53 protein-coding genes and 1 riboswitch (1 of these 54 only partly in view) are annotated in these 57671 nt (G+C 57.3%); of the genes, 27 read left to right on the forward strand and 26 right to left on the reverse strand.

The genetic code is table 11. The features are described 5' to 3' along the window. Positions 1-280, reverse strand: the 5' portion of a protein-coding gene (locus EMQ_RS15825) for a peptidylprolyl isomerase (RefSeq protein WP_010667591.1). 695 nt of this gene lie to the left of the window's left edge; the window shows 280 of its 975 coding nt (coding positions 1-280); it begins with the start codon at positions 278-280; its stop codon lies off the left edge, out of view. Between the two features lie 257 nt (positions 281-537). Here EMQ_RS15825 and secA point away from each other — a divergent pair, with 257 nt between their 5' ends. The 5 genes from secA to EMQ_RS15850 all read left to right on the forward strand — a co-directional run bounded on the left by secA (position 538) and on the right by EMQ_RS15850 (position 7145). Next, positions 538-3258: a preprotein translocase subunit SecA gene (gene secA, locus EMQ_RS15830; RefSeq protein ID WP_010667592.1), complete on the forward strand. Its 2721-nt coding sequence runs from the start codon at positions 538-540 to the stop codon at positions 3256-3258. Between the two features lie 169 nt (positions 3259-3427). Beyond that, complete coding sequence (locus EMQ_RS15835) at positions 3428-4177, forward strand: YebC/PmpR family DNA-binding transcriptional regulator (protein ID WP_010667593.1); 750 nt, start codon at positions 3428-3430, stop codon at positions 4175-4177. 65 nt (positions 4178-4242) lie between these two features. Continuing rightward, complete coding sequence (locus tag EMQ_RS15840; RefSeq protein WP_010667594.1) at positions 4243-5178, forward strand: glycosyltransferase family 9 protein; 936 nt, start codon at positions 4243-4245, stop codon at positions 5176-5178. A gap of 149 nt (positions 5179-5327) precedes the next feature. After that, positions 5328-6650 carry a dihydroorotase gene (locus EMQ_RS15845; protein ID WP_010667595.1) on the forward strand — a complete coding sequence of 441 codons (1323 nt, stop codon included), beginning with the start codon at positions 5328-5330 and terminating at the stop codon, positions 6648-6650. Positions 6651-6770: 120 nt separating this feature from the next. Beyond that, the gene (locus EMQ_RS15850; protein ID WP_010667596.1) at positions 6771-7145 is read left to right on the forward strand and encodes a hypothetical protein; all 375 of its coding nucleotides are present in this window, start codon (positions 6771-6773) and stop codon (positions 7143-7145) included. Between the two features lie 140 nt (positions 7146-7285). On the opposite strand, the gene kdsA is transcribed toward EMQ_RS15850, so the two are convergent. The 5 genes from kdsA to tpiA all read right to left on the reverse strand — a co-directional run bounded on the left by kdsA (position 7286) and on the right by tpiA (position 12355). Beyond that, positions 7286-8125, reverse strand: coding sequence for a 3-deoxy-8-phosphooctulonate synthase (gene kdsA / locus EMQ_RS15855; RefSeq protein WP_010667200.1), 840 nt, complete (start codon positions 8123-8125; stop codon positions 7286-7288). Further along, complete coding sequence (locus EMQ_RS15860; protein ID WP_018307710.1) at positions 8122-9753, reverse strand: CTP synthase; 1632 nt, start codon at positions 9751-9753, stop codon at positions 8122-8124. Before EMQ_RS15860 ends, kdsA begins: the two co-directional genes overlap by 4 nt. Positions 9754-9881: 128 nt before the next feature. Further along, entirely contained in the window at positions 9882-10985 is a 1104-nt protein-coding gene (locus EMQ_RS15865) for a glycosyltransferase family 2 protein (RefSeq protein WP_018307709.1), read from the reverse strand. 254 nt (positions 10986-11239) lie between these two features. Then, entirely contained in the window at positions 11240-11554 is a 315-nt protein-coding gene (gene secG, locus EMQ_RS15870) for a preprotein translocase subunit SecG (protein WP_010666672.1), read from the reverse strand. A 51-nt stretch (positions 11555-11605) separates the two neighbouring features. After that, positions 11606-12355, reverse strand: a complete 750-nt coding sequence (gene tpiA, locus EMQ_RS15875) for a triose-phosphate isomerase (RefSeq protein ID WP_010666673.1) — start codon at positions 12353-12355, stop codon at positions 11606-11608. Between the two features lie 41 nt (positions 12356-12396). Between tpiA and EMQ_RS15880 the strand changes: the two genes are divergently transcribed. The 3 genes from EMQ_RS15880 to trpE are packed head-to-tail and all read left to right on the forward strand — an operon-like array spanning position 12397 to position 16080. Next, positions 12397-12609: a hypothetical protein gene (locus EMQ_RS15880; RefSeq protein ID WP_010666674.1), complete on the forward strand. Its 213-nt coding sequence runs from the start codon at positions 12397-12399 to the stop codon at positions 12607-12609. Between the two features lie 4 nt (positions 12610-12613). After that, positions 12614-14557: a peptidylprolyl isomerase gene (locus tag EMQ_RS15885; RefSeq protein WP_010666675.1), complete on the forward strand. Its 1944-nt coding sequence runs from the start codon at positions 12614-12616 to the stop codon at positions 14555-14557. Next, positions 14557-16080 carry an anthranilate synthase component I gene (gene trpE, locus EMQ_RS15890; protein WP_018307708.1) on the forward strand — a complete coding sequence of 508 codons (1524 nt, stop codon included), beginning with the start codon at positions 14557-14559 and terminating at the stop codon, positions 16078-16080. The genes EMQ_RS15885 and trpE overlap by 1 nt, the downstream gene beginning before the upstream one ends. 128 nt (positions 16081-16208) lie before the next feature. Here the strand turns inward: trpE and EMQ_RS15895 are convergent, their stop codons facing one another. After that, positions 16209-17045, reverse strand: coding sequence for an MOSC domain-containing protein (locus tag EMQ_RS15895; protein WP_010667711.1), 837 nt, complete (start codon positions 17043-17045; stop codon positions 16209-16211). A gap of 120 nt (positions 17046-17165) precedes the next feature. Here EMQ_RS15895 and EMQ_RS15900 point away from each other — a divergent pair, with 120 nt between their 5' ends. The 3 genes from EMQ_RS15900 to ppk2 all read left to right on the forward strand — a co-directional run bounded on the left by EMQ_RS15900 (position 17166) and on the right by ppk2 (position 21289). Next, positions 17166-18779 (forward strand): inorganic phosphate transporter, encoded by a 1614-nt coding sequence (locus EMQ_RS15900; RefSeq protein WP_010667712.1) that lies wholly within the window; start codon positions 17166-17168, stop codon positions 18777-18779. A 5-nt stretch (positions 18780-18784) separates the two neighbouring features. Beyond that, positions 18785-20242 carry a carbohydrate porin gene (locus tag EMQ_RS15905; protein ID WP_010667713.1) on the forward strand — a complete coding sequence of 486 codons (1458 nt, stop codon included), beginning with the start codon at positions 18785-18787 and terminating at the stop codon, positions 20240-20242. A 123-nt stretch (positions 20243-20365) separates the two neighbouring features. Next, positions 20366-21289, forward strand: a complete 924-nt coding sequence (ppk2, locus tag EMQ_RS15910) for a polyphosphate kinase 2 (protein WP_187326310.1) — start codon at positions 20366-20368, stop codon at positions 21287-21289. Positions 21290-21356: 67 nt separating this feature from the next. On the opposite strand, the gene EMQ_RS15915 is transcribed toward ppk2, so the two are convergent. From EMQ_RS15915 to nrdR, 10 genes are all read right to left on the reverse strand, one after another. Further along, positions 21357-21557 carry a hypothetical protein gene (locus EMQ_RS15915; RefSeq protein ID WP_132012047.1) on the reverse strand — a complete coding sequence of 67 codons (201 nt, stop codon included), beginning with the start codon at positions 21555-21557 and terminating at the stop codon, positions 21357-21359. A gap of 40 nt (positions 21558-21597) precedes the next feature. Next, positions 21598-22278 carry a dienelactone hydrolase family protein gene (locus EMQ_RS15920; RefSeq protein WP_010668202.1) on the reverse strand — a complete coding sequence of 227 codons (681 nt, stop codon included), beginning with the start codon at positions 22276-22278 and terminating at the stop codon, positions 21598-21600. Between the two features lie 161 nt (positions 22279-22439). Further along, entirely contained in the window at positions 22440-23417 is a 978-nt protein-coding gene (locus EMQ_RS15925) for an ABC transporter substrate-binding protein (protein ID WP_010668201.1), read from the reverse strand. A gap of 56 nt (positions 23418-23473) precedes the next feature. Continuing rightward, positions 23474-24466, reverse strand: coding sequence for a LysR family transcriptional regulator (locus EMQ_RS15930; protein ID WP_081617480.1), 993 nt, complete (start codon positions 24464-24466; stop codon positions 23474-23476). A gap of 58 nt (positions 24467-24524) precedes the next feature. Next, the gene (locus EMQ_RS15935; RefSeq protein ID WP_018307705.1) at positions 24525-25550 is read right to left on the reverse strand and encodes an isopenicillin N synthase family dioxygenase; all 1026 of its coding nucleotides are present in this window, start codon (positions 25548-25550) and stop codon (positions 24525-24527) included. Further along, positions 25550-26125 (reverse strand): hypothetical protein, encoded by a 576-nt coding sequence (locus tag EMQ_RS15940; protein ID WP_010668781.1) that lies wholly within the window; start codon positions 26123-26125, stop codon positions 25550-25552. The genes EMQ_RS15935 and EMQ_RS15940 overlap by 1 nt, the downstream gene beginning before the upstream one ends. Positions 26126-27372: 1247 nt before the next feature. Further along, positions 27373-27627: a PAS domain S-box protein gene (locus EMQ_RS17440; protein WP_158306042.1), complete on the reverse strand. Its 255-nt coding sequence runs from the start codon at positions 27625-27627 to the stop codon at positions 27373-27375. A gap of 225 nt (positions 27628-27852) precedes the next feature. Continuing rightward, positions 27853-28863, reverse strand: coding sequence for a thiamine-phosphate kinase (gene thiL, locus EMQ_RS15950; RefSeq protein WP_010665889.1), 1011 nt, complete (start codon positions 28861-28863; stop codon positions 27853-27855). After that, positions 28847-29455 (reverse strand): transcription antitermination factor NusB, encoded by a 609-nt coding sequence (nusB, locus tag EMQ_RS15955; protein WP_010665890.1) that lies wholly within the window; start codon positions 29453-29455, stop codon positions 28847-28849. Before nusB ends, thiL begins: the two co-directional genes overlap by 17 nt. A gap of 88 nt (positions 29456-29543) precedes the next feature. Beyond that, entirely contained in the window at positions 29544-30014 is a 471-nt protein-coding gene (nrdR, locus tag EMQ_RS15960; protein WP_010665891.1) for a transcriptional regulator NrdR, read from the reverse strand. Positions 30015-30217: 203 nt separating this feature from the next. Between nrdR and EMQ_RS15965 the strand changes: the two genes are divergently transcribed. Further along, positions 30218-30868: a copper chaperone PCu(A)C gene (locus tag EMQ_RS15965; protein WP_158320012.1), complete on the forward strand. Its 651-nt coding sequence runs from the start codon at positions 30218-30220 to the stop codon at positions 30866-30868. A 59-nt stretch (positions 30869-30927) separates the two neighbouring features. Here the strand turns inward: EMQ_RS15965 and EMQ_RS15970 are convergent, their stop codons facing one another. The 3 genes from EMQ_RS15970 to EMQ_RS15980 form a co-directional block, all read right to left on the reverse strand. Then, complete coding sequence (locus EMQ_RS15970; protein ID WP_010665893.1) at positions 30928-31473, reverse strand: hypothetical protein; 546 nt, start codon at positions 31471-31473, stop codon at positions 30928-30930. Between the two features lie 98 nt (positions 31474-31571). Beyond that, positions 31572-32780 carry a lipid-A-disaccharide synthase gene (gene lpxB / locus EMQ_RS15975; RefSeq protein WP_010665894.1) on the reverse strand — a complete coding sequence of 403 codons (1209 nt, stop codon included), beginning with the start codon at positions 32778-32780 and terminating at the stop codon, positions 31572-31574. 22 nt (positions 32781-32802) lie between these two features. Next, on the reverse strand, positions 32803-33324 hold the full coding sequence (locus EMQ_RS15980) for a hypothetical protein (protein ID WP_010665895.1): 522 nt from the start codon (positions 33322-33324) through the stop codon (positions 32803-32805). Positions 33325-33717: 393 nt separating this feature from the next. On the opposite strand from EMQ_RS15980, the gene EMQ_RS15985 reads away from it, so the two are divergent. From EMQ_RS15985 to EMQ_RS16040, 12 genes are all read left to right on the forward strand, one after another. After that, a complete protein-coding gene (locus EMQ_RS15985) occupies positions 33718-34200 on the forward strand; it encodes a glutathione peroxidase (RefSeq protein WP_026199955.1) in 483 nt (160 codons plus the stop codon). 137 nt (positions 34201-34337) lie between these two features. Next, entirely contained in the window at positions 34338-37250 is a 2913-nt protein-coding gene (locus tag EMQ_RS15990; protein WP_010665897.1) for a penicillin-binding protein 1A, read from the forward strand. Positions 37251-37742: 492 nt separating this feature from the next. Next, positions 37743-38874 (forward strand): peptide chain release factor 2 gene (gene prfB, locus EMQ_RS15995; RefSeq protein WP_132012048.1). Its coding sequence is split into 2 segments (ribosomal slippage): positions 37743-37811 and positions 37813-38874, totalling 1131 coding nucleotides; the frame shifts between segments, so codons are not numbered across the junction. A 523-nt stretch (positions 38875-39397) separates the two neighbouring features. Further along, positions 39398-40060 (forward strand): energy transducer TonB, encoded by a 663-nt coding sequence (locus EMQ_RS16000; RefSeq protein WP_018307701.1) that lies wholly within the window; start codon positions 39398-39400, stop codon positions 40058-40060. 63 nt (positions 40061-40123) lie between these two features. Further along, positions 40124-41101, forward strand: coding sequence for a MotA/TolQ/ExbB proton channel family protein (locus EMQ_RS16005; protein WP_010666329.1), 978 nt, complete (start codon positions 40124-40126; stop codon positions 41099-41101). A 2-nt stretch (positions 41102-41103) separates the two neighbouring features. Further along, positions 41104-41526, forward strand: coding sequence for an ExbD/TolR family protein (locus EMQ_RS16010; RefSeq protein WP_010666330.1), 423 nt, complete (start codon positions 41104-41106; stop codon positions 41524-41526). 117 nt (positions 41527-41643) lie between these two features. After that, positions 41644-42078, forward strand: a complete 435-nt coding sequence (locus EMQ_RS16015; RefSeq protein WP_010666331.1) for an ExbD/TolR family protein — start codon at positions 41644-41646, stop codon at positions 42076-42078. A 4-nt stretch (positions 42079-42082) separates the two neighbouring features. Then, positions 42083-43324, forward strand: coding sequence for a tetratricopeptide repeat protein (locus EMQ_RS16020; RefSeq protein WP_010666332.1), 1242 nt, complete (start codon positions 42083-42085; stop codon positions 43322-43324). Positions 43325-43601: 277 nt separating this feature from the next. Further along, positions 43602-44990, forward strand: a complete 1389-nt coding sequence (locus tag EMQ_RS16025; RefSeq protein WP_010666333.1) for a dipeptidase — start codon at positions 43602-43604, stop codon at positions 44988-44990. Then, on the forward strand, positions 44957-45985 hold the full coding sequence (gene pdxA, locus EMQ_RS16030; protein ID WP_010666334.1) for a 4-hydroxythreonine-4-phosphate dehydrogenase PdxA: 1029 nt from the start codon (positions 44957-44959) through the stop codon (positions 45983-45985). The genes EMQ_RS16025 and pdxA overlap by 34 nt, the downstream gene beginning before the upstream one ends. Beyond that, positions 45982-46713, forward strand: a complete 732-nt coding sequence (locus EMQ_RS16035) for a pyridoxine 5'-phosphate synthase (protein ID WP_010666335.1) — start codon at positions 45982-45984, stop codon at positions 46711-46713. The genes pdxA and EMQ_RS16035 overlap by 4 nt, the downstream gene beginning before the upstream one ends. Before the next feature lie 81 nt (positions 46714-46794). Continuing rightward, a riboswitch (cobalamin riboswitch) is annotated at positions 46795-47030 on the forward strand. Between the two features lie 105 nt (positions 47031-47135). After that, positions 47136-49259 (forward strand): TonB-dependent receptor plug domain-containing protein, encoded by a 2124-nt coding sequence (locus EMQ_RS16040; protein WP_010666336.1) that lies wholly within the window; start codon positions 47136-47138, stop codon positions 49257-49259. Positions 49260-49313: 54 nt separating this feature from the next. Here EMQ_RS16040 and EMQ_RS16045 read toward each other — a convergent pair whose 3' ends face one another. Continuing rightward, the gene (locus EMQ_RS16045; RefSeq protein ID WP_010666337.1) at positions 49314-51878 is read right to left on the reverse strand and encodes a TonB-dependent receptor plug domain-containing protein; all 2565 of its coding nucleotides are present in this window, start codon (positions 51876-51878) and stop codon (positions 49314-49316) included. 440 nt (positions 51879-52318) lie between these two features. Here EMQ_RS16045 and EMQ_RS16050 point away from each other — a divergent pair, with 440 nt between their 5' ends. From EMQ_RS16050 to EMQ_RS16060, 3 genes are all read left to right on the forward strand, one after another. Continuing rightward, on the forward strand, positions 52319-53170 hold the full coding sequence (locus tag EMQ_RS16050) for a 23S rRNA (adenine(2030)-N(6))-methyltransferase RlmJ (protein WP_026199952.1): 852 nt from the start codon (positions 52319-52321) through the stop codon (positions 53168-53170). Further along, positions 53167-54135: an NAD(P)H-dependent glycerol-3-phosphate dehydrogenase gene (locus tag EMQ_RS16055; RefSeq protein ID WP_010668789.1), complete on the forward strand. Its 969-nt coding sequence runs from the start codon at positions 53167-53169 to the stop codon at positions 54133-54135. The genes EMQ_RS16050 and EMQ_RS16055 overlap by 4 nt, the downstream gene beginning before the upstream one ends. A gap of 94 nt (positions 54136-54229) precedes the next feature. Beyond that, a complete protein-coding gene (locus tag EMQ_RS16060; protein ID WP_018307699.1) occupies positions 54230-54664 on the forward strand; it encodes a hypothetical protein in 435 nt (144 codons plus the stop codon). 12 nt (positions 54665-54676) lie between these two features. Here EMQ_RS16060 and EMQ_RS16065 read toward each other — a convergent pair whose 3' ends face one another. The 5 genes from EMQ_RS16065 to EMQ_RS16085 all read right to left on the reverse strand — a co-directional run bounded on the left by EMQ_RS16065 (position 54677) and on the right by EMQ_RS16085 (position 57565). Further along, a complete protein-coding gene (locus tag EMQ_RS16065) occupies positions 54677-55267 on the reverse strand; it encodes an IMPACT family protein (protein WP_010667390.1) in 591 nt (196 codons plus the stop codon). 6 nt (positions 55268-55273) lie between these two features. Beyond that, complete coding sequence (gene rsmD, locus EMQ_RS16070) at positions 55274-55828, reverse strand: 16S rRNA (guanine(966)-N(2))-methyltransferase RsmD (RefSeq protein ID WP_010667389.1); 555 nt, start codon at positions 55826-55828, stop codon at positions 55274-55276. Then, entirely contained in the window at positions 55828-56604 is a 777-nt protein-coding gene (locus EMQ_RS16075) for a pseudouridine synthase (RefSeq protein ID WP_010667388.1), read from the reverse strand. The genes rsmD and EMQ_RS16075 overlap by 1 nt, the downstream gene beginning before the upstream one ends. Further along, positions 56598-57353, reverse strand: coding sequence for a gamma-glutamyl-gamma-aminobutyrate hydrolase family protein (locus EMQ_RS16080; protein WP_010667387.1), 756 nt, complete (start codon positions 57351-57353; stop codon positions 56598-56600). Before EMQ_RS16080 ends, EMQ_RS16075 begins: the two co-directional genes overlap by 7 nt. 71 nt (positions 57354-57424) lie before the next feature. Beyond that, positions 57425-57565 carry a hypothetical protein gene (locus EMQ_RS16085; protein ID WP_010667386.1) on the reverse strand — a complete coding sequence of 47 codons (141 nt, stop codon included), beginning with the start codon at positions 57563-57565 and terminating at the stop codon, positions 57425-57427. Positions 57566-57671 lie beyond the last annotated feature (106 nt).

Raw genomic sequence — 57671 nt, forward strand, 5'->3', positions numbered from 1 at the left:
AGATCATGTTCTGCGGCAGCTGACGAAGCTGCGGCGGCATGTTGGCCGCTGACTTGCGGATGTCGTCGAGCGTAATCTTCTCACCGTTGACGGTGGCGATCACGCTGTTCGGGTCCATCGGGGCCTGGGCAGGAGCGGACTGCGCGGCTCCACCAGCTGCCGGCGCTGCTGACGCTGGCGCATCAGCCGCATGTGCGCCGTGCACACTGACAGAGGAAAGGAGGGTGGAAGCAAACAGGGCTGTCGCTGCAAAAAACGTGCCCGAGCTGGAAAAACGCATTAGTAAGAAACCCAGTGTGAACAGAATGGGCGCATCATGGCCGACCCGGAAGACACCCGCAAGGGCATGACGTAAGTCTGTTTTGTTAAGAAATAGCCACTTTCCGGAGGGCGTGTCGGGGCCATCGGTTGACCCTGAGCAATGGCGGCTTTATCTGAGGGGGCGCACACCGTCGGCTTTTCGGTCCCTGTCTGTGCTCCAGATGCAGGGCAGGAACGCGGGGTCGGCTCCGGGTGTGCTGTTCCGGAAAGGTCTTCATGTTCGCCTCGCTTGCTCGCGCCCTCTTCGGCACTGCCAATGACCGTTCGCTCAAAGCGTTCCAGCGCCGTGTACCTGAAATCAATGCGCTCGAGCCAGGTGTCGCCGCGCTGGATGACGCCGCTCTTGCCCATAAAACGGTAGAGTTCCGGGAGCGTCTGGCTCAGGGCGAAACACTGGACGGCCTGCTGCCGGAAGCCTTCGCCGTCTGCCGGGAAGCCTCGAAACGTGTGCTGGGGATGCGTCACTTCGACGTGCAGCTTATTGGCGGCATGGTCCTGCATTCCGGAAAAATCGCTGAAATGCGGACCGGTGAAGGCAAGACCCTTGTTGCGACGCTGGCGGTTTATCTCAATGCGCTGAGCGGCAAGGGCGTGCATGTCGTCACGGTCAATGACTATCTGGCCCGTCGTGACGCCGAGGAAATGAGCAGGCTTTACAGCTTCCTTGGGCTGACGACCGGCACGATCGTGCCGAACCTGCCCGATGAAGCGCGTCGTGCGGCTTATGCCTGCGACATCACCTACGGCACGAACAACGAATTCGGTTTCGACTATCTCCGTGACAACATGAAATACCGGCTGGACGAGATGGTTCAGCGGCCTTTCAATCACGCCATCGTCGATGAAGTCGATTCCATCCTGATCGACGAGGCCCGGACTCCGCTCATCATCTCTGGTCCGGCGGAAGACAGCTCAGAGCTTTATCGTGCCGTGGATGCGGTCATGGCCGAACTGGTCCGCGACCCGACGACTTACGATAAGGACGAGAAACTCCGCACGGCGATCCTGACGGAAGCAGGCTCTGACAAGGTGGAAGAGCTGCTGCGCGCGTCTGGCGTGCTGAGTGATGGTGGTCTGTATGACGTGCAGAACGTGGCGGTTGTCCACCATGTGATGCAGTCGCTTCGCGCTCATACGCTGTTCTCGCGGGATGTCGATTACATCGTTCGCGACGGCAAGGTGACCATCATTGATGAGTTCACCGGTCGTATGATGGATGGTCGTCGTTATTCGGACGGTCTGCATCAGGCTCTTGAAGCGAAGGAGCATGTCGAGGTTCAGCAGGAAAACCAGACGCTGGCCTCCATCACCTTCCAGAACTACTTCCGTCTCTATCCCAAGCTGTCCGGCATGACCGGCACGGCGATGACGGAAGCAGATGAATTCGCGGAAATCTACAAGCTCGACGTCGTGGAGATTCCGACCAATCTCCCGGTTGCACGTAAAGATACCGACGACGAGATCTATCTTGATGAACCCCAGAAGTTCGCTGCTGTCGTCAAGCTGGTTGAGGAAGTCCACAAGGGCGGGCAGCCCATCCTTGTCGGCACCACATCGGTCGAGAAAAGTGAAGCGCTTTCGGCGCTGCTGAAGCGGAACAATATTCCGCATAATGTGCTCAACGCGCGTTTCCATGAGATGGAAGCGGCGATCGTGGCGCAGGCGGGTGCGCCGGGCGCGATCACCATCGCCACGAACATGGCTGGCCGCGGCACGGACATCAAACTCGGCGGTAATGTCGAGATGCGGATTCAGCAGGAACTGGGCCACATCACTGATCCCGCCGAACGCGAAGCTGCCGAGCAGGCCATCCGTGACGAGGTGGCGAAGAATCAGGCTATCGTGAAGTCTGCGGGCGGTCTGTACGTGATCGGTACCGAGCGTCATGAGAGTCGGCGTATCGATAACCAGCTTCGTGGTCGTGCGGGACGTCAGGGCGATCCCGGAAACTCACGGTTCTTCGTCTCGCTTCAGGATGACCTGATGCGGATCTTCGGATCTGACCGCATGACCGGCATGCTCCAGAAGATGGGCATGCAGGACGGCGAGGCGATCGTGCATCCGTGGCTGAACAAGGCCCTTGAGCGCGCGCAGAAGAAGGTCGAAGCCCGTAACTTCGACATGCGCAAGAATACGCTCAAGTATGACGACGTCATGAATGATCAGCGCAAGGAGGTTTACGCCCAACGCCGTGAATTCATGATGCAGGACGATGTCGCGTCGCTCATCGTGGAAATGCGTGAGGAAGTGATCCTTTCTCTGGTTGACCGCTACATCCCGGAAAAGGCGTTTGCCGAACAGTGGCAGACAGCTGAGTTGACGGAAGATGTGAAGCGTATCTTCAATCTCGATCTGCCGATTGCCGAATGGGCGACGGAAGACGGCATGGACAAGGAACAGGTCGCCGCCCGGATCGAGGACGCAGCGGCACAGGCGCAGGCTGTCCGGACCACGAATTTCGGCCCGGAGATCATGCGGTATCTGGAAAAGCAGATCCTGCTGACCACGTTCGATTCCGTCTGGAAAGAGCATCTGCACGCACTGGATCAGCTTCGTCAGGGCATTGGTCTGCGGGCTTATGGCCAGAAAGATCCTCTGAACGAATACAAGCACGAAGCCTTCCAGCTTTTCACCTTCATGCTTGATGAGATGCGTGAACGCGTGATTACGCTTCTGGCGCGTGTGGAAATGGCTCCGCCGCCGGAGCCGCATCCTCTGGAAGGTATCGGTGAGTTTCATCCCGATCCTCAGGTCGAGGGTTATACTTCGGAACCGGCGCAGTTCACGGGCGCGCCAGCTGCCGTGACTGCGGAGCCACCGACCAGCGGTGCCATCCTGCCGGAAGATCCGTCCACGTGGGGCGAGACACCGCGTAACTCGCTCTGCCCTTGCGGTTCGGGGCTGAAATACAAGCATTGTCACGGGCGTCATGTCTGAAGCCCGTTCTGGACATCCTCCGGGGCGCTGAAGCTGCCGGATAGAAGACGCTTCCCTCCGGGCACTGTGTCGCTCGGGGAGTTTTCTGGCGGACGTCAGTCCCCATCGGTCCGGCCCCGTATAAGCCGACATTCATCCAGATATATTCAGTCAGAATGAGGACAGCGAGATGGCAGGCCATTCGCAATTCAAGAACATCATGCACCGTAAGGGTGCGCAGGACGCCAAACGTGCCAAGCAGTTTGCCAAGGTGATCCGTGAAATCACGGTTGCTGCACGGTCCGGCCTGCCTGACCCGGCGGCCAATCCCCGTCTGCGTGCGGCGATTTCAGCGGCTCGTGAAGTCAACATGCCGAAAGACACTGTCGAGCGGGCGATCAAGAAGGCGACCGGAGCCGGTGGTGGCGATGATTACGCCGAAATCCGTTACGAGGGCTACGGTCCGGCTGGTGTTGCCGTGATTGTCGAGGCCCTGACGGACAACCGCAATCGTACAGCCAGTGAAGTGCGCGCAGCGTTCTCCAAATACGGCGGTTCGCTGGGTGAAATGAACTCGGTGGCCTTCATGTTCAAGCGTCTGGGTGTCATCACCTATCCGGCCAGCGTTGCCAGCGAAGAAGAGATGCTGGAAGCTGCGATCGAAGCCGGGGCGGACAATGTGGTTTCGACCGAGGAAACGCACGAGATCACCTGTGAGGTGGAGTCCTTCTTTGCTGTGCGTGATGTTCTGGAGCCGAAGTTCGGTGAGCCTCTTTCGGCCAAACTGGACTGGCGTCCCGAGAACTCGATTGAGCTGGACGAGGAAAAGGCCCGGACGGTTCTGAAACTTCTCGATGTTCTTGAAGACAATGACGACGTTCAGAATGTCTACGCCAACTTCGATCTGTCCGAAGAAGTGGCTGAAGCTCTCTCTGCGTAATCCTTTCGCATCGCGGCTCAGTTACTCCGTTGAGGAGTCTGGGCCGCTGAACTGAGAACGAGCCCATGCGCATCCTCTTCATCACCGCAACACGCCTCGGGGATGCCGTCATTTCGACGGGGCTGCTCAATTATCTGATTCAGGCTCATCCTGACGCAAGATTTACGGTTGTCTGTGGTCCGGTTGCAGCAGGGCTGTTTCAACGCATGCCCCAGCTTGACCGGGTCATCGTGATGGCCAAGCGACCTTATGACCTGCATTGGTTCGATCTGTGGAAACAATGTGTCGGAACGCGCTGGGATCTGGTCGTCGATCTTCGCGGATCGGCCATCAGCCTGCTTCTGCGGACACGTGCCCGCCGGATCATGCGGGGAGGGCGGCGACCCGGAGCACGTATTGCCCACGTTGGCGATGTGTTGTCTTTATCGCCTCCGCCATTACCCGTCGTCTGGACCAGTGAAGAAGACAGGGCGCTTGCAGGAACGATCCTTATCGAGAATGACATTATTGCTTTCGGCCCGACGGCCAACTGGGCGGGGAAAGTCTGGCCAGCACAGTATTTTGTGGAACTGTGGTCCTGTCTTGCAAGGATCTTTCCCAACAGGAAGCTAGCTGTCTTTTACGGTCCCGGTGAAGCAGAACGCTCAATGGCCGCTCCCGTGCTGGCTATTCCGGGTGCGATCGATGCCGGTGGTCGTTTCACGCTCGCGGAAACGGCGGCGATGTTGCAGCGTTGCGCGCTCTTCATTGGAAATGATTCCGGCCTGATGCATCTGGCGGCAGCGGCGCAGACACCGACCCTTGGCCTCTTTGGTCCTTCACGGAGCAGCGAATATGCGCCTTCTGGCGTTCATGCCGAGTGGATTGCGGCTCCGGGGCCGGAAGGCGCTGCGCCGATCAGCGGACTTAAGCCGGAACAGGTGCTTGAGCGTCTTCTTTCCATGATGAGTGGCAGGGAGGAGACTTCCTGTTCCTCGTTGGAAAACCAAGAACTAACGTGAAGCGGATTACGCTGTTTGAGTCATCGCATCACGCGAAAGCATTTTTATAATTCCGGGCAAAATTCTCTGGACCAGAGTTTGAGGGCAGCGCCTGGGCGGACTCTCTGTTATTGTCGCCGACACTACATCTGAACAACAAAGAGACGATAATGCACTACGACCTGATTATCCGGAACGGCACCTGTATCCTGCCCTGGGGCGAGGTGAAAACAGATGTCGGCGTCGTAGCAGGACGTATTGCAAGCATCGACGTTCCCACAACTGCTGAAGCCCATGAAGTCCTTGATGCGCAGGGTCTGCATGTGCTGCCCGGACTGATCGACGCGCATGTGCATCTGCGTGATCCTGGCAATCCGGCAGTCGAGAGCATTCCGACAGGAACAAAGGCTGCGGCTCTTGGCGGTATCGCCACCGTGTTCGACATGCCGAACACCAATCCCGCCGTGACGAATGCCGAAATGCTGCGTTGGAAGCAGGAATATGCTTCCCGTGAGTCCTATACCGATTTTGCATTCTATATTGGCGCAACACGTGAAAACACCAAGGATCTTGGTGAGTTTGAAAAATTTGACGGTGTCTGCGGCATCAAGGTGTTTGCCGGATCATCTACTGGCAATCTGATGATCGAGGATGATGAGGGGATTGAGGCCGTTCTGCGCCACGGCCATCGTCGCGTCTCTTTTCATTCCGAGGACGAATACCGTCTGCGTGCTCGGAAAACCCAGTTTGGTCAGACCGGCATGCCATGCTGCAACCACAGCATCTGGCGCGATCCGGAATGTGCCTTTCTCGGCACGCGTCGCATCACGGCGCTTTCCGTGAAAACGGGGCGTCCGGTGCATATCCTGCACACCTCCACGGAAGAGGAATTCAAGTTCCTTGAGAGCTATCGCCATCTCGTCACAACGGAGGTGCTGGCAAACCATCTGACGCAGATTGCCCCGGAATGTTACGACCAACTCGGGAGTTTGGCCGTGATGAATCCACCCATCCGTGAAGAGCGGCATTTCGAGGCTGCGTGGCGTGCCCTGCAGAACGGGATGGTCGATGTGGTCTCTTCCGATCACGCACCGCATTCGCTGGAAGCCAAAGCCAAACCGTGGCCTGAATGTCCGTCCGGCATGACCGGCGTGCAGACGCTCGTGCCACTGATGCTGGATCACGTGAACGCAGGCCGTCTCTCGCTTACGCGTCTGGTGGACGTGATGGCCGCTGGTCCGGCCCGCGTGTATGGCATGATGGCGAAAGGCCGCCTGTCAGTTGGTTATGATGCCGACTTCACGCTTGTGGACATGAAAGCCGAGCGCCGGATCACCAATGACTGGATCGCTACTCCTGCGGGCTGGTCGCCGTTCGATGGCAAGGAGGTCAAGGGCTGGCCAAAGGCGACAATCGTCCGGGGAAAGATCGTGATGCGCGAAGACGAGATTCTCGGCGAGCCGCTTGGAAAGCTTGTGCGTTTTCTGCCCTGAAAAAGCCGCGACTTCGCCGCATAGGCTCATGGTTGGGCAGGACTGGTCCGAATCAACAAATGAGGCCAGTCTCCTGCCGATCATGCCAACAGAATCCGGCTCAGACCGGAAGGAACACGTATGAAAACGACGTTTGCAATTTGTGCTGCGGCTTCCCTGATGCTGTTCGGCGCTTCGGCGCACGCAGAAGGTCTCTGGACGGCCTCCGGTTGTGGCGCTGAGCCTTCAGCCCCGACGCTCGATGTGTCCAGCGTTGATCGCTACAACGCCAGCGTGGACAAGGCTGCCAGCTATGAGAAGGCTGCTCGCACCTACAATGCGTGCGTAGCCAAGGAAGCGACCCGTCAGCAGACGGTCATCAGTAACGAAGCCAAGACGAAGATGGAGCATATTCAGGAAGGTAGTTCAGCCGTCCAGAAGCGGATTGCCGCCAACTTTTCCAGGTTTACGACGCAGCTGAAGACGGCTGGCGCGAAACTCGGCAAGGCACATTAACGTCAGAGAGAAGTTTTTGGTGAAGCTTTAGAGAACGTCGCCTTTTTGAAAAAAGGCGACACCCAAAAACTTCCCTTTGATTAAGCTGGCTGTTTACAGGCTGATTGCTGAAACTGTCTGGCGCTTAACAGTGTGAAAAATTACTCACCCACCGCCGTCTTGGCCAAAGCATCAAACGCCTGAAGCCTGCGGATAACGGCGGGCATCTCCCGTAGCGGGATCATGTTGGGCCCATCGCTTGGCGCTGCGTCGGGATTTTCATGGGTCTCAAGGAAGACAGCTGCAACACCAATCGCCACGGCTGCCCGCGCGAGAATGGGCGCAAACTCACGCTGTCCACCCGACGCTGTGCCCAGTCCGCCCGGCTGCTGCACGGAATGTGTGGCGTCATACACCACCGGATAGCCGGTGCCTGCCATGATGGGCAGAGAACGCATGTCATTGACCAGAGTGTTGTAGCCGAAGCTGGTGCCACGCTCGCAGAGCATGATCCGCTCATTGCCGGTCGAAGCGATCTTCTTGGCCACATGAGTCATATCCCACGGCGCAAGAAACTGCCCCTTCTTCACGTTGATCGCAGCGCCAGTTTCACCCGCTGCCAGCAGCAGGTCCGTCTGACGGCAGAGAAATGCCGGGATCTGGAGCACGTCCACAGCCTGAGCCGCAGGCGCACACTGTTCGGGGCTGTGAACATCAGTCAGCACCGGCACGCGGAATTGCTCACGGATGTCGGACAGGATCTGCAGACCCTTGTCCATGCCAATGCCACGCTGTGAGCCTATGCTGCTGCGGTTAGCCTTGTCATAAGAGCTTTTGTAGATCAGCCCGATCCCGGCCTCTCCACAGATTTCCGCCAGCGCCGCTGCCGTATCCATGGCGTGAGAGGCAGATTCGATCTGGCAGGGACCGGCAATCAGCACCAGAGGTAGGCTGTTGCTGATTTCCAGATCGCCAAGAATGACTGTCTGCTTGAGACTCATACTTCTTTCGCCTTGTCAGCAGCCGCACCGATAAACCCGGAAAAGAGCGGGTGAGGCGCGAAGGGACGCGAGATCAGTTCCGGATGATACTGCACGGCGACAAACCAGCGGTGATCCGGGTATTCCACCACTTCCGGCAGAATGCCATCCGGGGACAGACCAGAGAATTTAAGGCCTGCCGCCTCGATCCGGTCGCGGTAGTGGACGTTCACTTCGTAACGGTGACGATGGCGCTCGCGGATGGTTGTCGTGCCATAAATATCGGCTGCGCGGGAACCTTCCGCCAGCTTCGCCGGATAGCCACCAAGGCGCATCGTTCCACCCAGTTCACCACCTTCACGACGACGCAACATCTCATTGCCGCGTGCCCACTCGGTCATCAGACCGACCAGAGGCTCCTTGGCCGGGCCGAACTCGGTGGAAGTGGCGTCAGGGATGCCTGCCAGATTACGAGCGCACTCAATGACAGCCATCTGCATGCCGAAGCAGATGCCGAGGAACGGAATGTTCTTCTCACGGGCATAGCGCACGGCTTCAATCTTGCCGCCAGCGCCACGCTCCCCGAAACCACCGGGGACCAGAATACCGTCCACACCATCAAGACAGCTCAGCTTGGCCGGGTCTTTCTCGAACGTTTCGGCTTCCACCCAGTCCAGCTTAACCCGGACATTGTTGGCGATGCCACCGTGGAGCAGGGCTTCATTCAGTGATTTGTAGCTGTCGAGCATGGCGGTGTATTTGCCGACCACGGCAATCCGCACTTCGCCAGCAGGCTCACGGATGGTCTCGACAATCTTCTTCCAGCCGGACAGATCGGGTTCCTGATCGTAAGGCAGGTCGAAATAGCGCAGGACTTCCGTGTCCAGACCTTCCGCATGGTAGGACAGCGGGCATTCGTAGATCGTATCGACATCACGCGCCGCGATGACGGCTTGCGGACGGACATTGCAGAAGTTCGCGATCTTGCGACGCTCATTCTCCGGGATCGGACGGTCACAGCGGCACAGAAGAATCTGCGGCTGAAGTCCGACGTTCTGGAGTTCCTTGACGGAATGTTGCGTCGGCTTGGTCTTGAGCTCGCCCGCAGTCGGAATCCACGGCAGCAGCGTGAGATGCACGACCATGGTGTTCTCGACGCCGAGGTCGTTGCGAAGCTGACGGATGGATTCCAAGAAGGGCAGGCTCTCGATATCGCCAACCGTGCCGCCGATTTCCACGAGGCAGAAATCCAGCCCTTCGGTATCCGCGACCACGCGCTCCTTGATGGCGTCCGTGATGTGCGGGATGACCTGCACGGTTCCGCCGAGGTAATCACCGCGCCGTTCACGGGCGATGACCTCCGAATAGACACGACCTGTCGTGGTGTTGTCGGCGCGCGTGGCGTTCACGCCGGTGAACCGTTCGTAATGGCCGAGATCAAGATCCGTTTCGGCGCCATCGTCGGTGACGAAGACCTCGCCGTGCTGATACGGGCTCATCGTGCCCGGATCGACGTTCAGATACGGGTCAAGCTTGCGCAGCCGGACCTTGTATCCACGCGCTTGAAGGAGGGCAGCAAGAGCCGCAGAAGCGATTCCCTTGCCAAGAGAAGAGACCACACCACCGGTGATAAATACGAACCGCGTCATGGAAGGTCTCCCTACACTGAGCGGGTAGGGGGAGGGAAGAGGCAAATCATATCCGTTTGAAGATGGGTCGTGGGAAAAATGCACTCCACGGAGCTTGTAACCGCAAAATCTGCGTTTCCGGCACTTCGTCAGATCGAAATGACGCGTTGCATCTCATGCCGGAACTCCATCAGTTCCTGTTCGTTGTGCCACGGGCTTCTGTAAGGAATTTCTTCAAAGAGCTGACCGACGATTTTTCTGTTTTCTTCCGCCTGTTCAGTTGAAAAGAAAGAAGGAACTTCCGCAAACTCAAATTGAGATTTCAGTGTGACGTAGGAATGTGCTCTTCCGCCGTAACCCAGCTTGATCAAACGGGTGGTGTGTTCGATATGCTCGTGCCCATAGCCTTTGAAGCGCGAATCAAAGTAACCAGCATAAGCTATGGCTTCCTTGGAAAAAGCAGAGCATTGAGCTGTCAGACAGTTTGCCATGTAAGGAGCGTTCCATGTGCCGTTTCCATGTAATGGATCGGGAAACCAGGGAGCGAACAGATTGACGTGGCCATGAATGATCGTTGCGTTGATCCATTCATCCTCCCAGCCGGGAATAACAGGTCTTGTATCGTCTTCAAGAATTATAATAACATCACAGCTTTCTATTTCTGATAGATAGTATAAAGCTCTATTTTTGTTCCATGAAATGCCTCTGTTTTTTCCAGAAAAGAAATTTATATTGTTATAGTTTTTAATTTCATCAGTGGTTCCATCAGATGAGCCGTCATCAGCGATAAAAAGTGTATTATTGTAGGATGTAAATTTTTTTATATTTGATATTGTTTTCTTTAGTTCTTCTTTCCTATTGAATGTCGTAACGCCTATGCCAATTTTTAGTTTCCCCGATATTTTCTTTTTGATCGCCAACCTTCTTTCCGGGTTCAGAGGCACGGAAATTCTGTAGACAGACAGTTCTGAATGAAAATTGAGATGAAGTTCAGAGAAGGCTGATAATCCTGTGAAGCCGCTCAGCGCACACATAATGACGAAGCGGGCCTCGTGCCCAGCCGCCCCGAAGGCCCGTTCAACGTCCGGACTGGGTATCGACCATTGGGAAGGGGGAATGGGATGAACTGTACCGAGGGCATCAGTAAGGGTGACATTCGTGATGGAGGCTGGAGCGATCAGCCATCCATAAATTCTGATATCCTCCGCCGTGATTTCGACGTGGTCCAGAGAATATTTGACACCCTCAATCATGTTTTGGCCTGTGCTTCTATCAACGGATGAAATGGAGGAATGGAATCGATCAGACAGCTGAAAATTCGCTGTAACGGCAAATAGGTAATTTCTTTTAAAGTCTGCTTAAAATCACAGCCCAATAAAATAATCCCCAGCCCGGAGATCAGAGAACCTCCGTGGTTAGGCAAGCTTATCTTCCCTGCCGACTCTCAGGGGAGCCGGACATATCCACGGGGTTTCTGGGGCTGGGGAGTGGGTGTCGGCGTTGCGGATTAATGCACAGGAGCCGGTGCGGTTGATGCCGGAGCAGCTGCCGGAGGCGAAGCAGCGAGGATATCGTGGCCGCTACCACCTGAAACCGCACCACGGTTCAGCACGGCCAGCATGAGGGACAGCAGCATGAACGCCGTCGCCAGTCCGGCAGTGGTGCGGGTCAGCAGATTCGCCGTGCCGCGACCGGACATGAAGGTGCCCATGCCCTGCGACGAGCCGATGCCGAGACCGCCTCCCTCGCTGCGCTGGATGAGCACGACAGCAATCAGGGCGACGGTGACAAGAAGATGAAGGATCAGCAGGGCGGTGGTCATGGACTATCCGGTCGAGAGGTCAGAAAAACCAGGGACTGAAACGAGGACGTCTCAGGTCGTGGGGACGGCGCGAATGATGGACAGGAAAGCGTCCGGCTTCAGGCTGGCGCCTCCGACCAGAGCACCGGCCACGTCCGGGATGGAAAGGATCGAGGCAGCATTCCCCGCATCCACGGAGCCACCATACAGAATCCGCAGGGATTTGCCAGCATCGCCAAACTGACGCACCAGCTCCGCACGGATGAAGGCGACCGTCGATTTGATGTCGTCAGGTGTCGCTGCCAGACCTGTGCCGATGGCCCAGACCGGCTCATAGGCGACAATGCCGGTGAAGCCATCCGGGAGAGAGCCCTTGATCTGCCAGCCGATCGTGTCTTCCGCCTCGCCGGACTGACGCTGGTCCTCGGTTTCACCGATGCAGACGATCGGCGTCAGGCCTGCCTTTGCGGCGGAGACGGCTTTCTCACGCACGGTCTCGTCCACTTCGCCATGATCACGGCGGCGCTCGGAATGACCGAGAATGACATGGGTTGCACCGACATCAGTGAGCATGGACGGCGCGATGTCACCTGTGTGAGCGCCCTTGTCGTCCTTGTGGCAGTCCTGCGCACCCAGAGCGACGCTCGAGCCGTTCAGAGTCTGATGGACGAGGGACAGATGCGTGAAGGGCGGGCATACCACCATTTCCACACCTGAGACCGGCTGCGTCGCCAGACTTGTGGTGATCTGCTTCACGCGATCGACGGAGTCGGCGCTCAGGCCGTTCATCTTCCAGTTGCCGACAATGATGGGCGTGCTCATCGGAACGTCTCTCCTGTGATGTTCGGTCAGGGCGCCTTGCGGTGCTGCTCCGGCCTCTCCGGGTGATTGTGGGACTGATCCCACCTGTTGGGATGCATGGCTACCCCATCGGGGTCCGGCCACGCAAGAAGGAGACCATTCTGGCCGAGAGTCTGTCCCGGTTCTGGTCAAGTCGGGATGGTATGAATATGGTGCTGCGCCCGGATACGGCACCCGGCCGTCTATCCATCTCTGCTTTATTCGCGGACCCGTGACTGCATGATTTCCTTCCTCCGCCGCTTTGTTGTTGAATCCTGGCTTGGTCGTATCCTCGCCATCGTCATCTTTCTGGCCTTCGTGGGCTGGGGAGTGGGCGATGTGCTGACCAACATGGCCGACGATCCCGCTATCGTCGCCAAGGTCGGCTCCCAGAAGATCACCACCCGTGATTTCGCGGCGGCTCTGCAGGCGGAAATGCCCCGCATCGCCCAGCAGATGGGGATGCCGGACGTGGCGCATATTCCCGCCAACGTCCGTCAGCCGATGGCCAACGAGATTCTTCAGCGGCTGGTCGGGCAGGCACAGGTGCTGGAGGCGGCGAAGGATTACGGTATTCAGGTGCCGGACAGCGCTGTGCGTGACGAGATTTTCGGCATGCCCTATTTTCAGGGCAAGAACGGCCAGTTCGATCGTCAGAAATTCAACTCGGCTCTGGCCAATGCCGGCATGACCGAACAGCGCCTCATCGGGCTGGTGCGTGACGATCTGACCGCCCGCGCTGTGATGGAGCCGCTGTCCACCGGTGCGCATGTGTCGGATCTTGTGGTCAACCGCACCTACGGCTTCGAGACCGAGACGCATGTGCTGGACGTGCTTCGGGTTCCTTTTGCTTCACAGGCCGAGCCCGCCGCGCCGGATGAGGCGAGTCTGAAGCGTTTTTACGACAACCATCCGTGGATGTTCCGCAGCCCGGAATACCGTCATGCCCGCATTGTGGTGCTGTCACCGGAGACCGTCGCCAATCAGGCGCCTCCGACGGATGAAGAGCTGCATCAGCTTTATGACGCGCAGAAAGAGCGCTTCAATCAACCCGAACTGCGCAGCGTACAGCTTGTAACATCGTCCGATCAGGCCGCCGCACAGGCTGTGATGACACTCTGGAAAGGTGGGGCCGACTGGAACCAGCTTCAGGCGTCTGCGAAGAACAGTGCTGCTGTTGAGTTCAACGATGCCCGTCCGAGCGTGCTGCCTTCAGCCACACTTCAGAAACTGGTCTTCGGAGCAGAGCAGGGCAGCATTCAGGGACCGGAAAAGACCGACACCGGATGGGTCGTGTTCCGTGTGACAAAAGTGACGCCGCCTCACGCCCAGAGTTTTGACGACGCGAAGCCGACGCTGCGCGATGAAATCGCGAAGGTGAAGGGACCGGCCATGGTCAGCGCCAGCGTGCCGAAACTTCAGGATGCGCTGGCCGGAGGTGGAATGGACACCATCCCCGCCGACCTTGGCGCGGCCCCGGCGGCAGGCTTTCTCGATGCGAAAGGCATGACCAAGGATGGCACGCCTGCACCTCTTCCGGCCTCTGGCGAACTGCGTGACGCCATTGTCGCAAAGGTGTTCGAGCAGGCCAAAGGAGCAGCGCCTCAGTTGATCGAAGCGAAGACGCAGCCTCGTCAGGGGCAGCCTCCCGCATCCCTTGGCTGGTACGCTGTCTCTGTCGATGACATTACGCCGAGCCAGCCGCAGCCCTATGACGCTGTGAAGGACAAGGTTCTGGCGGCATGGAAAGAAGAAGCCCGTCATCACGAGGCCAACGAGGCGGCGACCGCACTCTATGTTGCCGCTGGCCAGAAGGGTGGTGTGTCGGCAGTCGCCCCCACAGGCAGCGATCTACAGAAGGACGTGATGGTGTCGCGTGCCCGTCCCGTCGAAACCCTGCCGCGTGATCTGATGGGTATCGTCCTGCGGATGCCTGTCGGACGCAGCGTCATGGTCGAGGACGACAAGGGCTTTGTTGTCGCCACCGTTACGGCCGTGCGGCATCCTGATCCGAAGTCCGACGCAATCGGTATCGGTCGTGTGCGGGATGGCATGACTGAGTCGCTGTCGTCCGACATGACGGCCGCGTTCATTCAGAGCCTCGGTGAGCGCTACAAGCCGAAAATCATTGCCGCCGGTGCGCGTGCGGCCATGAGCGAGGCCGGTTTTGGAGATGGTTCGTAATGCGTCTCGCCACTCTTGATTCTCCCTCCCGCTCGGATTGCGCAGCCGCTTGGGCGCGTGGCGAAAGCAGCGTCGTTTTCGCCGTTGACGCCGCTGACCTGCTGACCCCCGTCGCCGCCTATATGCGGCTTGCTGCGATGGACGGCTCGGATGGACGCAATACGCTGCTGCTGGAGTCCGTCGAAGGCGGCGCTAGCCGGGGGCGTTATTCCGTCATCGCCCTGAAGCCGGACCTGTTGTGGCGCTGTCATGATGGCAAGGCGTCGATCAACCGCAATGCGATGACCGATGCCGATGCGTATGAGCCGGTTTCTGAAACGCCGTTGGACAGCCTGCGCAAGCTGATCAATGAAAGTCGTCTGCAACTCGATGACTGTCTGCCGCCGATGACGGCAGGCGTGTTCGGTTATCTCGGCTACGACATGGTGCGCCAGATGGAGCGCCTGCCTAATGCGCCGGTGGATGATCTCGGTCTGCCCGAAGCCATCCTTATGCGCCCCGGTCTGTTCGTCATTTTTGACACGGTCACGGACGAACTGATCCTTGCCGCACCGATCCGACCGCGTGCAGACGATCAGCCGGACGCAGCCTTTGATCGCGCCAGCAAACTGATCCATGAGGCGCAGGCCTGTCTCGCCGCGCCGCTGACGGTGCCGCAGGAGCCGAAAGTGGAGGCGCTTGAGCCGCCGCACTCCACCTATACGGAGGCGGAATTTGAAGATGTGGTCCGGCGTATCCAAGACTATATTGCCGCCGGCGATGCGTTTCAGGTTGTCCCGAGCCAGCGTTTCTCGACACCGTTCGGTCTGTCCTCTCTTGCGCTCTATCGTTCCCTGCGCCGGATCAATCCCGCGCCGTTCCTGTTCCACCTGAATCTTGGTGGTTTCTCTCTTGTCGGGTCGTCTCCGGAAATCCTTGTCCGTCTGCGTGACGGCAAGATGACGGTGCGTCCGCTGGCCGGAACCCGTCCGCGTGGTGCCGATGCGGAAGAGGACAAGCGTCTTGAAGAAGAGCTGCTGGCCGACGAGAAGGAACGCGCCGAGCATCTCATGCTGATCGACCTCGGCCGTAATGATGTCGGTCGTGTCAGCGTCACCGGTTCGGTAAAAGTGACGGAGAAGTTCATCATCGAACGTTTTAGTCACGTCATGCATATTTCCTCGAATGTCGAGGGGATGCTGAAGCCGGAACTGGATGCGCTCGACGCTCTTGTCGCCGCTTTCCCGGCGGGGACGCTGACGGGCGCCCCCAAGATACGCGCGATGGAAATCATCGATGAGGTAGAGCGCACCCGACGTGCGACCTATGCCGGGTGCATCGGGTATTTCGGTGCGGGCGGTGACATGGATACCTGCATCGGTCTGCGTATGGCGGTCGTGAAAGACGGCATGATGTATGTGCAGGCGGGCTGTGGCGTTGTGGCCGATAGTGTGCCGTCGCTGGAATGTGCGGAAACAAAGCACAAGGCGAGGGCGCTGTTCCGTGCGGCTGAGGATGCTGTCCGGATGGCGACGCGCAACTGAGGGGTAGAAAAACTTCTTTATTGGTCAGGTAAAATACAACAAACCGGGATCAAAGGGACTGTGTCCCTTTGCGGGGGCCGGGGCAAAGCCCCTCAAAACACGTTCCCGGTTTGCGATCCACCCAGTCGTTACAAAGAGCGAGAACGCTTGGTCGAAGATGGTTGCATCTCCAGAATCTTCACTTCATCTCCCACAGAAACCGTCCCTGTGCGCTCCACCAGCGCATTCTGACCGAACATCACGCCGCCTTCCTGCTTTCTGAAAAGAGCCAGAGTGGCCAGGGGCTCTTTCCGGTCAGGGATGACACCCGTATCCTGATCCACGGTTGTCATCACACAGCGTGAGCAGGGCTTCACCAGACTGAGTTCAGCGCCGCCAATCCGTATCTTCGCCCAACGGTCTTCTTCCCACGCCTCCGCACCGGACACGACAAGATTGGGACGAAACCGGTCCATTGGAACCGGTGTGGCCAAACGGCTGTTCAGATCATCGAGCGAGGCCAGCGTTGTGACCAGAACAGGAAAGCCGTCGGAAAACGAGTTTGTAAAAGCCAGATCCTGCCATTGGCGGCGGCGGTCGTGCTCCGGATGGGGCATATAAACCAGACGGCAGGGCAGACCGATCGCTTCCGAGAGCCATTGAGCGGCTACATCACCCGCATCGAGAGCCTGAACCGTGTCCTTCCATACCGTGACCATGACAGGGTGTGCCTGCTCCGCAGGTCGCTTGACCATCAGTTCCGGCTGACCGTCGTGAGAGAGACGCAGCCCCTCCATCGTGACCGTGACGTGTAGTGTCGCCATCACTGGATACTTCCGCTGGGTGATGAACTGCCCGGCATGATCAACGATCATCCAGCGTCGGTCGTTTTCCGGTCCCCATGGACAGAGCAAAAGTTCCCGCATTGAAAGACCATGCAGGCTTTTCACGGGATGGATGTGAAGAGAGTGCAAAATCAGTCGCATGAGACACTTTCAACAGATTTCAGAAGTGCAACGATCAGTCCTGTCACAAAACTATCACTGAATCTTTGGGGGGCGGGTTGGCTAGAAGGGCCCCAGTTTTCCTTACTGAGTGGTAAATACATGTCAGATACAACAGCCGACGCCATCCCCGCAGGGCGGCCGGATATGCGGGGCGGGGAACATCCCGCTTTCCGCATGTTCTTTCTGGGCATCGTTTTCGTTGCCCTGGGGTTCGTGGGGTACAGCGTTCTATCAGACCTTCATGCCGCAGACGGTCAGGGTGTTGCCATCGGCGCGTTCGTTCTTCTGGGCCTCGCTCTTCTCATCGCGCTCGGGTTTGAATTCGTCAATGGCTTTCATGACACGGCCAACGCCGTGGCCACGGTCATTTACACCAACAGCCTGCCGCCTCTGGTCGCCGTCGTCTGGTCCGGCATGTGGAATCTGCTCGGTGTTCTCGTTTCTTCCGGTGCGGTCGCCTACAGCATCGTCTCCCTGCTGCCTGTCGAACTGATCCTTCAGGTCGGAAGCGGCTCGGGTCACGCCATGATCTTCGCGCTTCTGCTCGCTGCGATCATCTGGAATCTGGCGACATGGGCGATGGGCATCCCCAACTCATCCTCCCATGCCCTGATCGGCTCCATCATGGGCGTCGGCATCGCCAACCAGCTCATGGCCCCGCACGGCATCGCCACGCAGGGTGTGGACTGGGTGCAGGTTACCAAGGTGTTCAAGTCCCTGCTGTTCAGCCCGATCTGCGGCTTCGTGCTGTCGGCCGCGCTGCTGATCCTGATGAAAGTCGTCATCCGCAACCGCAAGCTCTATGAAGCCCCCAAGGGTGACCAGCCGCCGCCGTGGTGGATCCGTGGCCTGCTGATCGGCACCTGCACCGGTGTGTCCTTCTTCCATGGTGGCAACGATGGCCAGAAAGGCATGGGCCTGATCATGCTGATCCTCATCGGTGCAGCGCCGACGGCCTATGCCCTCAACCGCGCCATGCCTGACAGCATGACGCCGGGTTTCGTGCAGTCCGCCGATTATGCCGCCGAGGCTTTCCGTGCTCATGTGGCACCGGGTTCATCGACTCCCGACATTGAAGAAGCGCGCCATATCGTGAGTGACGCCCTGAGCAGCCGCAATGTCGCAGGTTCTCAGGTCTGGTCCGCCCTTGCCGTTCTGTCCGACTCCGTTTCCAACGCTGTGAAAAGCTACGGCTCGCTGCGCGGCATGCCGTCAGCTTCCGTCTCCAACGTCCGTACGGACATGTATCTGACCTCCGACGCCATCCGCACCATGAAGGGCGGCGATACGTTTACCACAGATGAGAATGGTCGCCTCAAGAAATTCATGCAGGCACTGAACGACGGCACCCGTTTCATCCCGATCTGGGTGAAGATCGCCGTCGCCGTGGCGCTCGGCCTTGGAACCATGGTCGGCTGGAAGCGTATTGTCATCACGGTTGGTGAGAAGATCGGCAAGACGCATCTGACCTATGCGCAGGGTGCTGCTGCGGAAATCGTGGCCATGGGCACGATTGGTCTTGCCGAAGGGTATGGTATGCCGGTGTCCACAACTCACATTCTTTCTGGTGGTGTTGCCGGAACAATGGCAGCCAATGGTTCAGGTCTTCAGTGGTCCACTCTCAGAACAATGGCTCTTGCATGGGTCATCACCCTGCCGGCAGCCATGATGATCAGTGGTGTGCTCTACATCCTGCTGCGTCAGGTTTTCTGATTGGTATGAAACGGGACGTCCTGTCCCGTCTCATCGGCGCCGTCATTCTGGGAGGTCTCTTCCCGATGACGGTTCCGGCACAGGCAGCGGATAATCCTCCGGTCACCGACGTTCTTCCGTCTGGTGTGCCGCTTCCCTTTCCAAGCACGGCTCCGAACAACACCCCGCAGGGATGGGATACCACCCTCCTTGGTGATCCGGATGGTGTCCGCTCACGTCTCAGGGCACACGGCGTTCGCATCAACCTTCAGGACGTCGAGGAATTGTGGGGTGTTGCGTCCGGTGGGATATCACGTGGCGCAACCTATAATGGGGCGACGATTGTCACTCTTAACCTCGATACCGCTCCCCTGTTCGGCTGGCATGGCGGGCTGTTCAATATCAGCGCCATCCAGCTTAGGGGACGTTCGGCGACGGCTGATCGTGTCGGAGCGATCAACACGCTGAGCGGCTACGATGCCGGTGGGCGGAACACACGTCTGTTCGAGATGTGGTACGGGCAGGGCTTCTGGAACAACAGGCTCGATATACGTCTGGGAGCTATTGACCCGGACACGGAATTTCTCGTCAGTGACAATGCCTCCCTGTTCCTGAACTCGGATTTCGGCTGGCCCGGCGTCCCGTCGGCCAATCTTTATGGCGGCGGACCCTCCTGGCCGATGTCAGTGCCGGGCATCCGGGCCCGCATCATACCGACCTATCCGGTCAGTGTTCTTGTCGGTGTCATGGACGACAATCCGACAGGCGGTCCGTTTTTCAGAGAGCGGTCCATGCTGGACATGAACCCGACTGGCACACAGTTCAGTCTCTCAACCGGTGTTCTTGCCTTGGCGGAGGTAGATGTTTCTGTCGATGCGGCTGGTTTAAGTGACGTCCCGACCGGCGCGTTGCCGGGCGTGTGGAAACTGGGCGGCTTCTACGACAGCGGCGCCTTTCCCGATCGTCGTTACGACACGCAGGGCCATCTTCTGGCGGCGAGCGATTCAAACGGCCAGCCTCTGATGCATCACGGCAACTGGATGATTTACGGCATTGTCGATCAGACTTTCTGGAATCCTGACGGAGACGATCCGAAAGCGGCCAGTGTCTTTGCGCGGATCATGGGAACAGGCGGGAAACAGAACAGCCTGTCCTTCGGCGTGCAGGCCGGTTTTACATTCCACGGCATCGTGCCCTGGCGTTCGAATGACGTGCTGGGACTGGCGTGGGGGATGAGCACTGCGGGCAGCAGGGCCTGGCACTTCAATCGTGACAGCCTGCAGAGCGGAGCAGATGACGTTCTTCCCCTGCGTACGGAACATCATATCGAACTGACCTGGCAGGCGCCTGTCTGTAATGGCGTCGTGGTGCAGCCCGATTTTCAATATATTCATCATGTTGGCGGAGGAATACTCAATGCAGCGACTGGACGGCGTGTCGGCGATGCAGCGGTGTTTGGTCTCAACATGACGACGAGTTTCTGAATTTTATGTATTTTATATGAAATATCCTGACTTCCACTCGATATATCATGACCGGATGGGGAATTTCTGTCACATCGGAAGCACGAAATTTTCCGGATAATGGTCACAAGATCCGAAGGCGGGATGGGAGAGAATGTGGTGAGCGAAGAACGGGCAGGCCTGTCTGCAGTGGAGGAACGGCTTCGCACCCGCGAGGAAATTCTCGACGATATTGACGAAGAATTCGAGCTTGAACTCGATGACCGACGTTTTGAGGGTGAGGCTGTAGAAGGCGGTTCTTTCCGTCGGACCTATTTTCGTGAACTTCTGCGCATGCAGGGTGAACTCGTCAAATTGCAGGATTGGGTGCAGGAAACCGGCTATCGCCTTGTGGTGCTGTTCGAAGGACGTGATTCCGCCGGCAAAGGCGGGGCCATCAAACGCATTACCCAGCGCCTGAATCCGCGTATCTGCCGGGTTGCCGCTCTGTCAGCACCGACGGAACGCGAGCGCACGCAGTGGTATTTCCAGCGCTATGTCAGTCATTTGCCGTCCGCCGGTGAAATCGTTCTGTTCGATCGAAGCTGGTATAATCGGGCGGGCGTTGAGCGCGTCATGGGGTTCTGCACCGACGAGCAGTATGAAGAATTCTTCCGCTCCGTCCCCGAGTTTGAGCGCATGCTGGTCAGAAGCGGAATAAAGCTTGTGAAATACTGGTTCTCTATCACGGATGATGAGCAGGAACGCCGTTTCCGTGCTCGCATCGAAGACCCACTGAAACAGTGGAAACTCAGTCCGATGGATCTGCAGAGTCGGATCCGATGGGAAGACTATACCCGCGCCAAGGAAGAAATGCTTGAGCGTTCAAGTATTGAAGAAGCACCCTGGTGGGTCGTGCAGGCAGTGGATAAGAAAAAGGCACGTCTGAATTGCATCAATCATCTGCTCTCACAGGTGCCTTACGAAGCAGTGGAGCGCCCGCTGGCGCAGTTGCCACCGCGCACATACCACCCGGATTATGAGCGTCAGCCCACACCTGAATCGCTGATCGTGCCCGAGATTTACTGAGCAGGAGCAGGGGAGAAGCGAGCATCACTTCTCCCTTCCTTTCATAACAGGCTTTCCCGAGCCCTGATCACGCCGCCGGTTTTGGCGTTGCCGTCGGAGGCGCTGCTGGAGCCGGGGTATTGGATGGCGGCGTGGAAGTGGCCTTCCTGTTTCCCATCGCGTTGCTGACGAGCGTGACCAGCAGGCCTGTCGCAGCGACACTCGCCGCTATGATCAGACTGGCGGCTGGCATCTGTCGTTTCTGAAAATCCGGTGTTATTCCTTGCATGAGCTTGTCCTCCATGCGGATTACGCGGCCATGTAGCCGCTCATGTATGCAGATTGGCTTTCAGAAATTCGACGCTGCGTTCCCATGCCAGACGATTGGCCTCGGCATTGAAGCTGGAGCGGTCCCTATTTCCAAACCCATGTCCTGCATCATCGTAAACGTATAGCTCGACCTCCGGATGCGTCTCCCGGATGGTTTTTACGTCCTGATGCGGAATTGACGTGTCTTCCACACCAAAATGCAGTTGCACGGGGCAGTGAGGCGTGGCGTCCTTGTGTGCCGCAATGCCTCCGCCATACCAGCTTACAGCCGCTCCCACATCGTGCGTGTGGGTTGCAGCATCCCAAGCCAGCGTGCCGCCCCAGCAATAGCCAATGATGCCGACCTTGCGGTGGGGCGCATGATGTCTGAAGTGCTTCACACAGGCCTCAAGGTCGGCCAGCGTTTCGGTCAGCGGAATCTCACTACGGAGCCGAAGACCTTCCTGAACGTCTTCTGGGCGGTAGCCCAACTCGACGTTCCGTTGCGCACGGTCGAAAACAGCAGGCGCGAGCACCGAAAATCCGGCTGCGGCAAATTCATCCGCCACATGCCGGATATTATGGTTCACGCCGAAAATTTCCTGCACGACAATCAGGGCATAAGGCGCATCCTGCGCTCCAGCCTGCCAGGCTGAAAACTCATGGCCATCAGCGGCGGTCAGGGTAATGGTTGAACTCATGACGTATGTCCTCTCGACAGAAAAGCGTTGCCGTCTGTCTCCGATCCTGAACCGATGAGGACTGCTGTCAATGCCGGAAGGGCATCATATGCTCTGCGCTCAGGGCAGAATGGTCCGGCTGGCTCAGGCATCCTGAGCACAGGCCGGACTTGAAAAGGCCGTTAAGGCTGGATCAGGCTTGCATCAAGGTAGGCTGGAACATTCTGCGGTGTTTTGTAGACGTCATAACGGACGTTGAAAGCGTCGGCATTGCGGGTGGAGCCGAGAAGGGAGGAAAGACCTTCGGTCCTCTTGAAGATCTCGCGATTGTCTTCAATGGTCAGCAGGTGGGTGCCCTTGAGAAGTTTTGTATAGCTTGCAGGAGGAAGATCTACACGGGCAGACATGATTTTGACGGCGTCATCACGTGTTTTCGGGTCCTTGATGTAGGCCACGACACGCTCCCATACTGAAATCAGCCGTTTCCACTCTTCTCTGTGCTCTTTCAGGCTTTCCGGACTGACAGCCAGAATATCATAGATAAGTCCAGGCGCTTCACGCGATGTGAAGAGTGGTCTGGAGCCCGGCACTTCCCGAAGAGCCTGACCGGAACTGGGCTGCCAGGCGGCAATGGCAGCCACCGCACCGGACGCGAGAACCTGCGGGGTCTCATTGGTCTTGGTATTCACCAGTGTCACGTCTTTTTCTGAAAGACCGGCCTGTTTGAGGGCCGTCAGAAGCATGAGATGATCGACAAGCCCGGTTTCCACGGCAATCTTCTTTCCCTTCAGTTCGGAGAGAGAGTTGATGCCGGCAACAGCGATGATCATGTCATTGCCGTCGGAATAGTCATTAGCCATGACAATGATGCTTTTGCGACCGGATGCGCCCGTCACGAGAACATCGCCATTGGTTGCCGCTATGGCATCAAGTTTGCCTGCTGCGTAGGCGTCCAGTGAGGCGCTGTAGTCGAACCACTGGAAATTGACGTCGACGCCGGCTTCCTTGAACCAGTTTTTCTCGATGGCAATCTGCCAGGCCACGAAGCCGGGCCAGTCACTGAAACCGACCTGCAGGGGAGCGGCCTGTGCGGAGCCCAGTGTGGCAAGTGACAGGCCGAGGACGAGAGCGAGGCGTTTAAGTCCTGATCGTAGATTCATGAGAGTTCCTTTAGTCAGAGATGAGGGAGTTTGCGGTAAGAACAGCCAGCTGTGTTTCAGAGGCTTTTCTGCATCTCCTTTCCTGCTGTTCTTGAAATGATAACGTTCACGATCAGGGATGCCGCCGTGCCGTCGGGCGTTTCCGTGCGGGTGATCATGTAGATCGGGTAGCGCGGAAGAATAGCCTCGGGCAGAAGCGGAACCAGTTGTCCGTTCTGGACATCCCCGGCCGCAAAATCCGTTGGCAGAAAACCAATCCCCACGCCAAGGCGGATCAGTCGTCGTGCCTCACTCAGTGTGTCAGCCTGTCCACCGACATGGCGGCCCAGCCCATGACGTTTGCGGAATGAGAAAAGTTCCTGCGGCTCATCATTGCCGGTCAGAATGAAATTGTATTTTGAGAAAATATGCGGCTTGTACTGAGTGGTGTCGGGTGAACAGGATTTCAGTTCCTGAAAAATGCGGGAAGACGCGTGGCAGTAAAGTTGCTGCTCTTCTCGTCCAATTGGAACATATCGGAGCGTGTCCCGGGGCGCATTGTCACAGCTTATGCCAATATCCGCATCGCCTCTCACAACAGCTTCGATGGTGTCCCGCCAAGGTGCCACGTCGATGTGCAGGGAAACAGACGGATAGATCTCATGAAACATAATGATAGCATCATCGACAGCACGAATTCCAAGGTCGGCGACCATGCTGACGCGCAAAGTTCCTTCAACACACCCGGCAGCGGCGGCTGCATGTTGAGGGATCGCCATGACACAACAGGCCATTTCCCGACAGAGTTCAAAAACAGCCTTTCCTGAGGGTGTCAGCTCTATGCGTCGGTTTGATCGGGAGCAGAGCGTGAAGCCAATATGATTTTCAAATCGTTTGAGTGAGGCGCTCAGACTTGGTTGCTGCCGCCCGGTTGCCCGTGCAGCAGCGCCTATGCCGCCATATTCAACAATAGCCAGAAAATCCCGACAGAGATTCCAGTCAACTTTACGGATGAAAGCCTTGACCGTCTGTTCTGTGGGAGAGACAGCGTTTTGTGTTATTACCTTCATCCCGTTCCGATTTGAAAAGAGTGTCACCTACAGAAAAAGTGAAAAGAGCAGTATGGCGCTACGCATTCGGGTGCCGTGCTTCCTGTCCGAAAGAGGATAGTGCTAGTGACGAGTCCGGTAAAACCAGAGTTCCATCCGCAAGGCGCTGTTTCAGATAGGTAAATATCTGGGCTGTCTGAGCAAAAAGGTGCTCGCCGGCGACAAGGCTCTGTGCAGGGAGAGAGGGATTTTCCCGACCAGGGAGTGGCTGCACCCGTACATCATAGTCCAGAGAGAAAAACAAGGGGAAGGAGTAACGTTCTTCTTTTACTTTTCGAACGCGATGCGATGTTGCTATAAATTCTCCACCGCTGAGAAGCTCAAGCATGTCACCAATATTGACGATAAAGGCGTTTTCGATCGGGGGGGCATCAATCCATTCTCCCTGACCGTTCATGACTTCCAGTCCGGGGGAGGTTGCACGCAGTAATGTAAAACATTCGAAATCAGTATGTGCTCCGATGCCTGCCACATCATGAGCTTTCGGATCATAAGGGTAATGGATCAGCCGCAGCTGGCTGGGAGGTCTGGTCAGACTGGCTTCAAACGCATCAGCATCCAGCCCTAACGCCAGGGCAAAAGCTGATATCAGGCGACGACCGACGTTGAAAACGCTGTTGTAGTAAGCTGTTATGATTTCACGGAAATGTGGAACCGGTGGCCATTGATTGGGGCCAAGCAGAGGATTGCCCGCGAGGTATTCAGGATCGTCGGAAGGCAGGTCCAGCGACAGGTCGAAAGCTTCCTTGAGATCTTTGCTGCCACTTGAGAAAACTTCCTCTCCCTGCGGAACGTACCCACGATGATTGGAAGATTTTCCGATATAAAGAGCCATTTTTTCTTCGATAGGAAGGTCGAAGAAGGCTTTCGTCTCACGCAGCATGTTGGAGAACAGGGAAGGATCCATGCCGTGACCGGTGATGTACATGAAACCGACATGTCGCGCAGCATCACCGAGATTTTCGACGACAGTCCGCTTCTGTTCAGCTGTGCCGGACAGCCCTGAAATATCAACAACAGGTATCGTCGTGAAAGTACTGTTCATCAGTCGTTTCCTTCTGTGTGTACCCGATGCCACCTGCGTGTCAGATTTTTTCCGTTAGGTGCGATATCGGGAATTGTGACGATGGTTTCGCCTGACAGATCAAACTGGAATAATGTCCCTGTTTTCCAGGGCAGCGTTGAGTTGTGGATGATGAGTGGGCCACCAGCCTTAGCGATTTTGCCAAAGGAGATTTCGCAATCGACGAGCTGGCGGGCATGTTCTTCGTTCGATGCCTGACTGACTGTCTCGTGCAGTGTCATGCCTGCAGGCATAGGAATAGTTCGATTTCTGGCGAACATGAAATCACGTCCGACCATGAGAAAGACAGCCCGGCAACCGTTTGCCCGATCTTCAAGCTGAAGATGCAATGGAATTGACGAGGTGAAGCCTTTTTCGCGGTGCCAGTGCTCGGTGTAGGGTAAATCCTTGCCGGTTTCTATCAATGTCGCGTTCTGCCAATGCAGAAATCCTACGTCAGGCAGACTTTGAACAGGTTGATAATCGACCATGCGGACCCACTCGTAAGCATCGCCATTTGTTTGAAGATGACCCGCAAAACCTTCCTGACAGGACAAGGCGAGGCAGTCCTGATAAGTCAGATCGTCACGACATTTTCTGTCAGGAAAACGGGGCAGGGAGGCTGGCTGGCGCAGGTCGATAAAGTGGTTTCTCCCCTGCAACCAGAAGACTTTCGTGCTCTCGTCACGCTTGCCGTCGTCCCATTCAATGAGGCTTCGCCTCCATAGTCCAACGAGGCTAGGGATAGCGATTTTTGCTCTGGTGATTTCTCGACAGTCCATTGGGGTCTCTTATCTGAACACCGCCTCTGATCGTCTTTTTCTCACACCTCATCATGGAATCGTAACGCATAAATGGTCAATAGCTTGCATAGATGTGATCTATGAGCTGGGTCTGTTTTTGTCGCTCTCTGACGATTGAAGTGATTTTCAGAAAAAACAAGTAAAATATCAAATTAAAATATTATATGATTTACCAAGGTAATAGTTCTTTAATCTCGGGCGAGGTTTTATCCACTTACTGCGGCAACAGTAGGCATATGTCCGACTTCTTCTGGATTGATCGATCAAAAAACAGTCGGTCATCATCAGAAATGATGACCCCCGATCTTCTCTGCAATAGGTTTTAAGCCTAAACGTTACAAAGCGCGGGAATGAAAAACCGTGTTTCTGCGTTATGGAAAGAACTGGTTTTAAAGTGTCCGGTAAGTTTCTCCAGCCGCTTCGCCTGCCCATCCAGAGCCTTAGCCGTTTTTGTGCCTTACGCTGCCATCGCTGCATTCTTCTGTGTCACATGGTCAAGTTTGCCCACGAAATCATTGATCTGGATCAGTCCCTGATCTGCTCCATGGCCGTGACTGCATTGTTCACAACCTTATCAGATAGGGCAGTATGAGCACTTCGTTTTAGGCATCAGTCATCTGGCTGAGGCGGGCGGCTGCGCCTTCCAGACTGGCTGCCCAGCCTGCGTTTCCGTGCGTCGTGCCGGATCTGCGGACGCAATGCTGATCTCATCTGCTCCCTTGCCGACAGTCTTTACCGGCGTGGAAATTGCGCAATCGTCCGGTCAAGGTTCTGGTTGGCGGTATTGAACGCGTTCCGCAGCCCTTCATATGTGGGGTCGATGGGAGTTGTTAGACGGTAATTGAGCATGTTGTTGGTGAGTTTTTTTCAGGCTCTCGATTTCGGTGATCGCGTGGACATGGCGGGTAATGTCGGTGGCGAATTTGACGACCTTGATGATACAGCCCTTGCAGTCAAAAATCGGATTGTAGGACGCCTGCAACCAGACTTCCTCCCTGTTTTTACTGATACGTACTTATTGCCCATAACAAATTTACCTCAGGGAGCCTGTCCCGGAAAGCATGATAATCCGGTTCGACAAAAATCCTGTGATGTCGTCCTGCGACTTCCCTGGATCGATATCCCATGGCGTGACAGAAATTCTTGTTCGTGCTCAGGATGACCCTTTTGGTGTCAAATTCTATAACCGCAAATGACTGTTGGAACGCCGCCAGTATTGCTTTCGTATCCGCTCTGCCACCGAAACAAGATTGCAATATTTTCTTGTCCTCGAGGTCATCTGACCAAGCCTGTAAAATATTTAAATAGATAATCTTTTATTTCTGCCAGCCGATATGTTCTTGATTCAGAATTAAGCGGGTTCAGGTATATTAAGGTGGCCTTAAGCTTCATGCACGAAGCTTTGATCTTCACTAATCGGTATCGTGAAAATCAGTTCCAATGGTCTGTCAACGTTTTTACTGCAACCACTGGAAGCCGGGTCAGAAGTGGCTCCAGCCCTGACGGTGTAACGGGAAACGTGAACCGTCATGACGGACGACATGCACACCCGGCGCGTCGCCCACAAATTCACCAATGCGTGTGACTGCTATGTTTCGCTCCTGACAGTGACTCAGCAGAGCGGTCGTCCGATCCTCGGGAACAGCCAGCAACAATTCGTAGTCGTCGCCTCCGGTCAGACAGAGAGCAAGTCCTTCATCGTCAGTGACAATGCTCCGTGCAGCGTCTGACAGCGGCACGCTGTCGACATCGAGCCGCGCACCCAGTCCACTCTCCCGTGCAAGGTGTCCGACATCCTGCACCAGCCCATCTGACACATCCATGGCGGCATGAGCGATGCCCGACAGGTCCAGCCCAAGCCGGGGACGAGGTAGATGATAGCGTTCCGCCAGCCAGCCGGTGGGGTCAGCGACCTTGCCCTGAAGCGCCAGAAGGCCCAGCGCTCCGTCTCCTATGGTGCCTGTGACCCATAGTCCGTCACCTTCCTGTGCGCCATTGCGTCTGAGCGCGTGACCCGGTGCAACATTGCCAAGGATGGTGAGAGAGAGAACAAGGGGCCCTCGCGTAGAGGTCGTGTCGCCGCCAAGCAGAGAGACCCCGAACAGCGCCTGATCCGCCGCCAGCCCGTCAGAGAAAGCTTCAAACCAGGCATCATCGTATCGGCTGTCTGCCTTGGGACAGGCAAGCGTCAGCAGCCATCCAAAAGGACGGGCACCCATGGCCGCCATGTCGGAAAGGTTTGCGCGCAGTAGCTTGCGGCCAACGGTGTCCGGCGGATCATCGGGAAGAAAATGCACGCCTTCGACCATGGCGTCGGCAGCGATCACCATCTCCTTTCCCGGTGATGGTGTGAACACGGCGGCGTCGTCAGTGAGATCCAGCGCGTCCTTTCCGGCGAGACGACGGAAATGACGGCGAATAAAGGAAAATTCGTCCGGAAGCGTCTGCGGAAAGCTGTCCGTAGCGGAAGCGAGGTCAGGCCTGTCCGTCATGGGAGTGGTCCGTTTCTGCGGCGGCTTCCGTCAGAGCGTGATCCGCAGGACCATCCTCCGATAATTCTGCCGTCACTTGCGGCTCTTCATGGGAGGCTGTGTCCTGTGTCGTAGCCGCACGACGCTTGGCGACAGCATCGAGAACGCCGTTCACCAGCTTGGGTTCATCGCCGGAGAAAAAGCCGTGGGCCACATCAAGATATTCATTGATGATGACGTTGACCGGCGGTGCGCCTTTTTCTTCCATCTCGGTAATCGCGACAGCAAACAGCGACCGGAGCACCGGATCAAGACGCTTGACCGGCCAAGTCGGCGGCAACACTTCCGCCAGCAGCTCATAAACATGCTCTGTGCCGGCTTCCGCCTGACGGGTGAGGCGGGTGAACAGCGTCACATCGGCCTCAGGGATGAAGCCGTCGTCAAAGGTCTCGCCAGCGAGTGTCGTGCCTAGACGGTGCTGTACGAACTGGATGATGACACTGTCTGCTGTGTCATTGCCCTGTTCGATCTGGAAGACAGCCTGAACGGCGGCGACACGAGCGGCTGTGCGCGGACGCATGGCCGGGCTCAGTCGGTCGTCTGAATGGGCCATGATCGTGCCTCCTGCCAAATGGTTATCCAAGGGGGCGCTAAATGACGCCTTTGAGGCGCAAGGTCCAGCCCTTCGGAGCATTGATGTCTTATTTAGTCGTCTGTTTGCGCCGGTCATCGATACTGGTTAGGATTTCCGAGAAGTCCTTGGTTTCCCGGAAGTCCCTGTACACGCTGGCAAAACGGACATAACCCACAGCGTCAATCGCGTGGAGCGATTCCATGGCGAGTTCGCCCACCCGTGTGGTAGAAATCTCACTTTCTCCGGAAGCTTCCAGTCGCCGGACAATGCCGCTGACCATCTGTTCGATCTGTTCTTCCGAGACCGGCCGCTTGCGGAGGGCGATCCTGATGGAGCGGGAGAGTTTTTCCCGATCGAACAGCGCCCGGCGTCCATCGGCCTTCACCACAGTCAGTTCACGGAGCTGGACACGTTCAACGGTTGTGAAACGCTGCCCGCAGGTCGCACAGGCGCGACGACGGCGGATGGATGTTCCGTCTTCCGCCGGACGGCTGTCCTTCACCTGTGTCTCGGCTTCGCTGCAGAAAGGGCACCGCATCGTCTACTGTTCCTGATCCCGTGCAGACTGGAGCACCTTGAGAAGGCAGCGCTCTGTCCTGCTCTTTCATGGCTCCTGCGACTGGTGCGCAGGAGCCGTTTTTCATAATTCAGTGGTATACCGTCAAATCACCCGGGAGTCCCACCCGCAACCCGGGGCAGTTTTCGCAGAGTCGCAAACGCGCGGAAGCGAACCGGATGAAAATGACGCGGGCATGCGGAAAGGAGTGGGGTGTGAGAAGTCTGTATGGTTCGTGGAAAGGCATCAGGGCTATGGGAAAAGGCGCTGTATTGCGGCGTTATCTGGCAAGTGCGCTCGGCGTTTCCATGCTTGTGTGCGCTTCCACGGGGTATGCGGAGTCAACGCAGCTTCCTCATGAGGACGAACTGGAGACCGAAACCGGCAAGCCCCGGTTCGTTGCCGCTGATGTGCCCGGGCAGGAACATGCTGCTGACGAGGTGGTCGTAAAAAACGCATGGATGCAACATGTCGGGGAAGGGCAGCACTATGTCGCCGCTTATTTTGAGTTGGAAAACAACTCGGATACGTCCTACCTGATCGACCGCATTTCATCATCATCCTGTACGGTGATGTTCGGCTATCATTCCGATCTGGAGGTCGGGACGCTCACGCGACAGCTCTTCACGCATCTGACCCTTCCGGCAAAACAGATGCTGGTCTTCCCGCCGGGCGGCTATCATCTTGTCTGCAAGGTGGCGGATGGGAAGACCATCAGTCAGGGAATGAGCGTCCCTGTTCAGTTCCATTTTCTGGGTGGGTCAGAAAAGACCGTCAATTTTGAGGTCCGGAGCGCCAGAGTGCACCGACCTGTAGGCGCTTCTATAACAAACTGAAGGAGATTGACGGGTTCTGACAGGAGAAATCAGCCAGATCTCTCCTGTCAGCAGGCCATTTACCAGTTGCCGAGAAGCGATTTGGTGGCGTCCCTTGTGGCCTTGAGCTGTGATTTCTTGGCGTTGTAGGAATCGTTGAGATTCTGCCTGCGGTTGTTCACATCGTTCCGGTAGCCTTGAAGATCATTGTTTACATTGTTTCGGGCATTGGTAGCCTGATCGGTGAGGGCCTTTTCGCGTTCCGTTATGCCGTCTCTGTAGCTATTGACCTTGTCGTTCACGCTGTTCTGGGCGTTGTTCACCCGGTCGCTCAACGCTTTCTCACGATTGCTGACGCTGTCACGGTAGCCGTTAACCTTGTCACTCAAGGCTTTTTCACGGTCGGAAATGTTCTGGTTGTAGGAGTTGGCACGGTTCTCCAGATTGGATCGTGTGTTTGTAATACTCTGATTGACAGCGTTCTGACCTGCCTGGCGTACGCCCGAAAGCAGGGAAGAACCAAATGACTGCTGGTCCGCCGGGACAGCGCTCTGGGCGCGTACATCCTTCGCCGCGATGGCGAGAGAAAGAACGGCAAAACCTGCAAAAGCGACGCGCTTCATCATAAATTCCTGATGCTGTTTCTGGTCATGATCTTATAGTTTTCCTGTTCTCTGAATGAGGCAGGAATGTTACCTACTGTAACAAGAGGGGAGATGAGGCCCTATGCCTCTGGCGGGAGGCAGCCATCAGAATGGAGTGAGGCCGGATCGGCAGCTTTTCCCTTAAGGAGTGTCAGGATTTCCGTGGCAGCCGCATCAGCAGGCGCTGCCGTCCCCGGCGCATGCAGGCCGGTGAGCAGGGTCGCAAACCCTTCTTTCTGTCGAGCCTGAAGCTGCGGATCGGTCATAAGCTGCACGACCGTTTGCGCCAGCTTGTCCGCCCGACAGTCTTCCTGCAGCAACTCCGGCACAAGCGCCTTTTTCGCCAGAAGGTTGACCATGGCGACATAGGGAACACGGATAAGGCGACGGGCGATGGCTGCGGTGATCGGATTGACGCGATAGGTCACAGCCATGGGCACGCCAGCCAGAGCCAGTTCCAGCGTCGATGTTCCCGATTTTGTCAGCGCTGCGCTGGCGGCTGCGAAAGCATCGTGCTTTTCGGTGGTTTCTGTCACGATCAGCGGAGACACCGGCCAGCGGGCTGTCGCTTTTCTGACAGTATCCGCCACGACCGGAGAAACCGGAATGACCGGCACAATCTCCGGCATCCGTTTTTTGAGAAGCACCAGCATCGCGCCGAAAACCGGTAACAGGCGCGGCGCTTCCGAGCGTCTGCTGCCCGGCATCAGGATCAGGACGGGCGCTGAATCCGATAGACCGTGCTGCCTGCGGAACCGCTGTGCGTTCCCTGTATCGGCTTCCGACTGAAGCACCGGATGGCCGACGAAGTGCGCATCAAGACCGTGCTTCTGAAAGAAGGTTTCCTCAAACGGAAGGAGAACGAGAAGCTTTTCCCACAGACCAGGGAATTTTCTCACGCGATGTTCCCGCCACGCCCAGACCTGCGGCGCGACATACTGGACTCGCGGGATACGCAATGGCGCGATCCGACGCAGCAATCGGAGCGAAAAGCCGGGACTGTCGATGGTCACAACCAGATCGGGTCGCAGGGCTTCGATATGGGCCACGGCCTCGTCAAGGCGGCGGGACAGAGACCGTATGCGGGGCAGAATCTCCACCAGCCCCATGATGGCTAGATCCTTCATGGGAAAAAGGCTGACCAGACCGGCTTCCGTCATGCGCGGACCGCCGACCCCGGCAAAGCGGATGTCAGGCTTCTGCTTCCGCAGGGCAGTCATCAGGCGTGAACCCAGCACGTCTCCGCTGGCTTCTCCTGCGAGAAGCCAGATCAGGGGGGCGTCAGTCATGGAGAAAGGCTATCCGGCCTGATCAGGAACAGCGCTGGCTGTCGAAGCTCTTCTGGGCAGGACCGAGAACATGAAACCGAAGGCGCTCGGCTGCAGCGGACAGACGCACGCCATGACTTTTGACGTTGAGATGCAGCTCGGTTCCCCGGTGATTCTGAAGCGCCATGCTCCCGGTTCCACTCCCGGCGGATGCCTCGGTATTGACGGCCCAGAAAGTGCTGTCGAAGTCCTCGACATTGGCCAGTCCGGTGATGGAGCCCTGTACGCAGGCATTGGAATAGCCGATCGCTGGCGCGCCGCCGCCTGCCACGCTGATGGCGTAGTCGGTGTTTTTGAAATGCAGAACGCCGTTGCCCCACGTATAGCCGGGGCCAAGATTGGCCTGCGTGATACGAAAGACAATCTGGTCTGCACTATCGGCACTCGGGGCGACCGTGTCCGCGGTTTCGGCGGGCACCGACGCGGCCAGCGCCACCTTTGCCGGGACGATACCAAAGCCGGTCACGGTGATCATCATGGTCGCGGCCAGAAATTGTCGGGTCAAGGTCGCACTCCTTATTCGGCGTTTCCCACAGACAACGGGCATTTTCAGACCGACTGGCAGAGAGGGCAGGCCGTTAAGGCTGCTGTCGCTTGCAGGAGACACCTTTGTTTCATCTCTTTTCATCTCCTGCAAGAATGTTTGTGAAGCCCGGAGGTTTCCAGAAGAAAGCATTTCATTTGACTGGCCCATTTCCGCAGGCAATGTTGCGGCCTGTTCAGGTTCTGGTGGTCGCTCCCGGAACTGACGCTGCCATATATTTGCTCTGCCAGAAGTTCCCGCTTTGCGGGAAGTTGCCTGTGCGAATTATGCGCTCCGTGGTGTCTGTGCCTCTCGACAAGCGGCGGAGACAAGGGCAGGAAAATGAGACACATCAAGCCAACGGAGAGCGGCAAAATGTCCTGTGCCTATGATTTCAGCCTTCCCGGTCTTGAAGGAGGTGTCGTGGATCTCGGGGCCTGGCGTGGAAAACCGCTTCTGATCGTCAACACGGCATCTAAATGCGGTTTTACGCCGCAATATGAAGGTCTTCAGTCACTCTGGTCGGAAATGGGTCACGAACTCATCGTCATCGGTGTTCCCTCCAACGATTTTGGCCAGCAGGAGCCGGGTAGCGCCTCGGACATTGCCACCTTCTGCGCCCGCAATTATGGTGTGAGCTTTCCGATGACGACCCGCTGTCACGTCAAAGGGGCGGAAGCCACGCCGCTGTTCCAGTGGCTGGCGGATAAAGGCGGTTTTTTCGCCCGTCCCCGCTGGAATTTCTTCAAGTACCTGATCAACCGGGAAGGGCAGCTTGTGAACTGGTTCTCCAGTATAACCTCGCCTTCCTCCGGTCGTGTGCATGACGCCGTCAATCGTGTCGTGCTGGGAAGCTGATCCCGCGCACCGATGTGGAGGCTCTCGTCTCCAGTCAGGCTGTCCATAAAACCGCCACAAGTCCGAACCAGTATTCCTGCCGTTTTCTAGCTATGCCGGGGGCGACGGCATCCCGTGACGGTGATAGAGACCCGCATATGATATCCCGCCCGCTTTTTTCGCAGTCGATCTTCCGAAATCAGGCCCTCGCCGGTTTCCCGCAGTATTCTACGGGATGGGGCCGTGTGCCTGGCGGCTCCATCGCATGGTCATGGGGCGCTCTGGTGGTGCAGGCGACAGGTCTTTCCGGCGATCGGAATGGCGGTGATCTGCGGGTCTCTTCCGATGATCGACTTGAAGGCGGTCACGGTGGCGGTGGGTCTGACGGTGACGGTTCCGGGGGCGATGGCGGTTCCAAGCCGCCTTTCTGGGGCGGTCCGCCACGTCGTCCGCGTTTCCGCATGTGGCGGAAACTGCTGGGAACGACTGTGGCCGTGTTGCTGCTTGGGACGGCGACGGCGGGCGTAGTCGTCTGGTATAAATATGCCGGTCTGGTGTCAGACCTGCCGACCGTCGAGGGGTTGCGGTCCTATCAGCCGCCGGTGATGAGCCGCCTTTACTCCGGTGATGACCGGCTCATTGCCGAACTTGCGGCGGAACGACGGGTCTTCGTGCCCTATTCGGCCATTCCGGATCGCGTGAAGAATGCTTTCCTCGCCGCCGAGGACCAGAAATTCTGGTCCCATAAAGGCATTGATCCGGTCGCCATTCTGCGTGCGGGCCTGACGGATCTGTCGCGCGGCAAGGGACGGCGACCGCTCGGGGCTTCGACCATCACCCAGCAGGTCGCCCGAATCATGCTACTGGGCTCGAACGCCCTGTCCATGGAACGCAAGGCCAAGGAGGCCCTGCTGGCTCTGCGCGTGGAGCAGGTGCTGCCCAAAGAGAAAATTCTCGAAATCTATCTCAATGAAATCTATCTCGGTGACGGCGCTTACGGTATTGGCGCGGCGTCGCAGGCCTATTTCAACAAGCCGCTTGATCAGCTTGATGATTCCGAGGCTGCCTTTCTCGCGGCGCTTCCAAAATCTCCGACCAACTACAATCCTTACCGTTTCCCGGATGCAGCGCGTAACCGCCGTAACTGGATTCTGGATCGTATGCAGGAACTGGGCTGGCTTGACGCGCAGTCTGCTGAAGCGGCCCGACAGGAAGCGCTCGCTACGAAAAGTTTTCGACGCCCTGGACCGGCTCCCGGTTCGGAGTGGTTCAGCGAGGAAGTGCGTCGTGAGCTGATCGAGAAATACGGCGTTCAGCAGACCATGCAGGGTGGTCTGGACGTGCATACAAGTTTCGATCCCGCCTTGCAGACCTCCGTCACGGCGGCGCTGCGGGACGGGCTCATGACCTACGACCGCTCGCACGGTGGCTGGCGTGGTGCCGTGGGGCATCTTGATGCTGTCACGCGCAGCACGGCTCTGGACGAAGCGACATGGAGCGCCGCACTGGCTGCTGCGCCGCATCCAAGCGGCATGTTGGATCGCTGGCGTCTGGCGGTCGTGCTGGATCCAGGAAACGGCAGCGTTGGCTGGCTTGAGAGCGGCACGCCTCATCGTGCTGCGTTACTGGCGAAAGATCTGGGTTGGATGCGGGTTTATCGGGCGCTGCGTCCCGGCGATCTGCTGATGGTCGAGCCACAGGCCGAGGGGGGGCGTGTAGCGATCCGTCAGATCCCGCGTGTCGAAGGCGCGGTCGTGACGATGGATGTTCACACGGGACGCGTGCTGGCCATGTCGGGTGGCTGGTCGTTTGAATCGTCTCAGTTCAACCGGGCCTCGCAGGCGATGCGTCAGCCGGGATCGTCCTTCAAGCCGTTCGTCTATCTGACAGCGATGGAGCAGGGGATTTCCCCGTCCCAGAAGTTCGATGATTCCGCCGTTTCCTACGGAAGCTGGCATCCCAACAACTATGAAAAGGATTTCTGGGGCGCGACGACACTGCATGACGCCCTGAGAGAGTCCCGTAACCTCGTCACCATCCGTCTCGCCGCGCATATCGGTATCAAGAGCGTCGCCAAGATCGCCGAGGATATCGGTCTGGTGCAGAACATGCCGCATGTGCTGCCGGCAGCTCTGGGTGCTGTGGAAACAACGGTGCTGAGGGAAGCCGGAGCCTATGCTTCCATCGCCAATGGCGGGCGCAAGGTGACGCCGACGCTGATCGACGATGTGCAGGACCGGAACGGCCATATCCTCTGGCGTCCGGAGGGTTTAGCCCTGTCGTCTGCGGCTCAGCCGCAGGGAGCTGCTCCCGTTGGAGATGAACCCAATGCCGTGTTCCCCGTTGCTGGACAGGGCGATGATGCTTCCGGGCGTCCAGCAGCGTCGCCAACATCTACCGGGACGGTCGCTTCGGACGCGGTTCAGTCGGATGTGCCTGTTCTGACGGATACACGTCCGGCTGTGAGCAGTGAGGCCAGCGCGTTCCAGATCACCACGATGATGCAGGATGTCATCAAACGCGGCACCGGTGTGCAGGCGGGTAAGGAGATCGACAACCCGATCGCGGGCAAGACCGGCACCAGTCAGGACTTCAATGACGCCTGGTTCGCGGGATATTCCGCCGATCTGGTTACGGTTGTCTGGATCGGCTTCGATCAGCCGCAGTCGCTTGGCAAGAATGAAACCGGCGGCACCATCGCAGGACCGATCTGGAACCGGATCATGAAGGTGGCGCTGGAAGGCCGACCCAAGCTTGATTTTCCTGTGCCTGAGGGCGTGACGCTAGTGCGTTATGACACCGGGCGCGGCGTGACGGTTGATGCGTTCAAGAACGATCAGGTGCCGGGTGATAGTTCCAGCTTTGCTGCCGGTAGCCCTGGAACGGGAGAGCTGACGGCTGCGGATACGGGTGCGGAAAACCTGCCTGATTCCGAAAGTGATATGTCGTCTGGTGGCGCTTCCGAAAGCAGCGCGCCCAGCAGTAGTGGTAGTGGGACAAATTCTGCGGCAACACCTGCACCAGCGCAGCAGCCGTCGGGTGGCGATATCGGCATGGGCGGGCTTTATTGAGGAGCAGAAGGAGAGGTTGGTCTCAGTATCCATGTCGTGATGTAATCAGGATCAGTTACGATTTCCCCTGTCTGTCTCAGTCGGTATTCTCCCGGTTCGGCGGGATGAATCGACTGCATATCCGGGGGGGGAGATTGTAGGTGTTTCCTTTCCGTGAGCCTTCGAGGCGGAGTGTAATGCCTCTTTCCGGGTCGCAGTGTGTGACGACACCGAAAAACTGTTCGTATGAGCAGCTGTCTCCCACCTCGCGGGTCAGGCCGATCAGCAAGGTGCAGCCGATAAGGTTTTTTGCAAGGGTTTCGTCCCAGAGGTGCATGCAGGCGACCTTTTTCTGTCGATCGGATGAAGTGCCGTTATTTTTTATTGTTCAGGTTGAAGCAAATTTAATGGGCTCTGTTTCCTCCTCGTTTTCTTTGTGAGGGATGACAGCCGCGCCGCCTGCCTGTATTCAGCGCCGTTCAGATAACCCCGAAAGACGGAGTCACGGTCGCCATGTCCGCCGAGACAGAAGCGCTCAACGAGCAGATCAAGCAGTCGGTTGCGCTGCTGAGGAGGCATCTTTGACTGGGATGTCGCCCAGGGCAGACTTGCCGAACTGAACAACCGGGCCGAAGACCCGGATCTCTGGAATGATGCCGAGGCCGCGCAGAAGATGATGCGCGAACGTACGCTTCTGGCCAACCAGATCGAGGGCGTGCAGAACCTCGAAAATGAGGTCGAGGATACGCTCGAACTCATCAGCATGGCCGAGGAAGAAGGCGACGCGGATATGGTCGCCGACGGCATGAAGACGCTCAACCGTCTGGCCGAAGAAGCCAAACGTCGGGAGACAGAAAGCCTTCTGTCGGGTGAAGCCGATTCGAACGACTGCTATCTTGAGGTGAACGCAGGTGCTGGCGGTACGGAGGCTCAGGACTGGGCCGAGATGCTGCTGCGGATGTACAGCCGCTGGGCTGAAGCGCATGGTTACAAGCTGACCATGATCGAAAGCTCGGAGGGCGAGCAGGCGGGGCTGAAATCGGCGACGATTCAGGTTTCCGGCCCGAATGCTTATGGCTGGCTGAAGACGGAAGCGGGCGTGCATCGTCTCGTGCGGATTTCGCCGTTCGATGCTGCGGCGCGTCGTCAGACGTCCTTTGCGTCGGTCTGGGTCTTCCCTGTGGTCGATGACACGATCGAGATTGAAATCAATGAAGCCGACCTGAAGGTCGATACATTCCGTGCTTCCGGCGCGGGTGGACAGCACGTCAACAAGACTGAGTCCGCTATCCGTATCACGCACGTTCCGACCGGCATCATCGTGGCGTGTCAGACGGACCGTTCCCAGCATCGCAACCGTGCGACGGCCATGGGGATGCTGAAGGCCCGTATGTACGAGGCTGAACTCCAGAGGCGGGAAGCTGCCGCTGCCCAGACGGAAGCGGCCAAGACGGATATCGGCTGGGGACACCAGATCCGTTCCTACGTTCTGGCCCCTTATCAGATGGTGAAAGACCTTCGGACGAACGTTGAGAAGGGCAATCCGGACGCTGTTCTTGACGGCGATCTGGATGATTTCATGGCGGCATCCCTTGCCGCACGTGTTGGAGCGACACGCTCTGAAGCCAGCGCTTCCGCGCAATAGGTGAGTACGGGGGCGGCCATATGAGTCGAAACCTGTAACGCCTGAATCGTAAAATTAAATTTAGATTAGCCTCTATCTCATGTGAGACAGGGGCTTTTTTTGTATTCCATAATTTTTATCGGACGGTCAGCTTCACTGCCTTCATGAGATGGGTGTCATAAAGGCGTTGCTCCAGCGTCTTGATAAGGCGATATAAAGATAATCTATGACGTTATATTTTTGGATGAATTCGGCAAGGTTACGTATTGCCGCCGAAAAGCTCTTTCGATTAATATATCGAAATCGAAACATTTAGGATTCTGTATTGTGCAGGATAAATGCATGGGAAATGATTTGTGTAAGGAGAGGTTTGGCATCTTGACTTCTGCCCCCGTCGATAGCCCAATCACGGTAATGCAGGTGCCTCGCAGATGCGCTCCCCTGTCTTTCGCCAGAAAGCGAAGGCAGGTCGGGTTGTTGTCTGTTGTCGCAGGAATGCATCAAGGTCGAGCCGTCTGACATCAGACCAGGGAGAGTTTCGAGTATGCTGGACTACGCGCAACAGCGACGTGACCCGACATTAAAGATTGCTGGCGTCTCAGGTGTCGCTGTGGTGTGCGGGATTCTTGGCGTGGTCTATTTTACCTGGAAAGATAAGGTGTCGGTGCCTGTCATACAGCCACCGCTCAAGGCGACTGTCATTCCGGAGGTAAAACCACCCCCACCGCCACCACCCCCACCACCACCGCCGCAGATGACCTCGCCGCCTCCACCATATGTGCCGCCCCCAAAGATCAAGGTGCAGCCGCCACCGCGTCCGGTAGTGCGTCATGTGACGCACACGCCGCCGCCCAAGCCCATGCCGCCGGCTAAGGTCACGCCGACAACCCCGGTGCAGGCTCCTGTCGGTCCTCCGGTTCCGGACCATCTGGCTGGTTCCACGCCGTTGAACCATGTGGAGCTGCATTATCCTGATGAGGCGCAGGATGAAGGGCGGGAAGGGCATGTCACACTTGTCTGTGACGTGGAGCCGACGGGAATGACCGATAACTGTACTGTAACAAGCGTCAAAGGCGGTCAGGACTTCGCTGCCGCAGCGCTGCAGTATGTTCGTAAATCCCGTTATCAGCCAGCTACCGCCAATGGTGTTCCGGTCAAGGAATTCCATCACACCTATACGATTACTTTCAGCCTGAGTGATAACTGACCGTATTTGAAACTGTGGCTGTTCGATAATGCTATGGTTCTACCAGATGAGGACACTGACTCGATGATCCGACTGCTACGCCGCCTGCCTTATTCCGCGCTGGCCATCCCGTCTCTGGCTGTTCTTCTGAGCACTGCGGCTCCAGTGGTGGCGCTTGCTCAGGATGCGGCTGCTCCTGCCGCATCGGCTCCTGCTCCGGATGCTGCTCCCCCGGCTGCTCCTGCAGCCGAGGCTCCTGCTCCTGCCGCTGCTCCGGCAGACGCACCTGCGCCTGCAGCTCCTTCCGAGGCTTCGGACGCACCGGCCGCTCATGCTGCTCCGGCGACGGCTGTTGAAAATCCGTATGGACTGGGTGCTCTGTGGGGTAATGGGGATATCGTGGCACGCACCGTGCTGGTCATCCTCGTGGTGATGTCGCTCGGTACATGGTACATCATGATCACCAAGTTCCTTGAGCAGGCCAAGCTTTTTGCGGCTGACCGCGATGCGACAAAGCATTTCTGGACCAAGCCCTCCCTTCAGGAAGGTGCGACTGCCCTGAAAGCGACTTCGCCTTTCCGCTACATTGCAGATACCGGTATTGTTGCTGCTGAGCATCACGAAGGCACGATGCAGGAGTCCATCGATCTGACCGACTGGACCTCTTCCCAGATCCACCGTGCGGTTGATTCCGTGCAGAGCGATCTTCAGAGCGGTCTGGCCTTCCTCGGCACAGTTGGTTCAACATCTCCGTTCGTCGGACTGTTCGGAACGGTCTGGGGTATCTATCACGCCCTGACAGCCATCGGCATCGCCGGTCAGGCTTCCATCGACAAGGTTGCTGGTCCGGTGGGTGAATCCCTGATCATGACGGCAATCGGTCTCGGCACCGCTGTTCCTGCCGTGCTCGGCTACAACCTGCTTGTCCGCCGTAACAAGACTGCCATGGAGAGTATCCGCAACTTTGCTGCTGATCTTCAGTCCATCATGATCGGTGGTTTCCGTCATGGCACTGTCCGTCCGGGCAGCAAGACCTCTTCCACTCCTGCTCAAGGTGCCTGATCATGGGGATGTCTGTAGGCGGAGGCGATGACGAGGACACCGTCCTCTCTGATATCAACACGACACCTCTTGTAGATGTCATGCTTGTTCTTCTCATCATCTTCCTCATCACCATTCCTGTGGCGACACACTCGGTGAAGGTTGACCTGCCTAAAGACGTCAATCAGCCAAGCAAGATCATGCCTGACAACATCACTCTGGCGGTTACGCCGGACGGTCAGGCCTGGTGGGATCAGAGCCCCATCCGTGATCATGCGGACCTGATGGCGAGGCTGGAAAAGGTTGCGGCAAAAAAGCCGCAGCCGCAGATCATGATCCGTGGTGACGCCAATGCCCGCTATGAGGCTGTCGGCAAGCTGGTAGCTGCCTGTCAGGAAGCGGGCGTGATGCGGGTCGATTTCATTATCGAGGCGCCTCATAACTGAGGCGTCCCCTGAAATGGCCTGTACGTGTCAGGTGTGAATATCGTTTGTTACCAATAAACTGCATTGCCTTGTATGAATGTGCGCGATGCAGGGTTCAGCTGAGAAAGTGATTCTTCCATGGGTATGAATCTGGGTTCCGGAGGCGACGAAGACGAAGGTATCGTCGATATCAACACCACACCGCTGATCGACGTGATGCTGGTTCTCCTGATCATGCTGATCATCACGATTCCGCTTCAGACACAGTCGGTTTCGATGAATCTGCCGCAGGGAGATCCGCCGCCTCCGACAGAGCAGGAAAGCAAGGTCGTAAATGTCGTTATCGACTTTGACAATTCGATCACCTGGAACGGTAATCCCGTCACCAGTGAAGGTGATCTTGTGTCCCTGTTCCAGTCGGCTGCAGCTGAACCCGATCAGCCGGAAATGCATATTAACCCCAACCGTCTTGCGGATTATAAAACGGTAGCCCATGTTCTTGCCGATGCGCAGCGTCTGGGCATCAGGAAGCTTGGCATCGTCGGGCAGGACCAGTTTATGGGAGCACAGTAAGGTCATGACATTGCGGTTTATTCGTCTGCCATTCGCAATTCGTGCCCTTTGTCTTGCGCCTCTCTGTTTTACGGCTGTTTCGATCGGTCATGCCGAGGACAATCTCAATCCGGCTGTCGCCAAATCCCTTGAGGCAGCAGGAAATTCTCTTTCCGCCCATAATTACACTCAGGCCATGCAGGATGTGACGACTGCCGACAGCGTTTCGGGCAAGAGTGATTATGACTCTTATGTGATCGAGCAGATGCGTGGCGCCATTGCGGCGCAGTCGGGTGACCGGGCGGTGATGACGTCGTCCTACGACAAGCTGATTGCTTCTTCGAGAACGCCCCGTGATACCAAGGCGCAGCTGCTTCAGGCCGAAGCGACCGTGGCCTATACAGCCAAGGATTATCCGGCTGCGGCTGCCGGGTTTGAACGGTATCTGAAAGAGATCGGCCCGAATGCGGATATCGAGAAATATCTCATTCAGGCTTATTATCTTCAGAAAGATTACGCCAACGCGGCCCGTGTGCAGAAAAAGCTGGTCGACGAGACGCTGAAGGCGAAGAAACTGCCGTCCGAGAATGAGCTGCTGATGCTGGCGTCCTGCCAGACCCAACTCAAGGATACGGCAGGGCAGATGCACACCTATACGCTGCTGGCCACCTATTATCCGAAGCCGGATTACTGGGAACAGCTGCTGCATAGCCTTGTCACCAACAACAAATTGCCTCCGGCGCTTCAGCTGGATGTGTATCGGATCCGTCTGGCTGCCGGTAACCTGAAACAGCCGTCTGATTTTATCGATGCTGCTGAAATCGCCACCCAGATGGGACTGCCCCGCGTGGGACTGGACATCATGTCGCAGGGTTACACGCTTGGTGTCCTGGGGCAGGGTGCCGGTGCCGACCGTCAGGTAAAGCTGCGTAACTTCATCAGCGCGGCAGCGGACAAGAAGCAGGCGTCGCTTGCAACGGACGAAGCGACTGCCGCGAAGGCGAAGACTGGCGATCAGCTTCTGTTCGTGGGTTATAATTACGTCTCGTTCGGTCAGGCCGATAAGGGACTGTCCCTTATGAAACAGGCGATCGAAAAAGGTGTGGCTGACGTTGGTATGGCTCGGCTGAGACTGGGTGAAGCCCAGATGGACGCTGGTCAGACAGCTAACGCCATCGCGACTTTCCAGACGGTTGAAGGAGATAGTGCGGCGCATGATATCGCACAGCTCTGGATACTGAAGCTGAAAAGCGCCTCGAGTAAATAAACACAATACAGCGGCCCGTCGTCTTCGTCCGTTCATTGGAGGATACGAATGAGGCCGCTGTTCTTTCGAACTTTGATCAACAGTTTGGGCACCTCATCTCATATTCTGAGCCAAAACTGTCGCTGTAAGATTTCCGCTTTCTGGAAGTGCTCACCGCCAGCAGAGAGAAACCTCTCCCCACACGTCGAAAAATTACGCAGACATTCCATAAGACTGTTTCCAGTGTCATGATGCTTCAGCCTCAGTGAGAAGAGGCGGATCAGACAGGAAGCACTCAATGCCCGCACCGATGGACGCTCTGCAAAAGGTCGATGACAATCTGGAAGCAGGGCTGACGCGTCTTTTCGCGCTCCTGCGTATTCCGAGCATCTCGACGCAGACGTCTCACGCGAAAGACTGCCGTGCCGCAGCCGAGTGGCTGAAAGCAGAGCTGTCTTCGTTGGGCTTTGCCACCACCATCCATGAAACACCCGGTCACCCTATTGTCGTGGCGCGCCGCGAAGGGCCAGCAGGCGCGCCGCACGTTTTGTTTTACGGACATTACGATGTGCAGCCGGTCGATCCGGTCTCGCTCTGGAAGAGTGATCCTTTCGATCCGCAGCTTGTGACCAATCCCGATGGGACAAAAGAAATTCGCGCTCGTGGAGCCGCAGATGACAAGGGACAAGTGATGACCTTTGTCGAAGCCTGCCGTGCCCTGATTGAAAGCAATGGGGAATTGCCCGTCGGGGTGACGATTGTGATTGAAGGCGAGGAAGAGTCGGGAGGTGAAAACCTTCTGCCTTTCCTCAAGGCGCACAGCGAAGAACTGAAGGCCGATCTTGCCCTGATCTGCGACACCGGCATGCTGGACGCAAAAACACCCGCCATCACCACGATGTTGCGCGGCATGGTCGGTGAGGAAGTCACGATCATTGCTGCGGATCGTGACCTTCATTCGGGCATGTTCGGAAACGCCGCCCGCAACCCGATTCAGGTGCTCTGCGACATCATCTCTGCCTTGCGCGACGGCGCGACAGGCCGGATTACGCTGAACGGTTTTTACGATGGTGTGCCGGAGCTTCCGGACAGCGTGCGCGAGCAATGGCGCGAGATCGGTCCGACAGATGAAGACAGTCTCGGCGCTGTCGGGCTCCGTTGGCCAGCGGGCGAGCAGGGATATTCCGCGCTGGAACAGACATGGTGCCGGCCTAGCTGTGAAATCAACGGGATTTCCGGAGGCTATGAGGAGGATGGTTTCAAGACTGTTCTGCCTGCCCGTGCGATGGCCAAGATTTCCTTTCGCCTTGTGGGCGAGCAGGATCCCGAAGCCATTCGTGCCAGTTTCCGTGCACACGTCAGGGCGCGAGTGCCGTCTGACTGCACGGTCGAATTCAAGCCGCACGGAGGTTCCCGCGCCAGTGTCGTGCCCTCTGACATGCTGCAACTTGCCAGCGCATTGACTGCGCTCACCGAGGAATGGGGGACGCAGGCCACTGTCATCGGTTGCGGTGGGTCGATCCCCGTTGTTGGTGAAGTCAAGGAAGCGCTTGGTCTTGATACGCTTCTGATCGGCTTTGGTCTGGATGACGACCGCATCCATTCCCCGAACGAGAAATACAGCCTGACATCTTTTCACAAAGGCACCCGTTCATGGGTGCGCGTTCTGATGGCGCTCGCACAATGACCCGCCTGCCTCTCGCTCTGACAATGGGCGATCCCGCCGGTATCGGCCCCGAGATCACTGCCGGGGCCTGGCGAGCCTTGCGGGAGGGGGGGACAGTTTTCGCATGGCTTGGTGATCCGGCATGTCTGCCTGCTTCACTGCCTGTGAAAGAGATAGAAACCATTGAGCAGGCGGCATCTGTTTTCAGCAATGCTCTTCCGGTTCTCCCACTCAGTCTGTCCGCTCCGGTCCGAGCTGGCGTGCCTGATTCAGCCAACGCCCAGACGGTGATCGACAGCATTGCCCGCGCTGTTGGACTGGCGAAAGCGGGTGTGGCAGGCGGCGTTATCACCAACCCCATCAGCAAGGCCGTGCTGCGGCGTGGCGGCTTTCCTCATCCCGGTCACACGGAATTTCTTGCCGAGCTCTGCCACGTTCCGGGCCGTGAAGTCATGATGTTGGCCAGCCCCATGCTGCGTGTGGTGCCGGTGACAATCCATGTTTCTCTGCGGGAAGCGCTCGATACGCTGAGTGAAGACATGATTGTCGAGACCGGCCTGACGACTGCCCTTGCCCTGAAACAGGATTTTGGTTTTGACCGGCCGCGTCTTGCTGTTGCGGGATTGAACCCTCATGCCGGGGAGGACGGGATGATGGGACGGGAAGAGATCGACATGATTATCCCGGCAATCGAACGTCTTCGTGCGAAAGGCATTGATGTTACGGGACCGATGCCGCCCGACACGATGTTCACTGAAAGCGCCCGGCAGAAATATGACGCTGCTCTCTGCATGTATCACGATCAGGCGCTGATCCCCATCAAGACGCTCGATATGGCGCATGGGGTGAATGTCACGCTCGGGCTCCCCATTGTCCGCACGTCGCCGGATCATGGCACGGCGTTCGATATTGCAGGGAAAGAGATTGCCGAAGCGACCAGTCTTGTCGCGGCGCTGCGTCTCGCCAGTGTTCTGTCTGAAAATCGTCTGAACCACAAAGAAGGATTGCCCTCATGACCCAGCGTCAGCGCCTTGGTGTGAATATCGATCATGTCGCCACCATTCGCAATGCGCGTGGGGGCACGCATCCTGACCCGGTCGAAGCTGCTCTGCTCGCCGTGAAAGCGGGTGCGGACGGGATTACCGCGCATCTGCGGGAAGACAGGCGGCATATTCGTGATGAGGATCTGATCCGCCTCAGCAATACCCTGCGTGCGCCGCTGAACATGGAAATGGCGGCGACGGAAGAAATGGTGGCGCTTGCCTGCAAACTGAAACCGAATGCCTGCTGTATCGTGCCGGAACGTCGGGAGGAAGTGACCACTGAGGGCGGTCTGGATGTCGCTGGTCAGATGGAAACTCTTTCTCCGATGATCAGAAAACTTCGGGAAAGCGGCATTCGGGTTTCCCTGTTTGTCGATCCCGATCCGGAGCAGATTGCGGCTTCCGCCGCCGTGGGTGCTGCCGTGGTTGAATTGCATACTGGTGCTTATGCGCACGGGAAGGACGGAGAACTGGCTCGACTAAAAGCTGCGGCGAGGCAGGCGGCGGGTCTGGAGCTGGAAGTGCATGCGGGACACGGTCTCAGCTTCGGCAATGTCGCGCCGGTGGCGGCCATTCCGGAAATCGTTGAGCTGAATATCGGACATTTCCTGATTGGACAGGCAATTTTTGATGGTCTACCAGCCGTGGTGCAGGAAATGCGTCGGCTCATGGACGCGGCCCGCGCCAATCTGAGCGTCTGACGGCATCCAGAACTGTGACGTGTGTGCCACAGTCTGTGTCCCGATCTCACAGCCGTGATTGACTCGTCGTAAACGGCCTGTAAACCACGTCCCCATGATGGTTCCCATATGGTGCGTGCAGGTCACGTCCACGGGATGAAAAGGGAACCGGGTGCGGTGGTTCATTCACCTATGCCCGGACTGCCCCCGCAACTGTAAGCGGTCAGGATGTCCATCCGGCGTTCACGCCGGCCCACTGGAGGGTTTGTCTCCGGGAAGGGAGTGTCATCCTTGTCACAGCCGCAAGTCAGGAGACCTGCCATCATACCGGATGTTGCGGACGAGACGTGTCGGACGGGGTGATCTGACAGGTTGGCAAGGCTACGTGAAAGCGTGGACGACCTTTTGCTCGTGGCAACGCAGACAACCACGAGCCAACCACAATGCCCTTTCGCGCCCTCCTGTTAACCGGTGCCTCGTTTTTTTCCACGCTTCTGGTCACGGCAACAGCGCAAGCTGCTGAGACCGTTGTAAACACGAAGAAAACCGCTGTCCCTCCAGTCGTCCGGAATGCTGACGTCCCGACAGTCCGCGCCATCCTCTCTGAACACACCGATACCTGGCCTGAAACCATTACTGTGAGCGCCGCCCGTCGACCGATCAAGGCGGATGAAATCGGCACGGCCATGACCATCATTACCGAGCAGCAGATTCAGACCCAGCAACGGCGCACCCTGTCAGATACGCTCGCACGGCAACCGGGCCTGAATGTGGTCCGTACCGGAGGCATGGGCGGCACGACAGCCATCTACATGCGCGGCACCAATTCCAACGAGGTGAAGGTTCGCCTCGACGGAATGGACGTGAATGACGGCAGCAGCGCGTCCGGCGCGTTTGATCCGGCACAGTTCATGGCGGACGGGATGGGACGGATCGAGATTCTGCGCGGTCCGCAGAGTGGTCTTTATGGCGCGGACGCCATGGCGGGCGTGATCGACATGACTACGGCGAAAGGGCAGGGGCGCATCAAGCCTTTCGTGCGCGTGGAAGGTGGCTCCTACGGCACGTTCAATCAGGCTTTTGGCGCCCGTGGGAGCCTTGATCGCTTCCACTATAATTTCGAACTGTCGCACTACAGACAGGTCGGTTTCCACGCGATCCCGCGGTATATCGAACGTTATATCAGCAGCTTTTCGAACGTGACGAAAGAGCAGCGCGAACGCGGAAATACCTACGATAACCGTAGCGCGAATGTCCGTATGGACTATGATGTGACGGATAATTTCGATCTCGGTCTCACATCGCGTCTCATGCAGAGCAATTACCGTTCGTATGGTTCTTACGATATGATGGATGAAGCCTATGGCGACGCCCAGCATGAACGTGAGCGGACAATCCAGAATGAGGCGATTGTCCGTGGCACGGCGCATCTGCGCTCATGGGGGGGATTGTTCGATCAGGTGATCGGGCTTGGTTACATGACCAACTGGCGGAATTTTGCCTATACCGGCACGGGTGAAGATGGAGGTGCACGTCTCTATGACCCGAACTACTATCGTTCATCCCGTCTGAAGATTGACTGGCACGGCACGCTGGATCTCAAGAAATACGGCTCACTGCTTGTGGGAGCTGAACATTTCCACGAGACTTATTACAGCAACCAGAGCGACAGCACGGGAACGAATGATGCGCCTTACAGTGCCCGCGCCAACATGGATACAACAGCAGGCTACGGTCAGTATCAGGGCAACTGGAATCAGATCCTCTACGGTGCGGCCAACGTCCGTTATGATTCAAACTCGCGCTACGGGCATTATGTGACATGGCGTGTGGCGCCCGCCATCCACATTCCCGGCACCGGGACTGTCATCAAGGCGAGTGCGGGTAGCGGTTTCCACGGCCCATCGCTCTATCAGCTTTTTGGAAAGTTGAACGGCAGCTATTACAACTATCAGGGAAATCAGAAGCTGAGGGCTGAACGTCTGATCGGTTACGATGTGACTGTTGAGCAGAAGCTGGCACATGATCGAGTGCATTTTGGCGCGACCTGGTATGAAAACCATGTGCGTAACCTGATCCAGTCCTCAATGACCTATTCCAATTACAGCACGACATATTCCTATGCGAACGTGGATCGCGCCCGCATGTTCGGTGTCGAAGCATTCCTGAACTGGAAAGCTCTGGACAATCTCGAATTCAATCTCAACTACACCTGGACGCACGCACGCGACGCGACGGATGACCAGCCGCTCCAGCGTCGCCCGCAGCATAAGTTCAACTTCAACACGACATGGAAGCCGATCAAGGATCTCACCCTGTCCGGCAATATTCTCTATGTCAGCGGCTGGCGCGATTATCCGGTCTACGCGGCGAGTGGCAGCTATTGCGAGATATGTGCCAAGGGGCATGGATATTTCACCATTGACGTAGCGGCGAACTACCAGATCAACCGTTTCCTGTCGGTCTTTGCCCGGGCTGATAATCTGCTGAACCGTCAGTTCGAGAACCCGGTCGGTTATCTACAGCAGGGACGCGCCGGTTACGGTGGATTTACGCTGAGCTACTGAAGCATTTTCCTAAATACATGTCACACAGGCTGTTTTCCTGTGTGACATGCGTCTTCAGAGCGACAGATCAGCGCGCAGATAATAAAAGCCGCCATTCATGCCAAGCTGTGATGTGCTCATGTAATATTGCGGCACACCGAGATAGCGATTGCCGTCAGGCACGCGGCTTGGGCGTTTGTCGAAGAGATTGTTGCCGCCAATTGTGAACGAGAGCTTCGGCATGACGTGATAGGTCACTTCGAGATTTGTCACGAATTTCGGCGAGTTTCGGAAGGGCAGAAAATCCGTGCTCGAAAGCGCGCTGGAGTTCGTAGCCCCTGTGTAATAGGTCAGTTCCGACGTCGTCTGGCCCCAGCGGATTTCATGGAGACCGATAGTCAGCTTGCCGTCACCACTGTTATACCGACCTCCCCAGATCATCTTGCTGCGTGGATAGCCTGTGGTGATGTAGGCGATGGACTGCGCTGTCAGGAGGTTATTCCCCTGTGCATCGGTGCCCTGATGGGTCAGGCGCGTGCGGTTGAGGTTGATGCCGACATCCCAGTCAATACGGCCGTAATCGCCCAGACTGGTCGGATAGGTGGCCGTGATGTCGAGGCCCTGCGTGCGCGTGCTGGCGACGTTGGCAAACCAGTGGGTGGAAAGGGAGGCTGAACTCCAGCTTGCGGCTTCGGAGGGTAACTGGAAGCCGTTGGCGTTGAGCGCGGAAATGGCCTGATCACCATAGACGTTCCCGCCCGGCAGGATCTGGTCACGCAGATTGATCTGATAGACGTCCGCTGTGATGTGAAGTTTCTTGACGGGTTCAATGATGATGCCACCCGTCGCGCTGGTTGAACGCTCCGGCTTGAGGGATGTGGCTCCATTTGCCAGAGCGCCCGGTGAGTTCGCACCGATGATGCCGCGTGCGGCTGTCGGAGAGAGCGCGACGGAGCTGTAATATTCCTGAGCAAGCGTCGGGGCGTGGAAACCGTTCGAAATGGTGCCACGGAAACCAAGCCAGGGGAGTGGGTCGTAACGGAGCGCCGCCTTGCCGGTCTCGGTGTCGGAGACATCCGTATAATGCTCGTAACGGCCCGCCAGATCGAGTTGCAGATTTTTGGCCAGATGCGTAGCCACGTCGATATAACCACCGACGACATCACGGCTGAAATGGCCTGCATTCTGGTAGGTGGTGCCGGAGAGGGCGTCCGACCCGGAGCCGTAAGTTGAAGCGACTGATCCGGTGCCGATGGCGTAACTTTCATAGCGATAGGTTGCGCCGCCTGCCACGTTGATAGCGTGGGGCCAGCCGTCAATGTGAAAAGACTTGCTCAGATCGAACGTATTGCTCCACATCTCGTTGTTGTAGCCCTGTACCATAAAAGCAGTCGGCGTCTGTCCCGTGGCTGCTGCCAGAGAGTAGTTGGCCGAGTTTTTCAGCCCGATATCGTTGTAGTCACGGCCATAGACGGACGAGAGATCCCAGTGCCAGTGATCGACGTCACCTTTCAGGCCCGCTGTAACTTCCCAGTCATTTTCTTCAAGTGTTTCCAGCGGTGAGTAGCCGTTGGGATAAATCGCTGCATAAGCAGGATATTTCGCCAGAGAGGAGGCTGTCCGGTAGTTCTGGTAACTCTCGGCATGACGATGCGCGTATGTGGCGACGGCATAGGCTTCGATGAAGTCGGTCAGGTGGTAGCCAGCGGTGATGGAGACGCTTTCGCGGGTCTGTTCGGGTTGGCCAAGAAGTTTGTTGATCTTGGACTGCGTGCGCAGGTCATCGGCGCTCCGATAGGTATGATCCTGATGCAGGAAATCGCCACTGACATGCACATAACCGCGTGATCCGAGTTGCGCGCCGCCATCAAGGTAAATGCCCTGCTGGAACCCGTCACCGGAGGCTGTGATCCCCGATATGGAGCGGGCGTGAAAACCGTGATCGGTTTTCTTCAGAATGATGTTGACCACACCTGCGACGGCATCAGAACCATACTGGGCCGAGGCACCGTCTCGCAGAATTTCAACATGATCGATGGCGGCCATCGGGATCATGTCGATATCGACGGGTGTCGCACCCTGTTGAGGGCCGGGGTCAGCATAAATATTGGCTGTGGTGTGGCGGCGTTTTCCGTCAACGAGCACGAGCGTTTCGTTGGGACTCAAACCGCGAAGACTGAAGGAGTCCGTCAGTGCGCCGCTGTCGAACCCACCCGTCGGCATGGTCAGAGACGGCACAAGCTGGGTGAGGGCCTCTCTCAGATCCGGCATGCCGGTTTCGGCAAGCTGTCGGGAGGTGACAATATCGATGGGCGAGACACTGTCGCGGGCCTTTTTTCCCGTCTCACGTGTGCCGGTCACGATGACCGTCTCACCGCTGTCAGCTGCCTTTACTGCGGTGATTGGGGCTTTCTGTGACGGCGCTGAGAGAGCCGCAGACTGCCTGTTGCTTGCGAGAGGATGAGTGGCGGACGGTTTCCGTTTTGTCGTTTTGGTTGTGACCGTTGAGGACGAAGCGGAGGGCGCTGCATTCGCCTGAGTTGAGGCTGCGTCTGTCAGGATGAACGTGCTGGCAAGCAATCCCATGGTTTTGAAATTGAAATGCAAAAATCCATAGGGTCGTTTCAGGTCAAAAGTCATGACAGATATTCCGCAGGTGATTTCGCCTATTCGATATGCGTATAGATCAAAAAGCAACAAACTACATTTAACTATCGTAAAATGTATAATTTAATGTTGCATGATTGCAACGCCATTGTGTCTGGACGTGACCGTTATGGGAGAGGGAGACAGTGTATGTCGCCGCTATAATAAATGCTTATGAGAGCTGTATATTTTTCGAGACGGTAAGAAGAACCGCTTTTTGTGAGATGAAATCTGGTGATCAGAAAACCAGAAAACGTTCTCTTGTGACAACAATTTATAAAACTGTATCCACAAGAGAACTATTGTTGTGGGATTTAAGCCACAGGCAGTCTTGCGTAGAGCGTTCCATGCCGGTTTCTGTGTGGCGATCTGATACGTCAATGAACTGTGCAGGGCGTGTTTCAGCGTAGGTCATCGACTGCTATAGCGTCGGGATGAACTACCGCCACGTCTACCACGCAGGCAACTTTGCCGACTGTATGAAACACGCGCTGCTGACAACCCTGCTGCGTGCTCTCAGTCGCAAGAATACGCTGTTTTCCGTCCTCGATACCCATGCGGGGATCGGCCTGTATGATCTTTCCAGCCCACAGGCGGAAGCAACAGGAGAGTGGCGGGAAGGAATTGGTCGTCTGCTTGACCTGCCCTCCGACACACCGGACCTCGAACCACTGAAAGACTGGCTCGCACTCGTGCGGCAGGTGATGAAGGAATATGCCGGGAAGATGGTCTATCCCGGTTCGCCGGAGATTGTCCTGCGTGCGCTACGCCCCGGCGATTCACTGGTCTGCTGTGAACTGCATCCGGAAGACCAGCGGGCGTTGCGACGTCTGTTCCACAATAACCCTGCGGTCTCAGTGCATCACCGCGATGCGTATGAAGCCGTGACGGCCCTGTTGCCGCCCAAGACCGCCAAACGGGGGCTGGTGCTGATTGATCCGCCTTTCGAGGAGCGGTCCGAGTTCACTGATCTCGTCAAGGCTGTGACGACAGCGCGCCAGCGTTTCCCGACAGGCATTGTGGCGGTCTGGTATCCAATCAAACATCGTTCTCCGCCGAGAGCGTTTTTCCATGCGTTGCAGGATGCCGGGCACAGAAATCTGCTGAATCTGGAACTGAGCATTCGCCCGCCGCTCGATCCCGGACTGTTGAACGGCTGTGGTCTGCTGATCGCCAATCCTCCCTTCAAATTTGATGAGGAAGGCGCTGCCATTCTCTCCACGCTGTGCAAGTATCTCGGGGATGGAAACACGGAATCCCTGGTGGAGTGGATTGTGCCGGAATGAAGCGGATTGCAGTCATCGGGGCAGGATCATGGGGCATCGCGCTGGCGCTGCAGGCGGCACGCGCCGGGGCTATGGTACAGTTGTGGGCGCGCAATCCGGCGACAAGGTTGCCGAATGGCGCCATGCCCCGTCTTGCGGACCATCCGCTCCCTGAATCCATTACCGTGACAGACAGTCTGGTGATGGATGCGGATATGGTCCTGTCCGTTGTTCCGATGAAGTATTTCGCTGCCATCCTGAAGGATGTGCAAACGACAGCGCCGGTCGTTCTGTGCTGCAAGGGTGTGGAGCCGGACAGCCTCCGTTTCCCACTCGATATTCTGAAAGACACTCGTCCCGATCTGAACGGTGCGATCCTCTCAGGGCCGAACTTCGCACACGAAGTAGCGGACGGTCTTCCCGCTGCCGCCGTGATCGCCGCCGCACAGCCGGGACTGGCCCGTTCTTTGGCCGATCTGCTCGGAACGCCGCGTTTCAGGCTTTATGACAGCACGGATATTGCCGGGGTTCAGCTTGGCGGAGCGGCCAAGAACGTCATCGCCATTGCGGCGGGCGCCACTATCGGGGCCGGACTTGGTGAAAACGCCCGTGCGGCGCTTGTGACCCGTGGGTTAGCCGAAATCAGCCGTCTGGCAGAAGCGCTGGGTGGACAGGCGGTTACGATGGCAGGGTTGGCTGGTGTGGGGGATCTGCTGCTGACCTGCACCGGAGGATCGTCCCGCAATTATCGGGTCGGGCTGGCGCTGGGGCAGGGAAGCACGCTGGAAGAAACTTCCGCAGCGCTCGGCGGAGGCGTGGCTGAAGGGGTTGCGACTGCCGGGGCGCTCGCTGCGCTTGCGCGTCGGAAAGGTGTCTCGGTGCCGATCATTGATTCTGTCACTGATCTTGTTGAAGGCCGGGCTGATCTGGAAACCGTCATGACTTGTCTGCTGACGCGGCCCGCAGGGCCGGAAGCGCATTTCTGACGAGCCTGTGACGGCATTAAAATTTTTTACAAACGCTTTCTGGTTTCCTTGATGGTAGCACTGGAAGAAATCTGAGCCTGCAAAGGAGGAAACCTTGAAACGATCGCGTTACTGGCTGTTCCTGCCTGTCCTCGCTGTCTCTGGCTGCATGTCCGCCCAACAGGAAATCACCCAGAAGGAAGACCATTTGGCTGCGGCAGGGTTTATTCTGAAACCGGCCAACACGCCTGAGCGGGCGGCGATGCTGACTCGTCTCCCAGCTCACCGTTTTCTGCGGCGGGACAAGGGTGATCTCGTCACTTATGTCTATGCTGACCCGACTGTGTGCGACTGCCTTTATGTCGGCTCACAGCAGGCTTATGCGACATACCGCGCCAATCAACAGGCGCAGTATCTGGCGGACGAAAACCGTATGACCGCCGAATCTTACGAAGATTCCTCATGGAATTGGGGAATGTGGGGACCTTGGGGAGGTGGTCCGGGCTATGGCTATGGTCCGGGTTGGTGGGGGCCGGGAATGGGCTGGTAAGCGACCAGTCCGTTAGTCCTCTTTCTCTGTCGCCATGATCCGTCCGCTGGTCATGTCGGCCAGCCGGTGGGTGACATCCTCAACCTGCTGAACCGGCACAGCCACAACATAGGCAGCGCCCGTCGCATCGAACTCCTCGCTTTCGACGACAGCATCCAGAGCGGGCAGGCGTGAACCGACGAGAGCAAGATCGCTGAACGAGCAGTGGAATTTCAGCCGGGTGCGTTCGATCACCTCGACACGTTCCGCCAGCCGTAGACACTCCGCCGCCGTTCCGCCATAGGCCCGGACCAGCCCTCCCGCGCCAAGTTTGACGCCGCCGAACCAGCGCGTGACGACCACGACAACCTTGTCCAGTCCTTGCGCCTCGATCACTTGCAAAATGGGGCGTCCTGCCGTGCCGCCCGGCTCGCCTGCGTCATCGCTGCGATAGCGCGAGCCGATCTTCCACGCCCAGCAATTGTGGGTAGCGTCGGGGTAGGAGACGTCGCGGATAAAGGCCATAGCAGCCTCTTCGGTCTCGACCGGAAGAGCCATTGCTAGAAAACGGCTTTTCTTGATTTCCTTCTCGAAATCCGCCCGTCCGACCAGCGTCTCGACCATTCCCAATCAGCCCTGTCGCCACACCCACAGGCGTGCGGCACCATGCGCCCGTTCGGCCAGAATCTCCGCACCTTCAACCGGCATCGGTTCGTCACGTCCGGTTTCCGTGACGATCAAAGCACCCGGTGCGATCCAGCCTGCGGATGTGAGAGCCGTGAGCGCCTGAGCGGGCAGGGACTGACCATAAGGCGGGTCCAGAAACACCAGATTGCAGGGTGTTGTGGCCCGAGGTGGTTTCAGGACCGTCGAAGCCTGAATGCGGCTCACGTCCTGCATCTGACAATCGCGCACGTTTGTCCGCAAGGCAGCCAGAGCTGGACGATCCACTTCAAAGAACGTGCAGAAAGCGGCTCCCCGTGACAGCGCTTCCAGACCGAGCGCTCCTGTCCCGGCAAAGCCATCCAGCACATGAGCACCCTCAACGCAGTCCCTGCCACCCCATGGGGCATGAAGCAGCATGTCGAACAGAGCCTGCCTCACGCGGTCAGCCGTGGGGCGGGTCGCCTTGCCGTCCGGTGCTGTCAGAGTCCGCCCGCGTCGTATCCCGGCGATGATCCGCATCAGCCGCGCCGCTTGGTGTCGATCTCCACATCGCGTGGAATCTGTGCCTTCATGACACGCGCAGGCACTTCCTCCAGTTCTCCCGGCTTGAGTTCACCAAGAGGGAACGGGCCGTAGGACGTGCGCAACAGACGACTGACATGAAGATTCATGGCCGACATTACGCGACGGATCTCGCGGTTCTTACCTTCTCGCAGGGAGACGGTCAGCCACGCATTGTCACCCTTGCGGGAGTCGAGCGAGGCTTCGATCGGGCCGTATTTCACGCCCTCAATGGAGCAGCCTTTGGCCAGTCCTGCGAGTTCACGTTCGTTCACCACCCCAAACACCCGCACGCGATAGCGCCGCAGCCAGCCGTTTGAAGGCAGTTCCAGACGGCGGGCCAGTGCGCCGTCATTGGTCAGCAGCAGCAGGCCTTCACTGTTCAGGTCAAGTCGTCCCACACTGACGACGCGCGGCATGCCTTCAGGCAGCGTCTCAAAGACTGTCTTGCGGCCTTCCGGATCACGGTGCGTTGTCACCAGCCCGTCCGGCTTGTGGTAGCGCCACAGACGGGTGTGCTGTGGTCCCTCAACAATGTTGCCATTAACGGCTACGACATCTGTGGGGGTCACGAATGTCGCCGGATGTTCCACCACAACGCCGTTCAGTTTGATGCGGCGTTCGGCGATCATGCGTTCGATATCGCGGCGGCTGGCCACGCCACTCCGGGCCAGCCATTTTGCGATACGATCGCCGCGTGCTTCTGTCGTGTGTTCGTTACTGTCGTCTACCATACACCGTCTCCCGACACTGTTGCGTTCTGTGCGGCCTCAACAAAGGCCGTAAATAACGCGAGATCTCCTGGATCTATAAGAAATTCCGGATGCCATTGCACCCCGACACAGAAACGTGCCGATGGGTCTTCTATTGCTTCGATGATGCCATCTTCTGCCCGAGCGGACACCCGACCACGACCCGGATCACGGACGGCCTGATGATGCGAGGAATTCACCGCCATCGTGCCACGCCCGACAATTTTCCCAAGTAGGGAATAAGGTTCGATGGTGACGATATGTCCGGCCTGATCGCGTGGATTCGGCTGCTCATGGGGGAGGGCATCAGGCTGTTCGGTCGCAATGTCCTGAATCAGTGAACCATCCAGCGCTGCGGCCAGAAGCTGCATGCCACCGCAGATACCGAGCACTGGTATATCCCGCTCCATGGCCGCTTCCAGAAGCGCCATTTCCGATGCGGTGCGACCCGGCTTCAGCGTGGTTGTGGCTTCACTCCGGTCTTCGCCATAAAGCGCAGGATCAATGTCAAATGCACCACCGGTGACGATCAACCCGTCCAGACGATCGAGAATCTTGCTGGTCAGACAGGGTGCGTAGGGGAGCGCTACAGGCAGGCCGCCTGCCTTGATGACGGCGCCCATATAGTTTGCACGGAGAGCGTACCACGGAAACGCGGAATACTGCCCTTGGCCGCCCGGTTCCTGATCGAGAGTGACCCCGATAAGGGGCATGGGAGCGAATGAATCCATGTCGCTCCCATTAGAGGAAACGCCCGCTGACGTATATGGCGGTCAGCCTTATACGTCAGGGGCTGCTGAAATCAGAACTGTGACCTGTCGCTGTGGTGATGAGCACGATCAACCTTGACGGGCACAGGTTCCTGTTTTGAATGAATATGATCTGATGCTGCAAAAGCCAGGCCGATGGTGGCGGCGGCAAGAACCAGTGTCAAACTCTGCATGACCTTTCCCCCTTCCACGCTTGCCGATGCCAGTGCGACATCGGTAGCCAGTGATAATCCAGTCCGGCATCCCCAAATTCCATCGTGATCACGATGGAGAATTGTT

This window comes from Acetobacter aceti NBRC 14818 (genome assembly GCF_000193495.2).
Classification (GTDB): Bacteria; Pseudomonadota; Alphaproteobacteria; order Acetobacterales; family Acetobacteraceae; genus Acetobacter; species Acetobacter aceti.

Bases quoted from the DNA above. Each gene is read 5' to 3' on its own strand.
- secA (WP_010667592.1), top strand. From the start codon at position 538: ATGTTCGCCTCGCTTGCTCGCGCCCTCTTCGGCACTGCCAATGACCGT.
- EMQ_RS15835 (WP_010667593.1), top strand. From the start codon at position 3,428: ATGGCAGGCCATTCGCAATTCAAGAACATCATGCACCGTAAGGGTGCG.
- EMQ_RS15840 (WP_010667594.1), top strand. From the start codon at position 4,243: ATGCGCATCCTCTTCATCACCGCAACACGCCTCGGGGATGCCGTCATT.
- EMQ_RS15845 (WP_010667595.1), top strand. From the start codon at position 5,328: ATGCACTACGACCTGATTATCCGGAACGGCACCTGTATCCTGCCCTGG.
- EMQ_RS15850 (WP_010667596.1), top strand. From the start codon at position 6,771: ATGAAAACGACGTTTGCAATTTGTGCTGCGGCTTCCCTGATGCTGTTC.
- kdsA (WP_010667200.1), bottom strand. From the start codon at position 8,125: ATGAGTCTCAAGCAGACAGTCATTCTTGGCGATCTGGAAATCAGCAAC.
- EMQ_RS15860 (WP_018307710.1), bottom strand. From the start codon at position 9,753: ATGACGCGGTTCGTATTTATCACCGGTGGTGTGGTCTCTTCTCTTGGC.
- EMQ_RS15865 (WP_018307709.1), bottom strand. From the start codon at position 10,985: ATGATTGAGGGTGTCAAATATTCTCTGGACCACGTCGAAATCACGGCG.
- secG (WP_010666672.1), bottom strand. From the start codon at position 11,554: ATGACCACCGCCCTGCTGATCCTTCATCTTCTTGTCACCGTCGCCCTG.
- tpiA (WP_010666673.1), bottom strand. From the start codon at position 12,355: ATGAGCACGCCCATCATTGTCGGCAACTGGAAGATGAACGGCCTGAGC.
- EMQ_RS15885 (WP_010666675.1), top strand. From the start codon at position 12,614: ATGATTTCCTTCCTCCGCCGCTTTGTTGTTGAATCCTGGCTTGGTCGT.
- trpE (WP_018307708.1), top strand. From the start codon at position 14,557: ATGCGTCTCGCCACTCTTGATTCTCCCTCCCGCTCGGATTGCGCAGCC.
- EMQ_RS15895 (WP_010667711.1), bottom strand. From the start codon at position 17,045: ATGCGACTGATTTTGCACTCTCTTCACATCCATCCCGTGAAAAGCCTG.
- EMQ_RS15900 (WP_010667712.1), top strand. From the start codon at position 17,166: ATGTCAGATACAACAGCCGACGCCATCCCCGCAGGGCGGCCGGATATG.
- EMQ_RS15905 (WP_010667713.1), top strand. From the start codon at position 18,785: ATGAAACGGGACGTCCTGTCCCGTCTCATCGGCGCCGTCATTCTGGGA.
- ppk2 (WP_187326310.1), top strand. From the start codon at position 20,366: ATGGGAGAGAATGTGGTGAGCGAAGAACGGGCAGGCCTGTCTGCAGTG.
- EMQ_RS15915 (WP_132012047.1), bottom strand. From the start codon at position 21,557: ATGCAAGGAATAACACCGGATTTTCAGAAACGACAGATGCCAGCCGCC.
- EMQ_RS15920 (WP_010668202.1), bottom strand. From the start codon at position 22,278: ATGAGTTCAACCATTACCCTGACCGCCGCTGATGGCCATGAGTTTTCA.
- EMQ_RS15925 (WP_010668201.1), bottom strand. From the start codon at position 23,417: ATGAATCTACGATCAGGACTTAAACGCCTCGCTCTCGTCCTCGGCCTG.
- EMQ_RS15930 (WP_081617480.1), bottom strand. From the start codon at position 24,466: ATGAAGGTAATAACACAAAACGCTGTCTCTCCCACAGAACAGACGGTC.
- EMQ_RS15935 (WP_018307705.1), bottom strand. From the start codon at position 25,550: ATGAACAGTACTTTCACGACGATACCTGTTGTTGATATTTCAGGGCTG.
- thiL (WP_010665889.1), bottom strand. From the start codon at position 28,863: ATGACGGACAGGCCTGACCTCGCTTCCGCTACGGACAGCTTTCCGCAG.
- nusB (WP_010665890.1), bottom strand. From the start codon at position 29,455: ATGGCCCATTCAGACGACCGACTGAGCCCGGCCATGCGTCCGCGCACA.
- nrdR (WP_010665891.1), bottom strand. From the start codon at position 30,014: ATGCGGTGCCCTTTCTGCAGCGAAGCCGAGACACAGGTGAAGGACAGC.
- EMQ_RS15965 (WP_158320012.1), top strand. From the start codon at position 30,218: ATGACGCGGGCATGCGGAAAGGAGTGGGGTGTGAGAAGTCTGTATGGT.
- EMQ_RS15970 (WP_010665893.1), bottom strand. From the start codon at position 31,473: ATGATGAAGCGCGTCGCTTTTGCAGGTTTTGCCGTTCTTTCTCTCGCC.
- lpxB (WP_010665894.1), bottom strand. From the start codon at position 32,780: ATGACTGACGCCCCCCTGATCTGGCTTCTCGCAGGAGAAGCCAGCGGA.
- EMQ_RS15985 (WP_026199955.1), top strand. From the start codon at position 33,718: ATGTCCTGTGCCTATGATTTCAGCCTTCCCGGTCTTGAAGGAGGTGTC.
- EMQ_RS15990 (WP_010665897.1), top strand. From the start codon at position 34,338: ATGATATCCCGCCCGCTTTTTTCGCAGTCGATCTTCCGAAATCAGGCC.
- EMQ_RS16000 (WP_018307701.1), top strand. From the start codon at position 39,398: ATGCTGGACTACGCGCAACAGCGACGTGACCCGACATTAAAGATTGCT.
- EMQ_RS16005 (WP_010666329.1), top strand. From the start codon at position 40,124: ATGATCCGACTGCTACGCCGCCTGCCTTATTCCGCGCTGGCCATCCCG.
- EMQ_RS16010 (WP_010666330.1), top strand. From the start codon at position 41,104: ATGGGGATGTCTGTAGGCGGAGGCGATGACGAGGACACCGTCCTCTCT.
- EMQ_RS16015 (WP_010666331.1), top strand. From the start codon at position 41,644: ATGGGTATGAATCTGGGTTCCGGAGGCGACGAAGACGAAGGTATCGTC.
- EMQ_RS16020 (WP_010666332.1), top strand. From the start codon at position 42,083: ATGACATTGCGGTTTATTCGTCTGCCATTCGCAATTCGTGCCCTTTGT.
- EMQ_RS16025 (WP_010666333.1), top strand. From the start codon at position 43,602: ATGCCCGCACCGATGGACGCTCTGCAAAAGGTCGATGACAATCTGGAA.
- pdxA (WP_010666334.1), top strand. From the start codon at position 44,957: ATGGGTGCGCGTTCTGATGGCGCTCGCACAATGACCCGCCTGCCTCTC.
- EMQ_RS16035 (WP_010666335.1), top strand. From the start codon at position 45,982: ATGACCCAGCGTCAGCGCCTTGGTGTGAATATCGATCATGTCGCCACC.
- EMQ_RS16040 (WP_010666336.1), top strand. From the start codon at position 47,136: ATGCCCTTTCGCGCCCTCCTGTTAACCGGTGCCTCGTTTTTTTCCACG.
- EMQ_RS16045 (WP_010666337.1), bottom strand. From the start codon at position 51,878: ATGACTTTTGACCTGAAACGACCCTATGGATTTTTGCATTTCAATTTC.
- EMQ_RS16050 (WP_026199952.1), top strand. From the start codon at position 52,319: ATGAACTACCGCCACGTCTACCACGCAGGCAACTTTGCCGACTGTATG.
- EMQ_RS16055 (WP_010668789.1), top strand. From the start codon at position 53,167: ATGAAGCGGATTGCAGTCATCGGGGCAGGATCATGGGGCATCGCGCTG.
- EMQ_RS16065 (WP_010667390.1), bottom strand. From the start codon at position 55,267: ATGGTCGAGACGCTGGTCGGACGGGCGGATTTCGAGAAGGAAATCAAG.
- rsmD (WP_010667389.1), bottom strand. From the start codon at position 55,828: ATGCGGATCATCGCCGGGATACGACGCGGGCGGACTCTGACAGCACCG.
- EMQ_RS16075 (WP_010667388.1), bottom strand. From the start codon at position 56,604: ATGGTAGACGACAGTAACGAACACACGACAGAAGCACGCGGCGATCGT.
- EMQ_RS16080 (WP_010667387.1), bottom strand. From the start codon at position 57,353: ATGGATTCATTCGCTCCCATGCCCCTTATCGGGGTCACTCTCGATCAG.
- EMQ_RS16085 (WP_010667386.1), bottom strand. From the start codon at position 57,565: ATGCAGAGTTTGACACTGGTTCTTGCCGCCGCCACCATCGGCCTGGCT.